Source organism: Candidatus Blastococcus massiliensis AP3, from assembly GCF_000582785.1.
In the GTDB taxonomy this organism is placed as follows: Bacteria; Actinomycetota; Actinomycetes; order Mycobacteriales; family Geodermatophilaceae; genus Blastococcus; species Blastococcus massiliensis.
Window position 1 is genome coordinate 269,150 of record NZ_HG931173.1, and the last position, 56,816, is coordinate 325,965.

General features: G+C 73.3%; 55 protein-coding genes, 2 pseudogenes and 2 riboswitches (1 of these 59 cut by a window edge). Of the genes and pseudogenes, 30 read left to right on the top strand and 27 right to left on the bottom strand.

Translation table 11 applies throughout. The features are described from left to right. A pseudogene (locus BN344_RS20475) lies at positions 1-210 on the top strand (glycosyl transferase); the annotation flags it as partial. Here the strand turns inward: BN344_RS20475 and BN344_RS01300 are convergent. Next, entirely contained in the window at positions 182-1,066 is an 885-nt protein-coding gene (locus BN344_RS01300; RefSeq protein ID WP_081788294.1) for an alpha/beta hydrolase fold domain-containing protein, read from the bottom strand. The pseudogene BN344_RS20475 and the gene BN344_RS01300 overlap by 29 nt on opposite strands. Positions 1,067-1,172: 106 nt before the next feature. Here BN344_RS01300 and BN344_RS01305 point away from each other — a divergent pair, with 106 nt between their 5' ends. Further along, on the top strand, positions 1,173-1,835 hold the full coding sequence (locus BN344_RS01305; protein ID WP_231486409.1) for a flavin reductase family protein: 663 nt from the start codon (positions 1,173-1,175) through the stop codon (positions 1,833-1,835). Between the two features lie 20 nt (positions 1,836-1,855). Here BN344_RS01305 and BN344_RS01310 read toward each other — a convergent pair whose 3' ends face one another. Both BN344_RS01310 and BN344_RS01315 read right to left on the bottom strand, forming a co-directional pair. Next, on the bottom strand, positions 1,856-2,833 hold the full coding sequence (locus BN344_RS01310; protein ID WP_040336719.1) for a PfkB family carbohydrate kinase: 978 nt from the start codon (positions 2,831-2,833) through the stop codon (positions 1,856-1,858). A 156-nt stretch (positions 2,834-2,989) separates the two neighbouring features. Continuing rightward, on the bottom strand, positions 2,990-3,607 hold the full coding sequence (locus BN344_RS01315) for a CDP-alcohol phosphatidyltransferase family protein (protein WP_231486410.1): 618 nt from the start codon (positions 3,605-3,607) through the stop codon (positions 2,990-2,992). A gap of 281 nt (positions 3,608-3,888) precedes the next feature. Between BN344_RS01315 and BN344_RS01320 the strand changes: the two genes are divergently transcribed. From BN344_RS01320 to BN344_RS01345, 6 genes are all read left to right on the top strand, one after another. After that, positions 3,889-4,341, top strand: a complete 453-nt coding sequence (locus BN344_RS01320; protein ID WP_040336720.1) for a hypothetical protein — start codon at positions 3,889-3,891, stop codon at positions 4,339-4,341. 212 nt (positions 4,342-4,553) lie between these two features. Beyond that, positions 4,554-6,503, top strand: a complete 1,950-nt coding sequence (locus BN344_RS01325) for a type I restriction-modification system subunit M (RefSeq protein WP_231486411.1) — start codon at positions 4,554-4,556, stop codon at positions 6,501-6,503. Continuing rightward, positions 6,500-7,723, top strand: coding sequence for a restriction endonuclease subunit S domain-containing protein (locus BN344_RS18745; protein WP_155858701.1), 1,224 nt, complete (start codon positions 6,500-6,502; stop codon positions 7,721-7,723). Before BN344_RS01325 ends, BN344_RS18745 begins: the two co-directional genes overlap by 4 nt. Beyond that, positions 7,723-10,815 (top strand): type I restriction endonuclease subunit R, encoded by a 3,093-nt coding sequence (locus BN344_RS01335; RefSeq protein WP_040336722.1) that lies wholly within the window; start codon positions 7,723-7,725, stop codon positions 10,813-10,815. The genes BN344_RS18745 and BN344_RS01335 overlap by 1 nt, the downstream gene beginning before the upstream one ends. After that, entirely contained in the window at positions 10,812-11,708 is an 897-nt protein-coding gene (locus BN344_RS01340) for a hypothetical protein (protein WP_040336723.1), read from the top strand. Before BN344_RS01335 ends, BN344_RS01340 begins: the two co-directional genes overlap by 4 nt. A 29-nt stretch (positions 11,709-11,737) precedes the next feature. Continuing rightward, entirely contained in the window at positions 11,738-12,391 is a 654-nt protein-coding gene (locus tag BN344_RS01345) for a hypothetical protein (protein WP_231486412.1), read from the top strand. Here the strand turns inward: BN344_RS01345 and metF are convergent. After that, entirely contained in the window at positions 12,375-13,292 is a 918-nt protein-coding gene (metF, locus tag BN344_RS01350) for a methylenetetrahydrofolate reductase [NAD(P)H] (RefSeq protein WP_231486413.1), read from the bottom strand. The genes BN344_RS01345 and metF overlap by 17 nt on opposite strands. Before the next feature lie 179 nt (positions 13,293-13,471). On the opposite strand from metF, the gene BN344_RS01355 reads away from it, so the two are divergent. The 3 genes from BN344_RS01355 to BN344_RS01365 are packed head-to-tail and all read left to right on the top strand — an operon-like array spanning position 13,472 to position 17,056. Continuing rightward, complete coding sequence (locus tag BN344_RS01355; protein WP_231486414.1) at positions 13,472-14,599, top strand: polyprenyl synthetase family protein; 1,128 nt, start codon at positions 13,472-13,474, stop codon at positions 14,597-14,599. 1 nt (position 14,600) lies between these two features. After that, positions 14,601-16,106: a phytoene desaturase family protein gene (crtI, locus tag BN344_RS01360; protein ID WP_040336726.1), complete on the top strand. Its 1,506-nt coding sequence runs from the start codon at positions 14,601-14,603 to the stop codon at positions 16,104-16,106. Further along, positions 16,103-17,056 carry a phytoene/squalene synthase family protein gene (locus BN344_RS01365; RefSeq protein WP_040336727.1) on the top strand — a complete coding sequence of 318 codons (954 nt, stop codon included), beginning with the start codon at positions 16,103-16,105 and terminating at the stop codon, positions 17,054-17,056. The genes crtI and BN344_RS01365 overlap by 4 nt, the downstream gene beginning before the upstream one ends. Here BN344_RS01365 and BN344_RS21110 read toward each other — a convergent pair. The 3 genes and pseudogenes from BN344_RS21110 to BN344_RS01375 form a co-directional block, all read right to left on the bottom strand. After that, positions 17,053-17,355, bottom strand: a pseudogene (locus tag BN344_RS21110) (hypothetical protein); the annotation flags it as partial. The gene BN344_RS01365 and the pseudogene BN344_RS21110 sit on opposite strands and share 4 nt — an antisense overlap. Then, on the bottom strand, positions 17,259-17,618 hold the full coding sequence (locus BN344_RS01370; RefSeq protein ID WP_040336728.1) for a lycopene cyclase domain-containing protein: 360 nt from the start codon (positions 17,616-17,618) through the stop codon (positions 17,259-17,261). The pseudogene BN344_RS21110 and the gene BN344_RS01370, both read right to left, overlap by 97 nt. A 43-nt stretch (positions 17,619-17,661) precedes the next feature. Then, on the bottom strand, positions 17,662-17,985 hold the full coding sequence (locus tag BN344_RS01375; RefSeq protein ID WP_040336729.1) for an Rv2175c family DNA-binding protein: 324 nt from the start codon (positions 17,983-17,985) through the stop codon (positions 17,662-17,664). 13 nt (positions 17,986-17,998) lie between these two features. Here BN344_RS01375 and BN344_RS01380 point away from each other — a divergent pair, with 13 nt between their 5' ends. The 5 genes from BN344_RS01380 to BN344_RS01400 all read left to right on the top strand — a co-directional run bounded on the left by BN344_RS01380 (position 17,999) and on the right by BN344_RS01400 (position 24,649). Continuing rightward, the gene (locus BN344_RS01380) at positions 17,999-19,135 is read left to right on the top strand and encodes an alpha-hydroxy acid oxidase (RefSeq protein ID WP_081788296.1); all 1,137 of its coding nucleotides are present in this window, start codon (positions 17,999-18,001) and stop codon (positions 19,133-19,135) included. A gap of 4 nt (positions 19,136-19,139) precedes the next feature. Then, positions 19,140-19,224: riboswitch (ZMP/ZTP riboswitch) on the top strand. Positions 19,225-19,251: 27 nt separating this feature from the next. After that, positions 19,252-20,700: a glycine hydroxymethyltransferase gene (locus BN344_RS01385; RefSeq protein WP_040336730.1), complete on the top strand. Its 1,449-nt coding sequence runs from the start codon at positions 19,252-19,254 to the stop codon at positions 20,698-20,700. Between the two features lie 92 nt (positions 20,701-20,792). Then, a complete protein-coding gene (gene pknB, locus BN344_RS01390; RefSeq protein ID WP_040337754.1) occupies positions 20,793-22,760 on the top strand; it encodes a Stk1 family PASTA domain-containing Ser/Thr kinase in 1,968 nt (655 codons plus the stop codon). A 10-nt stretch (positions 22,761-22,770) separates the two neighbouring features. Then, positions 22,771-23,661, top strand: a complete 891-nt coding sequence (locus BN344_RS01395) for a deoxyribonuclease IV (protein WP_231486416.1) — start codon at positions 22,771-22,773, stop codon at positions 23,659-23,661. 121 nt (positions 23,662-23,782) lie between these two features. Beyond that, a complete protein-coding gene (locus BN344_RS01400) occupies positions 23,783-24,649 on the top strand; it encodes an endonuclease domain-containing protein (RefSeq protein ID WP_040336732.1) in 867 nt (288 codons plus the stop codon). Positions 24,650-24,714: 65 nt separating this feature from the next. Here the strand turns inward: BN344_RS01400 and BN344_RS01405 are convergent, their stop codons facing one another. The 6 genes from BN344_RS01405 to BN344_RS01430 all read right to left on the bottom strand — a co-directional run bounded on the left by BN344_RS01405 (position 24,715) and on the right by BN344_RS01430 (position 29,874). Next, positions 24,715-25,725 (bottom strand): threonine aldolase family protein, encoded by a 1,011-nt coding sequence (locus tag BN344_RS01405; protein WP_040336733.1) that lies wholly within the window; start codon positions 25,723-25,725, stop codon positions 24,715-24,717. Next, on the bottom strand, positions 25,718-27,055 hold the full coding sequence (locus tag BN344_RS01410) for a class II 3-deoxy-7-phosphoheptulonate synthase (RefSeq protein ID WP_040336734.1): 1,338 nt from the start codon (positions 27,053-27,055) through the stop codon (positions 25,718-25,720). The genes BN344_RS01405 and BN344_RS01410 overlap by 8 nt, the downstream gene beginning before the upstream one ends. A 75-nt stretch (positions 27,056-27,130) precedes the next feature. Continuing rightward, complete coding sequence (locus BN344_RS01415; protein ID WP_040336735.1) at positions 27,131-28,156, bottom strand: 6-phosphofructokinase; 1,026 nt, start codon at positions 28,154-28,156, stop codon at positions 27,131-27,133. Positions 28,157-28,307: 151 nt separating this feature from the next. Beyond that, positions 28,308-28,892 (bottom strand): GNAT family N-acetyltransferase, encoded by a 585-nt coding sequence (locus tag BN344_RS01420; protein ID WP_155858702.1) that lies wholly within the window; start codon positions 28,890-28,892, stop codon positions 28,308-28,310. 44 nt (positions 28,893-28,936) lie between these two features. Continuing rightward, positions 28,937-29,428, bottom strand: coding sequence for a polyadenylate-specific 3'-exoribonuclease AS (locus BN344_RS01425; RefSeq protein ID WP_040336736.1), 492 nt, complete (start codon positions 29,426-29,428; stop codon positions 28,937-28,939). After that, a complete protein-coding gene (locus tag BN344_RS01430; RefSeq protein ID WP_051515402.1) occupies positions 29,425-29,874 on the bottom strand; it encodes a RidA family protein in 450 nt (149 codons plus the stop codon). The genes BN344_RS01425 and BN344_RS01430 overlap by 4 nt, the downstream gene beginning before the upstream one ends. Before the next feature lie 50 nt (positions 29,875-29,924). On the opposite strand from BN344_RS01430, the gene glpK reads away from it, so the two are divergent. Continuing rightward, complete coding sequence (glpK, locus tag BN344_RS01435; protein WP_040336737.1) at positions 29,925-31,394, top strand: glycerol kinase GlpK; 1,470 nt, start codon at positions 29,925-29,927, stop codon at positions 31,392-31,394. Positions 31,395-31,398: 4 nt separating this feature from the next. Here glpK and BN344_RS01440 read toward each other — a convergent pair whose 3' ends face one another. Continuing rightward, positions 31,399-31,842 carry a hypothetical protein gene (locus BN344_RS01440; RefSeq protein WP_040336738.1) on the bottom strand — a complete coding sequence of 148 codons (444 nt, stop codon included), beginning with the start codon at positions 31,840-31,842 and terminating at the stop codon, positions 31,399-31,401. Positions 31,843-32,000: 158 nt separating this feature from the next. On the opposite strand from BN344_RS01440, the gene BN344_RS01445 reads away from it, so the two are divergent. After that, positions 32,001-33,134, top strand: coding sequence for a sensor histidine kinase (locus tag BN344_RS01445; RefSeq protein ID WP_051515403.1), 1,134 nt, complete (start codon positions 32,001-32,003; stop codon positions 33,132-33,134). Then, positions 33,131-33,784 (top strand): response regulator, encoded by a 654-nt coding sequence (locus tag BN344_RS01450; RefSeq protein ID WP_040336739.1) that lies wholly within the window; start codon positions 33,131-33,133, stop codon positions 33,782-33,784. The genes BN344_RS01445 and BN344_RS01450 overlap by 4 nt, the downstream gene beginning before the upstream one ends. Before the next feature lie 15 nt (positions 33,785-33,799). Here the strand turns inward: BN344_RS01450 and BN344_RS01455 are convergent, their stop codons facing one another. After that, on the bottom strand, positions 33,800-34,702 hold the full coding sequence (locus BN344_RS01455; RefSeq protein ID WP_040336740.1) for an SDR family oxidoreductase: 903 nt from the start codon (positions 34,700-34,702) through the stop codon (positions 33,800-33,802). Positions 34,703-34,810: 108 nt separating this feature from the next. Between BN344_RS01455 and BN344_RS01460 the strand changes: the two genes are divergently transcribed. From BN344_RS01460 to BN344_RS01475, 4 genes are read left to right on the top strand one after another with little or no spacing between them, the layout of a single operon-like run. After that, positions 34,811-36,355 carry a flavin-containing monooxygenase gene (locus BN344_RS01460; RefSeq protein WP_040336741.1) on the top strand — a complete coding sequence of 515 codons (1,545 nt, stop codon included), beginning with the start codon at positions 34,811-34,813 and terminating at the stop codon, positions 36,353-36,355. Beyond that, entirely contained in the window at positions 36,352-37,296 is a 945-nt protein-coding gene (locus tag BN344_RS01465) for an alpha/beta fold hydrolase (RefSeq protein ID WP_051515404.1), read from the top strand. The genes BN344_RS01460 and BN344_RS01465 overlap by 4 nt, the downstream gene beginning before the upstream one ends. A 10-nt stretch (positions 37,297-37,306) precedes the next feature. Further along, complete coding sequence (locus tag BN344_RS01470; protein WP_051515405.1) at positions 37,307-37,894, top strand: TetR/AcrR family transcriptional regulator; 588 nt, start codon at positions 37,307-37,309, stop codon at positions 37,892-37,894. 29 nt (positions 37,895-37,923) lie between these two features. Then, positions 37,924-38,544, top strand: a complete 621-nt coding sequence (locus BN344_RS01475; RefSeq protein WP_040336742.1) for a maleylpyruvate isomerase family mycothiol-dependent enzyme — start codon at positions 37,924-37,926, stop codon at positions 38,542-38,544. Positions 38,545-38,602: 58 nt separating this feature from the next. On the opposite strand, the gene BN344_RS01480 is transcribed toward BN344_RS01475, so the two are convergent. After that, positions 38,603-39,358 (bottom strand): lysophospholipid acyltransferase family protein, encoded by a 756-nt coding sequence (locus BN344_RS01480; protein WP_040336743.1) that lies wholly within the window; start codon positions 39,356-39,358, stop codon positions 38,603-38,605. Positions 39,359-39,479: 121 nt separating this feature from the next. Here BN344_RS01480 and BN344_RS01485 point away from each other — a divergent pair, with 121 nt between their 5' ends. Both BN344_RS01485 and BN344_RS01490 read left to right on the top strand, forming a co-directional pair. Then, positions 39,480-40,289, top strand: coding sequence for an alpha/beta hydrolase (locus BN344_RS01485; RefSeq protein WP_155858703.1), 810 nt, complete (start codon positions 39,480-39,482; stop codon positions 40,287-40,289). Further along, positions 40,286-40,984, top strand: coding sequence for a hypothetical protein (locus BN344_RS01490; protein ID WP_040337761.1), 699 nt, complete (start codon positions 40,286-40,288; stop codon positions 40,982-40,984). The genes BN344_RS01485 and BN344_RS01490 overlap by 4 nt, the downstream gene beginning before the upstream one ends. Before the next feature lie 55 nt (positions 40,985-41,039). Here BN344_RS01490 and BN344_RS01495 read toward each other — a convergent pair whose 3' ends face one another. The 4 genes from BN344_RS01495 to BN344_RS01510 are packed head-to-tail and all read right to left on the bottom strand — an operon-like array spanning position 41,040 to position 44,022. After that, positions 41,040-42,062 carry an ROK family protein gene (locus BN344_RS01495; RefSeq protein ID WP_051515406.1) on the bottom strand — a complete coding sequence of 341 codons (1,023 nt, stop codon included), beginning with the start codon at positions 42,060-42,062 and terminating at the stop codon, positions 41,040-41,042. Next, positions 42,059-42,439 carry a hypothetical protein gene (locus BN344_RS18750; protein WP_051515407.1) on the bottom strand — a complete coding sequence of 127 codons (381 nt, stop codon included), beginning with the start codon at positions 42,437-42,439 and terminating at the stop codon, positions 42,059-42,061. Before BN344_RS18750 ends, BN344_RS01495 begins: the two co-directional genes overlap by 4 nt. Next, on the bottom strand, positions 42,436-43,584 hold the full coding sequence (locus BN344_RS01505; protein WP_040336744.1) for an ArsA family ATPase: 1,149 nt from the start codon (positions 43,582-43,584) through the stop codon (positions 42,436-42,438). The genes BN344_RS18750 and BN344_RS01505 overlap by 4 nt, the downstream gene beginning before the upstream one ends. Before the next feature lie 6 nt (positions 43,585-43,590). Then, on the bottom strand, positions 43,591-44,022 hold the full coding sequence (locus tag BN344_RS01510) for an SRPBCC family protein (RefSeq protein WP_040336745.1): 432 nt from the start codon (positions 44,020-44,022) through the stop codon (positions 43,591-43,593). A gap of 158 nt (positions 44,023-44,180) precedes the next feature. Between BN344_RS01510 and BN344_RS01515 the strand changes: the two genes are divergently transcribed. Then, complete coding sequence (locus BN344_RS01515) at positions 44,181-45,974, top strand: AMP-dependent synthetase/ligase (RefSeq protein WP_040336746.1); 1,794 nt, start codon at positions 44,181-44,183, stop codon at positions 45,972-45,974. A 52-nt stretch (positions 45,975-46,026) separates the two neighbouring features. Here BN344_RS01515 and BN344_RS01520 read toward each other — a convergent pair whose 3' ends face one another. The 5 genes from BN344_RS01520 to BN344_RS18755 form a co-directional block, all read right to left on the bottom strand. Then, entirely contained in the window at positions 46,027-47,148 is a 1,122-nt protein-coding gene (locus tag BN344_RS01520) for a glycosyltransferase family 4 protein (protein ID WP_040336747.1), read from the bottom strand. Beyond that, positions 47,145-48,407 (bottom strand): M48 family metalloprotease, encoded by a 1,263-nt coding sequence (locus BN344_RS01525; protein WP_040336748.1) that lies wholly within the window; start codon positions 48,405-48,407, stop codon positions 47,145-47,147. The genes BN344_RS01520 and BN344_RS01525 overlap by 4 nt, the downstream gene beginning before the upstream one ends. A gap of 187 nt (positions 48,408-48,594) precedes the next feature. Beyond that, the gene (locus BN344_RS01530) at positions 48,595-49,590 is read right to left on the bottom strand and encodes a C40 family peptidase (protein WP_081788457.1); all 996 of its coding nucleotides are present in this window, start codon (positions 49,588-49,590) and stop codon (positions 48,595-48,597) included. A 134-nt stretch (positions 49,591-49,724) separates the two neighbouring features. Next, a riboswitch (cyclic di-AMP (ydaO/yuaA leader) is annotated at positions 49,725-49,903 on the bottom strand. 190 nt (positions 49,904-50,093) lie between these two features. Further along, the gene (locus BN344_RS01535; protein WP_040336750.1) at positions 50,094-50,423 is read right to left on the bottom strand and encodes a hypothetical protein; all 330 of its coding nucleotides are present in this window, start codon (positions 50,421-50,423) and stop codon (positions 50,094-50,096) included. Between the two features lie 62 nt (positions 50,424-50,485). Continuing rightward, positions 50,486-51,316, bottom strand: coding sequence for a D-alanyl-D-alanine carboxypeptidase family protein (locus BN344_RS18755; protein WP_331279634.1), 831 nt, complete (start codon positions 51,314-51,316; stop codon positions 50,486-50,488). 1,123 nt (positions 51,317-52,439) lie between these two features. On the opposite strand from BN344_RS18755, the gene BN344_RS01545 reads away from it, so the two are divergent. Continuing rightward, positions 52,440-54,260 carry a DEDD exonuclease domain-containing protein gene (locus BN344_RS01545; protein ID WP_231486417.1) on the top strand — a complete coding sequence of 607 codons (1,821 nt, stop codon included), beginning with the start codon at positions 52,440-52,442 and terminating at the stop codon, positions 54,258-54,260. Further along, entirely contained in the window at positions 54,257-54,544 is a 288-nt protein-coding gene (locus BN344_RS01550) for an Lrp/AsnC family transcriptional regulator (protein WP_040336751.1), read from the top strand. Before BN344_RS01545 ends, BN344_RS01550 begins: the two co-directional genes overlap by 4 nt. Here the strand turns inward: BN344_RS01550 and trpD are convergent. Next, complete coding sequence (gene trpD, locus BN344_RS01555; RefSeq protein ID WP_040337765.1) at positions 54,541-55,611, bottom strand: anthranilate phosphoribosyltransferase; 1,071 nt, start codon at positions 55,609-55,611, stop codon at positions 54,541-54,543. The two genes, BN344_RS01550 and trpD, sit on opposite strands and share 4 nt — an antisense overlap. Before the next feature lie 7 nt (positions 55,612-55,618). After that, positions 55,619-56,044: a response regulator gene (locus BN344_RS01560; protein WP_081788301.1), complete on the bottom strand. Its 426-nt coding sequence runs from the start codon at positions 56,042-56,044 to the stop codon at positions 55,619-55,621. 134 nt (positions 56,045-56,178) lie between these two features. Between BN344_RS01560 and ctaE the strand changes: the two genes are divergently transcribed. Beyond that, positions 56,179-56,790, top strand: a complete 612-nt coding sequence (ctaE, locus tag BN344_RS01565) for an aa3-type cytochrome oxidase subunit III (RefSeq protein WP_231486418.1) — start codon at positions 56,179-56,181, stop codon at positions 56,788-56,790. Between the two features lie 7 nt (positions 56,791-56,797). Beyond that, on the top strand, positions 56,798-56,816 hold the beginning of the coding sequence (gene qcrC, locus BN344_RS20945) for a cytochrome bc1 complex diheme cytochrome c subunit (RefSeq protein ID WP_040336754.1). It continues 833 nt past the right edge of the window; the window shows 19 of its 852 coding nt (coding positions 1-19); it begins with the start codon at positions 56,798-56,800; its stop codon lies beyond the right edge, outside the window.

Genomic DNA, 56,816 nt, shown 5'->3' on the forward strand with positions numbered 1-56,816 from the left:
CTCGCCGGCGCGGCGGGCCGGGCGGCGGTCGCGTCGGCGACCGGGAGCCGCACGTGGCCGGACGCGCTGGCGCACCCGCTGTCGATCGTGGTCTTCGACCTGCTGATGGTCCGGTCCGTCCGGGGGCACCGCCGCGGCACGCTCCGCTGGCGGGACCGGCCCCTGCCGTCCGCCGTCCCCGCTACGAGCCCGTCGCCACGTCCTCGATGATCCGGCGCGCGGCCGACCGGCCCTCGGGGGTGGGCACCAGCGGGTACACGTGGACGGCGCCCTCGCAGACCTCGAGCCGCACCTGCGCGCCCTGCGCGGCGCCGCGGTCCCGGAGCAGGAGCGAGTCGGGCAGGCAGATGTCGCGGGTCCCGACGTAGACGTCGATCGGGGCCAGCCCGGCGAGCGGTCCGTTCAGCGGGCTGAGCCGGGGACCGGTCGGATCGTCCCCGCCCGCCCACGCCGCCGCGGCGACGTGCAGGCCGGTGCTGCTGAGCCACGGATCGCGGGCCTCGACGGCAGGGAGGTCCGGGTTGCTCAGGGTCAGGTCCAGCCACGGCGCGACGAGCACCAGCCGGCGCGGCTGCGAGAGGTCCGCCGCGGACAGCTCCTGCGCCAGCCCGAGCGCGAGACCGCCCCCGGCGGAGTCGCCGAGCAGGGTGACCGCCGCGGCGCCCGTGCTGCTCAGCAGGTCGCGGTAGACGGCGGTCACGAACGGATAGGCGTCCCGGTAGGTGTGCTGCGGGGCCAGACCGTAGGACGGCACCTCGACGCGCACGCCGGCGTCGGCCAGCCGGGAGATCAGCGCCCAGTGCTGCGGGGCGATCTCGCTGATGTACGCCCCGCCGTGGAGGTAGATCGCGGCCCGCTCGGCCGGGCGGCCCGTGGGCGCGACCGTGTGGCAGTCGAAGCCGCCGACCTGCCGGGTGGTGACCTCGTGCCGGGTCCGCAGCTTCGCCGGCGGACCGGACGGACCCTTGGGCTCGGCCAGCCGGGCACGCCCGCGCTCCGCCGTGGCCATCCGGGGCTTGTAGGCCAGGCGCAGGAACGCCGCGACGACCGTCATCTGCAGGCTCATGCTCGCGTCCGCGCTCCCTCGTCCGGCGTCCCTCGTGCGGGGCCACCCTAGGCGTCGCGCCCGCCCCGCCCGCGCGGGTGCCGGGCCGTCCGGCCACGATGGGCCGGTGACCGACCCCGCCGAGCGCGTGCTGTTCGACCCCGACGAGATGGACGCCGGTGCCTTCTACCGGGTGCTGAACTCCGTCGTCGTCCCCCGTCCGATCGCGTGGGTGTGCAGCCGCTCGGCCGACGGCGTGCTCAACCTCGCGCCGCACTCCTTCTACACGGTGGCCTGCGTGTCCCCGCCGGTCGTCCAGTTCACCTCGGTGGGCCGCAAGGACTCCCTCCGCAACGTGGAGGCCACCGGCGAATTCACCGTGAGCCTCGCCCCCGAGGCGCTGTTCGAGCAGATCAACGCCACCGCGACCGACTTCCCCGCCGGCATGAGCGAGGCCGAGGAGTGTGGCGTCCCGCTGACGGCCGGCGAGCGGGTCGGGGTGCCGCGGGTGGCCGGCTCGCCGGTCGCGGTGGAGTGCACGCTGCACTCGACGGTGCGGCTGGGCGACAGCACGGTGGTCTTCGGACGCGTGCAGCTGATCACCGTGGCGGCGTCGGCGGTGCGCGAGGGCCGGCCGCGGATCGAGCACCTGCAGCCGTTGGCCCGGCTGGGCGGGAACGAGTGGTCGACGATCGGCGAGGTCCGCGAGATCTCCCGGATCTCCTACCGCCGCTGGTCCGAGGACCCCTCCATCGGCGAACGGCTCAGGAGGGACAGCGACGGAGCATGACCATCAGCGACCTCGACGCCCTACCGCGGTAGGTGCGCGGCGACCTCGTCGGCGGCCTCGGCGCCGAACGCCTCGGCGAACCGGCGCAGGAAGCTCTCGCGGGGCAGGTCGTACTCCTGGGTGCCGACGACCTCGACGGCGGCCGTGGCCACGGCCGAACCGAGCTGGGTGGCACGCTCCAGGCCGAGCCCCCACGTGCGGCCGGCGATGAACCCGGCGCGGAGAGCGTCACCGCCGCCGGTCGGCTCGATCGGCTTGGTCTCCGGCACGGCGATCACCGAGATGGGCTCGGCGTCGGCCTGCCGCACCAGGATCCCCTGGGCGGAACGGGTGGTGACCCAGGTGCCGACGCGGGACAGCACGTCGCCCTCGGTCCAGCCGGTCTTCTGCTGCAGCAGGTGCGATTCGTACTCGTTGGTGAACAGCAGGTCCGCGCCCTCGACGAGGTTCCTGATCAGCTCGCCGTCCGCCCACGCCAGCTGCTGGCTGGGGTCGGCGGCGAACCGGAAGCCGCGCTGCCGGCACTCCTCGGTGTGCCGCTCCATCGCCTTCGGGTCGTTGGGGCCGATGACGACGAGGTCGGGGGCACCCACCCGCTCGGCCACGGGGCCCAGTTCGATCTCGCCGGCCTCGGACATGGCGCCCGAGTAGAAGGACGCGATCTGGTTGTTGGCCGCGTCGGTGGTGCAGACGAACCGCGCCGTGTGCTTGAACTCCGACCGGTGCACGCTGCCGGTGTCCACCCCGTGCCGGGTCAGCCAGGCCTCGTACTCGGCGAAGTCGCTCCCGACCGCACCGACGAGCACCGGCCCCAGGCCGAGCAGGCCGAGCCCGTACGCCATGTTCGCCCCGGCTCCTCCGCGGTGCTGCACGAGGTCGTCGACGAGGAAGGAGAGCGAGACGTTCTCCATCTGACCCTCGACGAACTGCTCGGCGAACTTGCCGGGGAAGGTCATGAGGTGGTCGGTGGCGATCGAGCCGGTGACGACGACGGGCACGTGCTGCTCCTGGGGGATGTGGCTCCGGAGGGGCGCGGGCGCCGGCTCGCGAGCGGGCCTGCATGACGGGACGAACGGGGGTCGAGCACCGCACACCCTAGGCGGCGCACCCGGTGTCCGCGGTCCCGAGGTCCCTGCCGGCCCGCGGAACCGCGCTCAGCCCGGGTCGGCCCGGCCGGGCCCGGTGAGCTCCGACCGCAGCCAGAGCCACAGCTGCGCCGTCCCCACCGCACCGAGCAGCGCGCCCACCGCGGCTCCGCACGTCACGGTCAGCACGGCGCCGTCCACCCCCGCGACCTCGAGCCCCGAGACGACGCCCGCCCCGCCCAGGGTGAAGCCCGCCATGAGCACCCGGGTGGGTCGCTCCCACAGCGAGATCGGCCCGGTCCGGTCCACGCCCGCCTGACCGGCGCGGGCGCGCAGGTAGTCGGGCAGCCAGCACAGCGCCCCGAAGAGGACGACCAGCCACCCGGGCGCCCCGGCGACCCACAACGCCGCGGCGTAGGCGGCCTCGGTGAGCCGGTCCACGACCGAGTCGAGCACGTATCCGCGCTGCGACGCGCGGCCGGTGCCGATCGCCAGCGCCCCGTCCAGGCTGTCCAGCAGCCCGGACAGCCCCACCAGCAGCCCCGCCGCCACCAGCCAGGCGCCACCGGCCGCGGCCGGGCCGACGGCGGCCGCGGCGACGGCAAGCCCCGCCGCCGTCGCGACGACCGGCGGCAGCCCCGCCAGAGGTCGGGCCAGCGTGTGGGCCAGGGTCAGCCAGCCGCGCACGAGCGGGGGACGACGTGTCGCTGCCGCCGTGCCACCGCGACCAGGCGGCCAGGTACTCCTCCCGACTCAGCACCTCGCCTCCTGCACGACACGCTCTCCCAGACCTTCTCGCATGGGCAGCGACACTAGGCATTCCTGAACGGTCAAGAGACTCTCAGTCACGCCTGCCCCATGGCTCACGGGGCCGGCGCCGACATACCGGCGACGCTGCCGACCCTCAGGTAGACCGACGAGCGTGCCGGCGAAGGACGGCGCAGGGACCGAGGGAGGGCGGACACGGGATGCCGGCATCGAAGATTCAAGACGAGCGCGAGGTCATCCGCTGGTTCGAGGAGGGGCGAACCTACGGCTGGATGGTGGCCGAGTACCGGCGCAAGTACGGCATCGAGACGGTCCCGTCCATGTTCGGCAACTTCCGCGGCAGACGCGGGCTCCAGCGTCGCATCGCCAGGGACGCCGAACTCATCCCGTGGTCGGTTGAGAATCGACACCGCAACGCCTACCCCTTGCAGATGCTGCGAGTGGAAGCACGAGTGCGCGAGGGCTTCCCCATCTCGGCGAGCGATCGAGAGCGTCTGGACAGCTGGCGTGCCACTCTGCGGAGGGAGGACGTTGTAGTCGCCTACGACCCCACCGCAGTGGATGGCTTCCAATACGTGTCCCGACTCCCGGAGGACAGCGATCTCATCCGGCGGCCGCCTCGCACCACGCGTCAGCGTCCGACCGTGGAGTAGCCCGTCGCACTCTCTTCGCCAACCCTGTCCAGGCGGTCCCCCACCAATCACCCCACCAGCCGCGGCCGTCGCGCCCGAGCGGGCGCCTCGCCGCCCGGGGCGACGACATCGGGTAGACCCTTTCCCGTCGCCCTGCGAGCAGGCAGAGTCGGCAAGCGAGCAATCGGAACGGGGCAGTACGCGTGAATGGGTTCGAGGGCAAGGTTCAGTTCGTGTGGCAGGTCGCCGACCTGCTGCGTGGTGACTACAAGCCGGCGGAATACCGCGGGGTGATCCTTCCGCTGCTGGTGTTGCGCCGGCTGGACGCCGTGCTGGAGGAGACCAAGCCGAAGGTGCTCGCCCGAGCCGAGCAGCTCAAGGGTGTGACCGACAATCCCGATGTTCTGCTCCGCGACGCCGCCGGGGTGCCGTTCTACAACGTCAGCCCGCTGACCTTCACCAAGCTGCTCGACTCCCCCAACAACCTGGCACAGCAGCTGCGCGCCTACATCGGGGCCTTCTCCCCTGGCGCGGCGCAGGTGCTGGAGAAGTACCGGTTCGACGAGCAGATCACCCGGCTCGACGACGCCGGGCTGCTGTATCTGGTGCTGGGCAAGTTCGCCGACCTGGAGCTGCGGCCGGAGGTCGTGCCCAACCACGCGATGGGCTACATCTTCGAGGAGCTGCTGCGCAGGTTCTCCGAGCTCTCCAACGAGACCGCGGGTGAGCACTTCACCCCGCGTGAGGTCATCCGGCTGTTCGTCAACCTCTTGTTCGGTGAGGACTCCGACGTGCTCACCGGCACCGCGCCGGTGCGCTCGATCTACGACCCTGCGTGCGGCACCGGCGGCATGCTGAACATCGCCGACCAGTACCTGACCCGGCTCAACCCGAAGGCCCGGCTGGAGATGTTTGGCCAGGAACTCAATCCCGAGACGTGGGCGATCGCGCGGTCGGACCTGCTGATCCAGGGCCAGGACCCCGAGCGCATCGTGCTGGGTAACACGCTGACCGCTGACGGGCACGCGGACAAGCGGTTCGACTACCTGCTGGCGAACCCGCCGTTCGGCGTGGACTGGAACAAGTCGAAGGACGCGATCGTCGCCGAGTCCAAGCAGCCGGGCGGCCGGTTCAGCGCCGGACTCCCCCGCGTCTCCGACGGCTCCCTGCTGTTCCTGCAGCAGATGATCGCCCGGATGAAGCCGGCCGAGGAGGGCGGCAGCCGGGTGGCGATCGTCTTCTCCGGCAGCCCGCTGTTCGCCGGGGCGGCCGAGTCGGGCGAGAGCAACATCCGCCGCTGGATCATCGAGAACGACTGGCTCGAGGGCATCGTCGCGCTGCCCGACCAGCTCTTCTACAACACCGGGATCAGCACCTACGTCTGGATCGTCACCAATCGCAAGCGCTCCGAGCGGGAAGGCAAGGTCGCGCTTGTCGACGCCCGCGGCGAGTGGTCGAAGATGCGCAAGTCCCTCGGTGACAAGCGCAAGTACCTGGACGACGCCCACATCGAGGAGATCACCCGGCTATACCACGATGCCCCGGAGTTGGCGGAGGCCGACGAGCGCGTCAAGGTCTTCGACGACGACGTGTTCGGCTTCCGCCGGATCACCGTCGAGCGCCCGCTCCGCCGCCGCTGGACGGTGACCGAGGAGACGATCGAGGCAGTCCGTTCCTCCAAACCGGTGGTCGCCTTGACGGTTGCGGACGACGACGCGCGGCGCACCCACGACGCACTGCTCGGCGCCCTCACCGATCTGCTGGGGACGTCGGAGCAGACCGAGGCGGCGTTCAACAAGCGTCTGCTCAACGCGTGCACAGCTCGCAAGCAGATCGGCCTGCCGCCGACCATCAAGAAGGCTGTGCTGTCGGCCGCCGCGGTCGCCGACCCGGACGCGCCGATCGTCACGGACAAGAAGGGGGACCCACTCCCCGACCCGGACCTGCGCGACAACGTGAACGTCTCACTCACCGAGGACGTCGACGAGTACGTCGAGCGCGAGGTGCTGCCGCACGTTCCCGATGCGTGGATCGATCACACCAAGACCAAGATCGGCTACGAGATCCCGTTCACCCGCTTCTTCTACAAGTACGTCCCTCCGAGACCGTTGGCGGAGATCGACGCTGAGCTCGAGAGGGTCGAGGCGGAGATCCAGCAGGTACTCGCGGGGCTTAAGCGATGACCGGCTTTCCGTTGCGACCACTCTGGACGGTCGCTGATGAGGTCCGCCTCGTCGTAGAACCTGCGACTATTGATGGCGACGTCGTTCACTACAACATTCCCGCTTTGGAGGCGACAGGCGAGCCCACGGTCGAGCCCGCCGCCAACATCAAGTCTGGGAAGCTGCTTCTATCAGGCGATGAGGTTCTGATCAGTCGCCTGAATCCCCGCAAGAGTCGCGTTGCGCGCGCAAGACCAGCCGCGCTTCCCCTTCTTGCCTCCACGGAATTCGTACCGCTTCGTCCAGTGGACTGCGACCCGCGCTTTCTAACATATTGCCTACTATCCGAGTCGACCCGCCAGCACCTGGACTCGCAGGTCCGCTCCGTCACGCGAAGCCACCAACGAGTCGAGCCGCTGCACATCACACACCTCCAGATTCCTACCCCCAATCGGGATCAGCAGGAGCGGATCGCGAACTTTCTCGACGATCAGTTAAGCCGCCTCGATCGCCTGACCTCCGCCCGCGTGAGGCAACTCTCGCTGCTTGACGAACGCCTGATCGCCAGACTCGAGCAGCGAGTGCTCGACTTGGCTGCGGAGTTCGACGTAGCGCCGCTTGGTAGATACTTCCGGCGGATCGAACAAGGCTGGAGCCCCCAATGTGAGGATCGCGTTCCCTCCGAACAGGAGTGGGGCGTCCTGAAAGTCAGCGCCGTCAAGGCAGGCACCTTCCGAGCAGACGAGTCGAAGGCTTTACCTACGGATCTGTCTGCTCAGGCGGCCTACGAGGTGCGCCCAGGCGACCTACTTATCTCGCGAGCGAATAGTCCTAGGCTTGTCGGCGAGATGGCAGTTGTGCCCAACGGCTCCCGCCAGCGACTCCTTCTCTGCGACAAGTTGTTTCGACTTCGCCTGAAGGACGACCTGGACGCGAGTTATGTAGCGCTGATCGGGCGCACGCGACAGGTTCGGGACCACTTTGCCTTGTCAGCGACCGGGACCTCGCAGAGCATGGTGAACATTCGCACCGACGATTTACGCGCGCTCGCGCTACCCGTCCCGCCGCTCGCTCTCCAAGAGACCTTCGTCGAGGACGCAGAAGCAGATGCGATGCAGAATGACTTGCTCCGCAGCCTTCTCTCGAGACAGATGGCGCTAACCGAGGAGCGACGGCAGTCCTTGATTACCGCTGCCGTGTCTGGCCAGTTCGACGTCACCACAGCTCGAGCGGTGGCGTGATGGCAGGGCACACCGAATCGGACTTCGAAGCCGCGATCGAGGCTCACCTCCTCACCAACGGCTGGCGGCACGGCTCCCCCACCGACTACGACGTCGCGCTCGGCCTCGACCCGGTCCAGTTGGTCGAGTTCGTCCAGGAGACCCAGCCGAAGGTTTGGGCGAAGCTGACCGAGCGGCACGGGAACGCCGTCGTCCCCAAGATCGTGAAGAGGATCGCCGAGGAGATCGACGCGCACGGCGTCGTCCAGGTGCTGCGCCGCGGCGTCAAAGACTCCGGCCAGCGCATCCAGCTCGCCTTCTTCCGTCCGACCCACGGGCTCGCCCCCGAACTGGTGGAGAACTACGCGAAGAACCGCCTGCTGGTGTATCGGCAGCTGCACCATAGCGAGAGCTCGCCGCACCAGTCGCTCGACCTGATGCTGGCTGCCAACGGCATCCCGGTCGCCACGGCCGAGCTGAAAAATCACTTCACCGGCCAGACCGTCGAGCACGCCAAGGCGCAGTACCGCGACCCGAAACAGCGCAACCCGACCGACCGGATTTTCGCCCGCCGGGCCCTGGCACACTTCGCTGTCGACCCCGATGTCGTCTTCATGACCACGAAGCTCGACGGCCCGAGGACCGTATTCCTGCCGTTCAACCAGGGCTCGGACGGTCCTGGACGCAAGGGTGGCAAGGGCAACCCTGTCAACCCGCACGGGCACCGCACCGCCTACCTGTGGGAGCAGGTATGGGCCCCCGACACATGGCTGGACCTGCTGCACCGCTACGTGCAGGAGGAGGTTCCCAAGCCCGGCGGGCGCAAGGTCCTCTTCCCCCGGTACCACCAGTGGGACGTCGTCGAGCGGCTCACCGCCCACGCCGCCGTCCACGGCGCCGGGCAGAACTACCTGCTGCAGCACTCCGCCGGCTCGGGCAAATCCAACTCGATCGCCTGGCTCGCCCACCGGCTGGCCGACCTCCACTCCCCTAGCGACCCGGCCACGCTGGCCGCAGGCGCAGGCGCAGGCATAGGCACCGACGAGCTGGTTTTCGACAAGGTCGTCGTCATTACCGACCGGCGGGTGCTCGACGCCCAGCTGCAAGCCACCATCTCCGGCTTCGAGCACGTCCAGGGGCTGCTGCAGCGGATCGACCAGGACGCCCAGCAGCTCAAGGCCGCGCTGGCCGACGCCAAGACGAAGATCATCATCACGACGCTGCAGAAGTTCCCGGTGATCGCTCAGGACGCCACCGTCATCGGCAAGAGGGTCGCCGTCATCGTCGACGAGGCGCACTCCTCCCAGTCCGGCGACGCGGCGCAGGGCCTGAAGAAGGTGCTGGGCGGCGCCGATCCACTCACTGCAGCGGAAGCGGATGCGGCCGGCGCGGAGGCAGCGCAGGCCGACGACCAGGATCTACTCGTCTCGACTATCACCAGCGCCGTGCAGTCGACGAACCCGGTTGCAGAGTCCGCCGAGTCCCGCGGACGCAGCCCGAATCTGTCGTTCTTCGCGTTCACGGCCACACCGAAGGGCAAGACGCTCCAGCTGTTCGGCACGCCGCGCGACGAGGCGGGCACGACGGTCTACGAGCCGTTCCACCTGTACTCGATGCGGCAGGCGATCGAGGAGGGCTTCATCCTCGACGTGCTAGCCAACTACGTGACCTACAAGCGCTACTACCGCCTCGCCAACGGGCTGACCAGCGACGACCCCGAGGTGGAGAAAGGCAAGGCGGCCGTCGCGCTCGCGCGCTTCGTCGACCTGCACCCGTCGAACCTCGACCAGCGCGCCGAGATCATCATCGAGCACTTCCGCACCGTCACCGCAAAGAAGATCGGCGGCCAGGGCAAGGCCATGGTGGTGACCGGGAGCCGCCTGCACGCCGTCCGCTACCGCGCCGCCGTCCAGCGGTACCTGGAGAAGAAGCAGCTCACCGGCATCCGAGCGATGGTCGCCTTTTCCGGCAGTGTCATCGACCCCGACGTTCCCGGCGACGCCGTCACCGAGAGCGGGCTCAACGGTTTCCCCGAGACGCAGACCAAGCAGCGCTTCCACGACGAAGGCCAGTTGCTCATCGTCGCGGAGAAGTACCAGACCGGCTTCGACGAGCCGCTGCTGCACACGATGTACGTGGACAAGAAGCTCGAGGGCGTCAAGGCGGTCCAGACCCTTTCCCGGCTCAATCGCATCCACCCCGGTAAGGAGGACACGTTCGTCCTCGACTTCCGCAACACCGCGGACGAGATGCGCGAGCAGTTCGCGCCGTTCTACGAGACGAGCTGGACCGAAGAAACCGACCCGAACCTGCTCTACAACCTCCAGACCCGGATCGAGAACCACCACGTCATCGACCCGGAGGAGCAGCCGAGGGCCGTCACCGCTTTCTTGCTCGGCAACTCCGCGACCCACGCCACTGTGTCGGCCAACGTCGACCCTGCCGTGCTTCGTGCGGGGAACCTGCCCGAGCACGAGCTCGACGACCTGCGCGACGCACTCAAGGCATTCGTGCGGGCCTACGCCTTCCTCGGCCAGGTCATGAAGTTCACCGACGAGGAGCTGGAGAGCCTCTACCTCTACGGCAAGCTATTGCTCGCCAAGCTCAAGGACGCGCCAACCGAATCGGGGGCAATCGACCTCGGCGACACCGCCCTGGAGTTCATCGGCCACCAGGCGGGCGTGCAGACCAGCGGCAGCAACGCTCCGGGCGAGAGCAGCGGCGAGATCGAAAGTTTCACCGGCGAGGGCCGCGGAAGCACCGTCGAGGAGGCGCTGATGATCAAGCTCTCCGAACTGATCCAGACCTTCAACGCCGCGCACGGCATCGACCTCAGCCAGGCCGAGATGCTGCAGATCTACGTCGGGCTGCCCAGCATCCTGTCCGACGACGAGGACGTCCAGCAGCGGGCCGCCGACAACACCGAGGAGCAGTTCGGCCTCACGATGGGTCTGGACAAGATCGTTGGTGCGCTGTTCCAGAGTCAGGAGGACGCTCACCGGCTGATCAAGGCCGTCACCGAGAACGAGACCTTCGCCGCTGCCGTCCAGGAGGTCATCAGCACCGAGACGTGGAAGGCCGCTCGCCGGAAGCACGACGAGCGTGCCGCATGACACCGGAGCTCGACGGATCCGCCCTGTGGCCCGACCGCTACCTGATGGACGGGCGTTTGGTCGTCGTCAGCGGCCCTCCGCGCTCGGAGCGTCCGCCTGCAACGGGGCTGCTCGGACGCCTCGCCCGGCGCTGGAGAGGGTGGGAGCTCTGGCAGCAGGTCCTCCTCGTGTTCTTCGGAGCACCATTCCTGGCCGCTCCGTTCAGCTCGATCTCCGAGGACCTGCAGGGCGGCATCGGAGTCGCGGGATGGGCACTCGGCGGCCTTGCCATCTGGTGGTCCCGGCGGTCCACTCCCGCGGAACCTGACCAGCAGAAGGGGCGGACGCCAGAACAGCTGCTCGCCTCGTGGGACACGACCGAGGCGCGCGTCGCCGGCGCTGCGAGTCGAGCCTGGCTGGAGACCGTGCGTGAGCCGGCCTGGTCGTCACCCTTCCTCGCGTCCAGCCGGGCCGCCTTCGACGGATGGGCCGAGGTCCACCAGATCACCGACCTGGCGCTGCGAATCCGCAACGCTCGCGTTGCCCTCGGCGCCAGGCCCAGCGGGCCCGCCGCCGACTACTGGGAACGTCAGTACCAAGCACTCGAGAACACCGCTCGACAACTGGGCCGCCGCGCCGACGCACTCATCCGCTATCGCGACCAGACGGCGCAATTGTCCGCCGAACTGCAGCACCTCACCGAACTCGAGCGACTCGAGCGCAGCGCGACCGAGATCGAGGGGCTCGCGATCGAGACGGCGTACGCCTCCGGGCGAGGGGACGGTGGACTGAGCGGCGTCGCCGACGAGATCGCCGGTGTGCGGGCGGCGATGACGGAGCTGCTGGATCTCATGACCCGGACACGAGCTCCTTTGGCCGAGCCGCCCGACCAGCCCGGCGGCCTTCCCCGTTAGTCCCGGCGTGAAATACGCACGCCCCGGGCATGTCCCCTCGCATGGCTGCCCAGATCAGTGACGCCGTGGTCGTCGACGTCCTCCGCCGGGTCGACCGGCTGGCCACTCCACTCGCCGCCCGGCTGGGCCGGCCGCCGGAGCTGCCGCAGACCGAGCGGGACGCGTGGTGGGCCCACCGCGTCTCGCGGGTCGCGGCCGGCGTCTCCGCCGTTCCCCGCTTCGCCGGCAAGCTCGCCGACCTGCTCCCGCTGCAGAACACGGTGGGGACGGCGGTGCAGTCGGTCGTCGTCCTCGGTGTCGCCGGTGAGCACGGCGTCACGGGGTCCGCGGAGCGGGTGTCCCTGCTCGCCCGAGTGCTCCTCGACCGGAACCTGCCGCCGTCCGAGGTCGCGCCGTTGCTCGTGAAGAGCCGGGGCACCTACCGCGGGGAGGCGTTCGGCGCCGCCGAGGAGCGCAAGGGCGCCCGCGGCGCCGTCCGCACGATCTGGCGGGTGGCCCGCCTGCTGAGCCGCATCGACGAGGCGCTCGACGCCCGCCCGAAGGGCAAGCTCCGGCACCGGCTGCTCTCCAACATCCCGGTCGTCGGCGTGGCCGGTGGCTACGCCGCCGAGCGCGAGGGGCTGCGCCGCGCCGCCGCCCGGACCGCGGCCGTGCTGGCCGAGGGGCTCAGCGCGCCGGCGTGACCGTTCCGGCGGGCTGCCCGACCAGGTTGCCGTAGACCTCCGCCGTCGCCGTCGAGCGGTTCATGGTGATGAAGTGGATGCCTGGCACGCCCTCGTCCAGCAGCGTGCGGCACAGCTCGGTGGCGATCTCGACGCCGTACGCGCGCACCGCCGCCTTGTCCTCCGGGCGCTCGCCGTCCAGCGCCTCGAACCGCTCGGCGAGCTCGGCCGGGAAGGCCTGGCCGGAGAGCTGCACGATCCGCTTGATCTGCTTGGCGTTCGTCACCGGCATGATCCCGGCGATGATCGGCACGTCGCAGCTCCGGGCCACGACCCGGTCGCGCATGCGCAGGTAGTCCTCGGCGCGGAAGAACATCTGCGTGACGGCGAAGTCGGCGCCGGCCCGGCACTTGGCCACGAACATGTCGACGTCGGTGTCGAAGTCCGGCGACCGCGGGTGCCGCTCCGGGAACGCGGCGACGCCGACGGAGAAATCGCCCATCGACTTGATCAGCTCGACGAGCTCCGAGGCGTACTGCAGGCCCTCGGGGTGAGCGATCCAGTCCGCCTGCGGATCCGCGCCCGGCGGGTCGCCGCGCAGCGCCATGATGGTGCGGACCCCGGCAGCGGCCAGTCGACTGATCACGTGCCGGAGCTCGCCGATGCTGTGGTCGACGGCGGTCAGGTGCGCCATCGGCGTCATCGTCGTCTCGGTGGCGATCCGCTCGGTGACCGACACGGTGCCCTCACGGGTGGAGCCCCCGGCGCCGTAGGTCACCGAGACGAACGACGGCCGCAGCGCCTCCAGCCGGCGCAGCGCCGTCCACAGCTGCGTCTCGCCGTCGGGCGTCTTCGGCGGGAAGAACTCGAAGGACCAGGTCGGCCGCTCCGAGGCCAGCAGCTCACGCACGGTCTGGGTCACGGGCAACGAGGGTACGGACCCGTGCGGGGAAAGCCGGGCACGACCGCATCCGAACTCCCCCCGTGGAGCGAAGAGCCCCCGAACGGACGACGTGGAAGGCGGACCCACCCATGCACGGCAGCGCGCTCCCCACCCTGGCTGAACCATCGCGCCCGACCCGTTGGGGCGATACTGGCCAGGTGACCACCGGGACCTCGCAGGGGACGGCCGCCCACCCGGTGCCGTCGCTCGCCGCCGCCGACCTCGACCGGCTGCGCTCCGCGGTCTCCGGGGCGCTGACCGAGTTCCTCGAGCGCCAGCGCACGACGCTGGCCGGGATGGACGCCAGCCTGACGCCCGTCGTCGACGAGGTCGCGGCGCTCGCCGCCGGTGGCAAGCGCCTGCGCCCGTCCTTCGCGTACTGGGGCTGGCGCGGGGCGCGCGACACCGGCCCGGGCGCGGCCGAGGACGACGACGCGGTGCTCCGGGCGGTCTCCGCCCTGGAGTTCGTGCACGCCAGCGCCCTGGTCCACGACGACGTGATGGACGGCGCGGTCACCCGCCGCGGCCGCCCGGCCACCCACGTCGGCTTCGCCGCCCGGCACGCCGCCTACTCCCTCTCCGGTGACGGCGACCTGTTCGGCACCGGCGCGGCGATCCTCGTCGGCGACCTGGCGCTGGTCTGGTCCGACGAGCTGCTGCGCTGCTCGGGCATCTCCGAGGCCGCCCTCAGCCGGGCCCGCGCGGTCTGGGACACGATGCGCACCGAGGTCACCGCCGGCCAGTACCTCGACCTGCTGCGTGCCGCGGGCGGTCTGCCCGGCCCCGACGGCGCCCTGCGCGTCGCCCGCTACAAGAGCGCCGGCTACACCGTCCAGCGCCCGCTGCAGCTCGGCGTCGCCATCGCCGGTGCCGGGCCGCGGGTGGTGGAGGCGACCACCGCCATCGGCCTGCCGCTGGGCGAGGCGTTCCAGCTGCGCGACGACGTCCTCGGGGTCTTCGGCGACCCGGCCGTCACCGGCAAGTCCGCCGACGACGACCTGCGCGAGGGCAAGCAGACCCTGCTCATCGCGCTGGCCGAGGAGGCCGCCGACGCCGGGGGCCGCCGTCTGCTCGCCGATCTGCTGGGCAACGCCGCCGCCCGCGAGGAGGACTTCGACGCGCTCCGCGGCCTCATCGTGGACACCGGTGCCCGCGACCGCGTGGAGCAGCGCATCGCCGAGAGCACGGCCCGGGCACGCACCGCGATCGCCGGCGCCCCGCTCGCCGACGACGCGAAGGCCGCCCTGGACGCACTCGCCGTCGCGGCGACGACGCGCACCGCCTGACGTGCGGACCGTCCCTGGCCCCACCGACCGGGTCGTCGTCGTCGGCGCGGGGCTGGCCGGCCTGGCCACGGCGCTGCGACTGCGCGGCGCCGGGCGCGAGGTCACCGTGGTCGAGCGGGGGCCCGGTCCCGGTGGGCGGGCGGGCCGGATCGAGTCGGGCGGTTACGTGCTGGACACCGGGCCCTCGGTGTTCACCGCTCCCGAGGTGCTGGCCGACACGCTCGCCGCCGTCGGCGAGAAGCCCGGCGACCGGCTGACGCTCACCCGGCTGGACACCAGCTACCGCGCCCAGTTCTCCGACGGGTCCTCCCTCGACGTGCACGCCGCCCCCGACGCGTTCGCCGCCGAGGTCGCCCGTGTCTGCGGACCGGCGGAGGCCGACGCGCTGCGCCGCTACCTGGCCGACCTGGCCGAGCTCTACCGGCTGCAGCTGACCACCTTCATCGACCGCAACCTGGACTCCCCGCTCGACCTGGTCGGTCCCGAGCTGTGGCAGCTGGCCCGCCGGGGCGGGTTCGGGCGGCTGTCCTCGCACGTCGGGAAGTACTTCACCGACGACCGCCTGCGCCGGCTGTTCAGCTTCCAGGCGCTCTACGCGGGCGTCTCGCCGTTCCGCGCCATCGCCGCCTACGCCGTCATCGCCCAGCTCGACATCGGCGCCGGCGTCTGGCACCCCGAGGGCGGCATCGGCGCGGTCCCCCGGGCGCTGGCCGCCGCCGCCGACGACGCCGGCGTGACCTTCCGGTACGACGCGAGCGTCACCGAGCTGACCACGTCCGGACGGCGGGTGACCGGCCTGCGCCTGGCCGACGGCGAGACCGTGCCCGCGGACGCCGTCGTCGTCACGGCCGACGCCCCGTGGCGGCTGGTGCCGGGGCTGCGGGCACCCCGCCGGCCGGTGTGGTCGCCCTCCTGCGTGACCCTGCACCTCGGCGTGCGTGCGGAGCTGCCCGGCCAGGCGCACCACACGATCAGCTTCGGCGCCGCCTGGGAGCAGGTGTTCGACGAGCTGACCCGCGACGGCAGGCCGATGAGCGACCCGAGCCTGCTGATCAGCATGCCGTCGGTGACCGACAGGACGCTGGCGCCCGACTCCGCGGACGGGAAGCACTGCCAGGTGCTCAGCGTGGTGGCCCCGACGCCCAACCTGGACCCGCGCAGCGGCGGCAACCCGCACCTCGACTGGACGGCGCTGGCGCCCCGCTACCGCGAGGAGCTGCTGGCCACCCTGGAGGCCCGGGGCTACCGCGGCATCACCGAGGCGATCGAGGTCGAGCACATGGACACCCCGCACACCTGGGCGGCGCAGGGCATGGCGGCCGGCACCCCCTTCGCGCTGGCACACACCTTCGGGCAGACCGGCCCCTTCCGGCCGTCCACCCTGCCGCGCAGCGGCCCGGAGAACGTGGTCCTCGCCGGCTCGTCGGTGCAGCCCGGAGTGGGCGTGCCGATGGTGCTGATGAGCGGGCGGCTGGCCGCCGAACGGATCACCGGGCGGACGTCGTGACCCTGGTCCACCCGCCGGGCACCCAGGCCTCCCGGCAGCAGCAGCTCGAGGCCGCCTACGCACACTGCGCGGCGATCGCCGCGCAGCACGGCAAGAGCTACCACCTGGCCACCCGGCTGCTGACCGCCGACCGGCGGCCCGCCGTCCACGCGCTCTACGCCGCCGCCCGCACCGCCGACGACCTCGTCGACCTGCCCGGGGCCGACCCGCAGGGCGACCTCGCGGAGTGGTCGCGGGCGCTGCTCGCCGAGCTCGAGGCCGGCTGGTCGGAGGACCCCGTCCGCCTGGCCATGGTGCACACCTACCGCCGCTACGACATCCCCGTCGAGCACCTCGTCGACTTCCTCGCGGCGATGACCAGTGACCTCGACGTCGACTCCTATCCCGACCTCGCCGCCCTCGACCGGTACATGTGGGGCTCGGCGTCGGTCATCGGCCTGCAGGTGCTGCCCGTCCTGGGCACCGCGCCGGGGGTGGCCCGCGAGGAGGCCGCCCCGCACGCGATCGCGCTCGGCGAGGCCTTCCAGCTGACCAACTTCCTCCGGGACGTCGCCGAGGACGTCGACCGCGGGCGGGTCTACCTGCCCGCGGACCTCATGGCCGCCCACGGGGTCACCCGCGAGCAGCTCGCCGCCAAGCGGCACTCCCCCGGGTTCGCCGCGCTGATGCGCGAGATGGTCGCGATCACCCGCCGCCGCTACGACGACGCCGCACTGGGCACGCCGATGCTCGCCCCCGAGTCGCGGGACTGCGTGCGCGCGGCGACCGACCTCTACGGCGGCATCCTCCGCGAGATCGAGCGCGCCGACTACCGGGTGCTCGACGGGCGCGTGTCGGTGTCCAAGCCGCGGCGCCTGGCGGTGTTCGCCCGCCGGTTGACCGCCGCCCAGCTGGCCAGGGTGAGCGTCACCATGGCGAAGCCGAAGAGCAGGTCCTCCACCGGCGCGTAGGCGATCCGCGGTCCCCAGATCGTCCGCTCGTCGTAGACCACGACGTCCAGACCGGTGAGCACGCCGTTCATGAGCAGCTGGAAGAACACGATGATCGCGTAGGCGGTCCAGAAGACCTTCCGGGTCACCATCCGGGTCCGGTAGACCGCCAGGTCCACGACCAGGACGGCGACGACCGCGAGCACCGCCAGCGCGCTGTAGCTCACGCGCACTCCCCCGCCGGCAGGGCCTCCTCGCGCGGGTAGCCGGCGTCCCAGCCCGTCACCTTGCGCACCGCCTCCAGCGCCAGCACCGAGCACAGCGGGACGACGAGGAAGAACAACGCCTCCTCCAGCGGGATCCCGCCGGGCAGCCGGATGTCGAGGGTGCGCACCGAGGAGTAGTCCCAGTGCCCCTGGTCGATGGCGTACAGCACCCAGGCGATGAAGACCGTGAGCTCCGGGACGATCGCGATCAGGAACCGCCGCCAGCGGGCGTAGACCCGGACCCGGAGCACCAGCTCCAGCGGCGCCGTCACCACCAGGCAGCCCACCAGCAGACCGAGGTAGGTCAGCGGCTCCACGGCACCACCTTCCGCGCCGGGACCGGCCGCGGATGCACCGGGCTCAGAACGCCGAGGCCTGGGCCCGGCGGGTGACCTCGGTGTGCCGGTCGTCGCGCAGCGCCTGCACGGGCGTGCCGGGCAGTGTGTCGTCCTCCCGGAACAGCCAGTCGAAGGCCTCCTCGTCGGTGAACCCGCCGTCCTTGAGCACGGTGAGCAGCCCGGGCAGGTGCTTGAGGATCACGCCGTCCTGGACGAAGGCGGCCGGGATCTTGCCGTTCCCGCTGCCGGGGACGGCCATGAGCTTGCGGTCGCGGAGAAGCTGGCGCACCCGGTTCGGCGAGGTGCCCAGGAGCTGCGCGACCTCCGTGGGGGTGAGCGTGTCCATAGGGTGCGAGCCTATGGCTCCTCCACGACCAGCCGACAGCCCGGTGCCCGGCCAGCGACGGCGCGCCGTCGGCGAGCCGACGCCGGAGGACGTGCCCGCCGAGCCGCCCTTCCTGGACCTGGGTCAGCTCGAGGACGACGCCCGCGCGCACCTGCCGGCCGACGTCTTCGACTACTACGCCGGCGGGGCGGAGTCCGAGACGACGCTGGCGGAGGCGCCGGAGGCCTGGCGGTCGTGGCGGCTGCGCCCGCGGGTCCTGCGCGGGATCACCTCGGTGCCGCTGTCCACCGACCTGCTCGGCACCGCGGTCGGCAGCCCGATCGGGGTCGCGCCGTGGGCGTACCAGGGCATGGCCCATCCGGACGGCGAGCTCGCCACCGCTCGCGGCGCCGCGGCCGCGGGGGCGCTCATGACCGTGTCCACCAGTGCGACGCACACCCTCGAGGAGGTGGCCGCGGCGAGCGCCGGCTCGTCTGCCTGGTTCCAGCTCTACCGGCTGCACTCCACCGCGCACACCGAGGACCTCGCCCGCCGCGCGGGGAACGCCGGCTACCGGGCGCTGGTGCTGACCGTGGACCTCCCCCTGCTGGGGCGCCGGCGCCGCGACCTGCGCTCGGACTTCGCGCTGCCGGCCGGGCTGCGGATGGCCAACCACCCGGCTGACGGCGCCCGGCCCTCTCTGCAGGACCTGGCGACGGCGACCTGGACCTTCGACGACATCGCCCGCTTCGGCCGGCTCTCCGGGCTGCCGGTGGTGGTCAAGGGCGTGCTGCGCGGCGACGACGCCGTCCGCTGCGTGCGGGCCGGCGCGGCCGCGGTCTGGGTGTCCACGCACGGCGGGCGCCAGGTCGACCCCGCCGTCGCCAGCGCGCACGCCCTGCCCGAGGTGGTCGACGCGGTCGGCGGCGACGTGGAGGTCTACGCCGACGGCGGCATCCGTTCGGGGTCCGACGTGCTCACGGCCCTGGCCCTCGGCGCCCGCGCGGTGTTCGTCGGTCGCCCCACGATCTGGGGGCTGACCGCCGGGGGTGCCGACGGCGTCGCCCGCGTGCTGGACGGGTTCGGGGAGGAGCTCGCGCACACCATGGCGCTGTGTGGCGTGGACGACGTCCGGTCGGTGCCTCGCGACACCGTCGTCCCGGCGAGATAGCCTCATGGCGGGCCGTGACTGGCGCGAAGAGGTGGGCACCCACCGGGGAGCGGCCCTGCACCTCCCTGCCGCGCGCCTGGGCGCCCCCTGTTGACGACGCCGGCCAGGAGACCCCCATGACCAGCACCCCCTTCGACGCGTCCGCCGCCTCCGACGCGTACCGCAGCGCCCTGTCGGTGATCGGCGCGGTCGAGCCGCGGGTCGCCGCGGCCATCGGCCAGGAGCTCACCGACCAGCGCGAGTCGCTCAAGCTGATCGCCAGCGAGAACTACGCCAGCCCCGCCGTCCTGCTGACCATGGGCAACTGGTTCAGCGACAAGTACGCCGAGGGCACCGTCGGGCACCGCTTCTACGCCGGCTGCCAGAACGTCGACACCGTCGAGGCGCTCGCCGCCGAGCACGCCCGCGAGCTGTTCGGCGCCCCGTACGCCTACGTCCAGCCGCACTCGGGCATCGACGCCAACCTGGTCGCCTTCTGGGCCGTGCTCGCGCAGCGCGTCGAGCTGCCCGCGCTGCAGCAGGCCGGCGCCAAGCACGTCAACGACCTCACCGACTCCGACTGGGCCACGCTGCGCCGGGCGCTCGGCGACCAGCGGATGCTCGGCATGTCGCTGGACGCCGGCGGCCACCTCACGCACGGCTTCCGGCCGAACATCAGCGGCAAGATGTTCGAGCAGTCCTCCTACGGCACCGACCCGGCCACCGAGTTGCTGGACTACGACGCCGTCCGGGCGCGGGCCCGCGAGTTCAAGCCGCTGATCCTCATCGCCGGCTACTCCGCCTACCCGCGCCGGGTCAACTTCGCCACGATGCGCGAGATCGCCGACGAGGTGGGTGCCACCCTCGTCGTCGACATGGCGCACTTCGCCGGCCTGGTGGCCGGCAAGGTGCTCACCGGCGACTTCGACCCCGTGCCGCACGCGCACGTCGTCACCAGCACCAGCCACAAGTCGCTGCGCGGCCCGCGCGGTGGGTTCGTGCTGGCCCAGCCCGAGTTCGCCGACGCCGTCGACCGCGGCTGCCCGATGGTGCTCGGGGGCCCGCTCCCCCACGTGATGGCCGCCAAGGCCGTCGCCTTCGCCGAGGCACGTCAGCCCGCGTTCGCCGAGTACGCGCAGGCGGTCGCGGACAACGCGCAGAGCCTGGCCGACGGCCTCAAGCGCCGCGGCGCGCGGCTGGTCACCGACGGCACCGACAACCACCTGGTGCTGCTCGACGTCACCGCCTTCGGCCTCACCGGCCGCCAGGCCGAGTCGGCGCTCCTGGACGCCGGCATCGTCACCAACCGCAACGCCATCCCGGCCGACCCCAACGGCGCCTGGTACACCTCCGGCGTCCGGCTGGGCACCCCGGCGCTCACCACGCGCGGGTTCGGGGCGGCCGAGTTCGACCGTACGGCCGAGCTGATCGTCGACGTCCTCTCCGGCGCCACCCCGACCGCCACCCGGGACGGCGGCGTCTCCAAGGCCAAGTACGTGCTCACCGACGGCCTGGCCGACCGGACCCGCGCGGCGACCGCCGAGCTGCTCGCGGCCCACCCGCTCTACCCGGGCCTCGAGCTGTAGGCGGGCGGGCCCGTGCGCACCAGGCGCCACGGGCGTCCCCCGCACCGCGTCGTGGGACACCACGGCCCCTCGGCACTCCTACACTCGTGCGGGTGGACACCGCCGTGACCGACCCCGTGGTCGGCCTCGTTCTCGAGGGGCGCTACCGCCTCGAGGAGCGGGTGGCGCGCGGCGGCATGTCCACGGTCTACTCGGCCACCGACCTGCGGCTGCACAAGACCGTGGCGGTCAAGGTCATGGCCGAGCACCTGGCCCACGACCCCACCTTCGTCGACCGGTTCACCCGTGAGGCGCGGGCCGCAGCGATGCTCAGCCACCCGAACGTCGTCGGCGTCAGCGACCAGGGCAGCGACCAGGGCCTGGTGTTCCTCGTCATGGAACTGGTGCGGGGCCGTACGCTGCGCGACCTGCTGACCGCCCGCGGCCGGCTGACGGTCGGCGAGGCGTTCGCCGTCCTGGAGCCGGTGCTGTCCGGGCTGACCGCCGCGCACCGCGCCGGCATCGTGCACCGCGACATCAAGCCCGAGAACGTGCTCATCGGCATCGACGGCGTGGTGAAGGTCGCCGACTTCGGGCTGGCGCGGGCCGTCGTCGGCACCGGGCAGACCAGCCAGACCGGCGTGCTCATCGGCACCGTCGCCTATCTCTCCCCCGAGCAGCTCGAGCGGGGCCGGGCCGACGCCCGCAGCGACATCTACGCGGCCGGCGTCGTCCTCTACGAGATGCTGACCGGGCACCCGCCGTACGGCGGCGACACCCCGCTGGCGATCGCCTACCAGCACGTCCACAACGACGTCCCCGCCCCGTCGGCGGAGGTGCCCGGCCTGCCCTGGCAGGTCGACGAGCTGGTCGCCCGGGGTACCCGCCGCGACCCGGCGGGCCGGCCGATCGACGCGGGCGCGTTCCTCGCCGAGCTGGCCACCGTGCGCAAGGACATCGGCATCGAGCCGGTGCCCGTGCCCACCGGGCGCAGCACCGCTGGCCCCGGCACCCTGCGGCCGACCAGCCGGCCCACCCGGCCGCGGCACCCCAGCGACCCGGGCACCGCCGTGCTCGCACCCCACCGCAACGCGCGCACCAGCACCATGCCCGGCATGGGCTCGGGCCCGACGACCGACGTCAACGGCCGCCGGCCCGGGGTGGACCGCCTCCGCCCCGGCGTCCCGCAGCACATCCGCCGACGCCGGGCCCGCCTCGCCGTCGCCGTCATCCTGCTGCTGGCCGTCACCATCGGCGCCGTCGGCTGGTGGCTGGGCAGCGGCCGGTGGACCGACGTCCCGTCGCTGGCCGGCAAGTCCCGCGAGGCCGCCGTCGACATGCTGCAGGACGCCGGCCTGGACCCCAAGCCGATCGTGGAGGAGTTCAGCGAGACCGTGCCCGCCGGCACCGTCATCGCGACCGATCCGGCCCGCGGCGAGGCGATCCGCGGCACCGATGTGCGGGTCGTCGTCTCGAAGGGCCCCGAGCGGTTCGTCGTGGGCACGGAGTACCTGGGGCGTCCCGCCGACGAGGTCGAGGCGGAGCTGCAGGAGACCGTGCCGGTGCAGATCACCCGCTCCGAGGTGTTCGACGACGAGATCGCCGTCGGCAACGTCGTCGGCTTCGACCCCGCCCCGGGAACCCAGCTCACGCGCGACCAGGTGGTCACCATGCGGGTCAGCAAGGGGCACGCGCCGGTCGCCGTCCCCGACGTGACCGGCCAGACGCCGGAGCAGGCCGTGGCCAACCTCGAGGCGCTGGGCTTCAGCGTGACCCGCGGCGAGGACGGCCGCAGCGCCGCCGTCGACAAGGGTGAGGTCATGGCGGTCTCCCCCGCCCCCGGCACCCAGGCCGCCTACCGCAGCGCGGTCACCATCACGGTCTCCGTCGGCGTCCCGCTGGTCCAGGTGCCCGACGTCGTCGGCATGAACGAGGCGGAGGCGACCGCTGCCCTGCAGGCGGCAGGGCTGCAGGTCGACGCGACGAAGTTCTTCGGCGACCGCGTGTTCCGGCAGAGCGTCAAGGCGGGCGAGACCGTCGAGCAGGGCACCAAGGTCACCATCCTCCTGACGTTCGGATAGGCCCGTTCCGTTGAGCACACCCGAGCGGGTGCCGCCCATCGGCGCGCACATCCAGATCAAGGGCGGCCTGGCCAAGGGCGGTCTGGCCTACACCGACGCCGTCGGCGCCGCGGCCGTCCAGGTCTTCGTCGGCAACCCGCGGGGCTGGAAGCTCACCCCGGGCGACCCCGCACAGGACGCGCTGTTCACCGCCGGATGCGCCGAGCGCGGCGTGCCGTCGTTCATCCACACGCCGTTCCTGGTCAACGTGGGCTCCCCCACCGAGGCGACGGTCGAGCAGTCGGTCGCCTCCATCGCACACAACCTGGCGCGCGGCGCGCGGCTCGGCTGCCAGGGCGTCGTGGTGCACGCCGGCTCCGCCGTGGGCGAGGACCGCTACGAGGCGGCGCTGCGCCAGCTGCACGAGCGGCTGCTGCCGGTGCTGGAGGCGGCCGACCCGTCCGGACCGCGGCTGCTGATCGAGCCGACCGCCGGTGGCGGCAAGGCGCTCGCGGCGACCGTCGAGGAGCTCGGGCCCTACTTCGCCGCGCTCGAGGACCACCCGCTGCTCGGCGTCTGCTTCGACACCTGCCACATCTGGGCGGCCGGGCACGACCTCGTCACGCCGGGCGGGATGTCCGCCACGCTCGACCTGCTCTCGTCGACGGTCGGGCCGGGGCGGCTCGGGCTGGTGCACGCCAACGACTCGCTGGACGGCTGCGGGTCCAAGCGCGACCGGCACACGACGATCGGCGAGGGCTCGATCGGGGTCGCGCCCTTCGCGGAGCTGCTCGCCCACCCGTCGATGGACGGCGTCCCCGTGGTCGTCGAGACGCCCAGCGAGAAGGACGGCGACCCGTGCGGGGGCCACGCCGCCGACATCAAGCTGCTCAACTCGCTGATCCCCGACGCCCCCGTGTGACCGCATGATCACCACGCGCTGATGGCGGTCACATCGCCCGTGAGAGCCACCCCCGGCGGGTGATGATCATGGCTGTGGACGACGACGGCGCCCCTGGGCGTCGCTCGGCGAAGCTGCCCCCGTGCACTCGCCGCCGCCCGTCGTCCGCCGCGGCGCCTTCCGGGGCAGCGGCGTCGTCCGGCGCGGTGTCCTGACGCGGGGGCAGCTGCGCACCAGCACGTACCGCCGTCTACGGCCGGACGTCTACGTCCTCGCCTCGGTTCCGGTCACCCACCGGCTGCACGCGGAGGCGGTAGCACTCGTCGCTCCGCGCGGCAGCGCCTTCGGTGGGCTCACGGCGGTGGCTCTCTGGGGCGCCGACGGGTTCGCGGGACCCGGCGACCCGGTCGAGGTGCTGCTGCCCCCGGGCATCCGCTGGCATGGCGCCGGGGTGCAGGTCCGCACCGCGGACACCACCGGGTCCCTGGTCAGCGACGGGACGATCTTCTGGACAGGTCGCACGCGCACCGCCCTCGATCTGATCCGCCGCGGAACCCTGGACGACGCGGTGGTGCTGCTCGATCGACTGGTCGGGACCGGGATGTGCGAACTGAGCGCCGTCCGCTCGGCGGCCGCGGCACTCCCCCGCTGCCGGGGCAGTCGGCAGGCCCGTGAGGCTTCGGCGCTCGCCGACGGCGTGGCCGAGTCGCCGCAGGAGACGCGGCTCCGGCTGCTCATCGGCCGCGGCGCGCTCCCGGCTCCCGTCGCCCAGTACGAGGTGCGCGTCGACGGCGTCCTCCTGGCCCGTGTGGACTTCGCCTATCCCGAGCGCCGCCTGGCGATCGAGTACGACGGCCTGTGGCACGCGGAGCCGGGGCAGTTCGCGAAGGACCGCCGCCGCCTCAACCGGTTGTCCGCGGCCGGCTGGCGGGTGGTGTTCGTGACCGCGGGCGACCTGCACCGACCGGACGACGTCGTCCACCGGATCGCGAGCGCCCTGCGCCGTTGATCACCTCCCGCGCATGGCGGTCACCTGCCCGGGATGGACCGCCCTCAGCGGGAGGTGATCATGTATCAGCGGGCGAGCAGCCCGTTCAGCACGTCGGCGGCGCGGTCGATGCCGGCGCGATCGACGTCGAGGTGCGTCACGAGCCGGATCTTCCGGGCGCTGACCTGCGAGACCAGCACGCCCTGCGCCTTGGCCGCCTCGGCCACCACCGGCGCGTTGACGTCGTCGAGCACCACCATGTTGGTCTCCACCGACGCCGGGTCGACGCCGAGACGCGTCGCCAGCAGCTGCGCGTGCTCGTGGTCCTCGCCCAGTCGCGGCAGGTGGTGGTCCAGCGCGTACAGGCACGCGGCAGCCAGGACGCCGACCTGGCGCATGCCGCCGCCGAGCCGCTTGCGCCACAGCCGCGCGGTGGCGATCCGCTCGGCCGAGGCCAGGAGCACCGAGCCGACCGGCGTCCCGAGGCCCTTGGAGAAGCAGACCGACGCGGTGTCGGCCAGCCGGCCGTAGGTGGCCAGCGGGACCCCCGACGCGGCGTGCGCGTTCCAGATGCGCGCCCCGTCGAGGTGGACGGCGACACCGGCCGAGCGCGACCAGTCCCACAGCTTCTGCAGCTCGCCGAGCGGCTGGACCAGCCCGCCGCCGCGGTTGTGCGTGTTCTCCACCGCGATCGCGGCTGTCGCCGTGAGGTGCCAGTTGTCCCCGGGACGCACCTGCTCGATCAGCCGGCCGGCGTCGAGCAGCCCGCCCGACGACACCACCGTGCGCGTCGAGATCCCGAAGATCGCGGCCGCGGCACCCATCTCGTAGGTGACCACGTGCGCGTCGGCGTCGCAGAGCACCTCCTGGCCCGGCTCGCAGACCAGCCGCATCCCGATCTGGTTGCCCATCGTCCCGCTCGGCACGAACAGCGCCGCCTCGGCGCCGAAGAGCTCCGCCGTCCGTTCCTCGAGTTCGGTGACCGTCGGGTCCTCGGCGTAGACGTCGTCGCCGACCTCGGCGTCGGCCATGGCCTTCCGCATGCCGTCGGTCGGTCGGGTGACCGTGTCCGACCGCAGGTCGACGACCTCAGCCACGCAGCATCTCGGCCACGAGGAACGCCAGTTCCAGCGACTGCCCGGTGTTCAGCCGCGGGTCGCAGGCGGTCTCGTACCGGCTGTTGAGGTCCTCGTCGCCGATCTCCATGGCCCCGCCGAGGCACTCGGTGACGTCCTCGCCGGTGAGCTCGACGTGGATGCCACCGGGCCAGGTGCCCAGCCCGCGGTGCACGTCGAAGAAGCCCAGCACCTCGTCGACGACGCGGTCGAAGTGCCGGGTCTTGTAGCCGCTGGGCGACTCGTGCGTGTTGCCGTGCATGGGGTCGCACTGCCAGACGACCTGGTGCCCGCTCGCGGTGACCTTCTCCACGATCGGAGGCAGGACGTCGCGGATCTTCCCGTTGCCCATCCGGCTGATCAGCGTCAGCTTGCCGGGGATGCCGTCGGGGTCGAGCCGCTCGACGAGCTCGGTCGCCTGCTCCGGCGTCGTCGTCGGGCCGATCTTGACGCCGATCGGGTTGGCGAGCTTCGAGACGAACTCGATGTGCGCGCCGTCCATCTGGCGGGTGCGCTCGCCGACCCACACGAAGTGGGCGGAGAGCGCGTAGGGGCGGCCCTCGTGCATGCGCAGCAGCGCCCGCTCGTAGTCGAGGATCAGCGCCTCGTGCGAGTTGTAGAGCTCGACGGCGCGCAGCGCCTCGGAGTCGACGCCGCAGGCCTTCATGAACGCCAGCGCCCGGTCGATCTCGCGGGCGATGACCTCGTACCGCACACCGGCCGGCGAATTGGCGACGAAGTCCTGGTTCCAGTTGTGCACCGCGTGCAGGTCGGCCAGCCCGCCCTTGGCGTAGGCCCGGATCATGTTCATCGCCGCGGCGGAGTTCGCGTAGGCGCGCACCAGCCGGTACGGGTCGGGGATCCGCTTCTCCAGCACCGGCTCCAGGTCGTTGACCATGTCGCCGCGGTAGGAGGGCAGGCCGAGGGCGTCGGTGTCCGACGAGCGCGGCTTGGCGTACTGCCCCGCGACCCGGCCCACCTTGACCACCGGGACGCTGGCGCCGTAGGTGAGGACGACGGCCATCTGCAGCAGCGTCCGCGTGGTGGCCTGCAGGTGCGGCTCGGTGTTGAGGTCGAACGTCTCCGCGCAGTCCCCACCCTGGAGCAGGAACGCCTTGCCGCGGGCCACGTCGGCGAGCTGGACGCGCAGCGCGTCCACCTCGGACGGCGCCACGATGGGCGGCACGGTGGACAGCGTGCCGAGGACTGCGTCCAGCGCGGCGCGGTCGGGCCAGGCCGGCTGCTGGGCGGCGGGCAGCTCCCGCCACCGGTCCAGGCCCGGAACCAGCTCGGCAGGATCGGTGAGACTCACTCCCCGAGAGTACGGGAAGGACCCCGTCGCTCCCCGGCACTCGCAAGCTCGCACCGGGACCCTGCGACGGGGCCGTCAGCCGAAGAAGACCTCGGCCTCGGCGTAGCGCTCCGGCGGCACCAGCTTGAGCTTCTCCGTCGCCGCGCTCAGCGGCACCCGCACGATGTCGGTCCCGCGCAGCGCGACCATGACCCCGGACTCCCCGTCGTGGACGGCGTCGATCGCGGCCAGGCCGAACCGGGTGGCCAGCACCCGGTCGAACGGCGAGGGCGTGCCACCCCGCTGCACGTGCCCGAGGACGACGGCACGCGACTCCCGCCCGGTCCGCTCCTCGAGCACGGCGGCGAGCGCGGCGCCGATGCCGCCGAGGCGGACGTGGCCGAAGGCGTCCTTCTCCCCGGCCGCGAGCTGGAGGTCGCCGTCCTTGGGGGCCGCCCCCTCCGAGACGACGACGATCGGCGAGTAGCCCGACTCGAACCGGTGCCGGCAGTGTGCGACGACGCCGTCGATGTCGAAGGGGACCTCGGGGATGAGGATGACGTTGGCCCCGCCGGCCATGCCCGCGTGCAGGGCGATCCAGCCCGCGTGGCGGCCCATGACCTCGACGACCAGCGTCCGGTGGTGGCTGTCGCCGGTGGTGTGCAGCCGGTCGATGGCCTCCATGGCCACGCCGACGGCGGTGTCGAAGCCGAACGTGTAGTCGGTGGCGTCGAGGTCGTTGTCGATCGTCTTGGGCACGCCCACGACGGCGACCCCGGCCTGGGCCAGTCGGGTGGCGACGCCGAGGGTGTCCTCGCCGCCGATCGGGATCAGCGCGTCGATGCCCAGCCGGTCGAGGGTGGCGAGCACGCGGTCGGCGCCGCCCTCCACCGCGTAGGGGTTGGTGCGCGACGTGCCCAGAACCGTGCCGCCGCGGGGCAGGATCCCGCGCACGGCGGAGAGGTCGAGGGGCACCGTGTCCCCCTCCAGCACCCCCCGCCAGCCGTCCCGGAAGCCGACGACCTCGTCGCCGTGCTCGCCGATGCCCTTGCGCACCACCGCCCGGATCACCGCGTTGAGGCCGGGGCAGTCGCCGCCGCCGGTCAGGATGCCGATGCGCATGCGTACCTCCGGGAGGGAGCGGGCCGGCCGAGGGGTTGTCCCGGGTCATGATGCCGCAGGTCGAGCCCTCCCCGGACCCGGCGCGCAGCATCGGGATCACCGGCGTGACCGGGGCCTCGTGCCGTGGCCGCACACACCTCCGCGGCTGAGATCAGCCGGTCGCCATCCACCAGGTCGTGGGACCGTCCGGGGCCAGCCGCTCCTCGTGCCGCACCGACATCCCGTGCGCCTCGTAGAACGGCACGTTCGCCGGGTTCATCGTCTCCAGGCAGGCTTCCAGCCCCTCCGCGCGGGCCGCGGCGAGCCCGCGCTCGAGCAGCTCACCCCCGCCGCCGCGGCGCCAGGCGGACGGGTCCACCGCGAGCAGGTGCAGGTAGGCGTGCGGCCCGGGTGTCCGCCGCTGCTCGAGCACCTGCATCGCCCCGCCGATCTCCATCGCGCGCTCCACCCCCATGAGAGCGGTCATCAGCCCGCCGACCGACGGCAGTTCCTCCGGTGCGGACTCGGCGGGCGCGTCCGGCGTCGGCCACCGCCACATCGCGACGCCCACGGGGTCGGGCTGCGCCAGGACGTCGACGCGGCCGTCGGCGAGGTAGTGCTCGGCGAGCAGCCCGAACAGCGCGGCGACGGCGTGCGGGCGCGAGTCGTCGTCCGGGAAGAACCAGACCATGAGCGGGTCGTCGGTGAAGGAGCGGGCCAGGATGGTGCGCGCCCTCACGACGCTGATGTCTGCCACGCCGTGCAGCGTGGCAGACCGCGGGACGCCGGCACCCACCGCGCTCAGCGGCCCGCGGCCTCCATGGCGTGCCAGCGGGCGAGGTTGTAGCGGGCGTCGACCAGCGCGTCGTGCGTGCCGTCCGGCTTGGGCGGCAGCGGCGGCTGCCCGACGTCGTCCCACCGCTGGCGCAGCTCCCGGGTGAACCGCGGGATCGGCCGCGGCAGGGCGGGCATCGCGCCCCAGAGCTGGGCCAGCGCGACGTGGTCGTAGGCGGCGAACCATGCCCAGAGCTCGATCTCCTCTCCCGGTCCCGTGAGGAAGGCCAGCAGGTCCTCGCGGATCCGCTCGCGGTTGCGCCACGCCTTGTCGGCCGGAGGTGGCAGCTGGTCGAGCACGTTCCGGCGCACCCACGGGATGGCCCTGCGCTCGTCGAACTCCGTGCTGACGGCGTAGAACTCGCGCCCCGTCTCGTCGACGACGCCGATGGAGACGAGGTCGATGGTGGTGCCGTCCTCGATGAACTCGGTGTCGTAGAAGAACCGCCGCACGCTCACGCGGTCACTGTCTCACCGTCGTGCGGGGGCGCCGGCTCGTTCCAGCTGTCGCGCACCGCCACCGCCTCGACCTCGACGAGCTGGTCGGGGTAGCCGAGGACGGTCACGCCGACCAGGGTGCTCGGCGCGTCGTGGTCGCCGAAGGCCGCCCGCACGACCTCCCAGGCCGCGTGGAGGTCGGCGCGGTCCGTCGTCGCCACGTACACGGTGGTCTTCAGGACGTCGCCCAGCCCCGCACCGGAGGCCTCCAGCGCCGCAACCAGGTTGTCCACGACCTGCCGTGTCTGGCCGGCCACGTCACCGACGGCGACGACGGCGCCGTCGGCGTCCAGCGGGCAGGCGCCGGCCGTGAAGACCATGCGCCCCGGGTCGGTGACGGCCGCGTAGGCGTACGGGACGGCGGCGGCCAGCGTCGGCGGGCGGACGAGCTCGATGCCTGTGGTCACCGGCCGATTCTGGAGCACGCCGTCGGACGTCGCCCGCTAGGTTCGCTGTCATGCCGGTCCTCGCCATCGACGCAGGTACGACCGGGGTGACCGCGCTGGTCGTGGGCGAGGACGGGAACGTCCTGTCCCGCGGCTACCGCGAGTTCGCCCAGCTGTTCCCCCGACCGGGCTGGGTGGAGCACGAGCCCGACGACATCTGGACGGCCACGGTCGCCGCCTGCCGCGAGGCGCTGGCGGGCACCGAGCAGCAGCCGACCTGCATCGGCATCACCGACCAGCGCGAGACCGCCGTCGTCTGGGACCGGCGCACGCTGCGCTCCCCCCGTCCCGCCATCGTCTGGCAGGACCGCCGCACCACGGAGATCTGCGACCGGCTGCGGGGCGACGAGGAGCGGGTCTCCCGGCTGACCGGGCTGCGGATGGACCCCTACTTCACCGGCACCAAGTTCGCCTGGCTCGCCGAGCACGAGCCGGGGCTCTGGTCGGACGTGCGGGACGGCGTCCTCGCCCTGGGCACGGTCGACTCCTACCTGATCGCCCGGCTCACCGGTGGCGCCGCGCACGTCACCGACCCGAGCAACGCCAGCCGCACGCTGCTCTACGACCTGGAGAAGGGCGACTGGTCCGACGAGCTGTGCGACCTGTTCGACGTCCCCCGGTCGGCGCTGCCGGAGCTCGTGCCGAACTCCGGCGTCGTCGGCACCACCGACCCCGACTCCTTCCTCGGCCGGTCGCTGCCCATCGCGGGCATCGCAGGCGACCAGCAGGCGGCGCTGTTCGGGCAGGCCTGCTTCACCCCCGGGATGAGCAAGTGCACCTACGGCACCGGCTCGTTCGTGCTGACGAACACCGGGTCGACGCCGGTCCGCTCCGAGGCCGGGCTGCTCACCACCGTCGCCTGGGACCTGGGCGAGGGCCTGGTCTACGCCCTCGAAGGCGCGATCTTCGTGACCGGTGCCGCCGTGCAGTGGCTGCGGGACGGCCTCGGGCTCATCGACTCCGCCGCGGAGATCGAGGGGCTGGCCCGCACCGTGCCCGATTCGGGTGACGTGGTCTTCGTGCCCGCCCTGACCGGCATGGGCGCCCCGCACTGGGACCCGCACGCCCGCGGCGCGATCCTCGGCATCACCCGCGGCACCACCCGGGCGCACATCGCGCGGGCCACGCTGGAGGCGATCTCGTTCGAGGTGCGCGACGTCGTCGACATCATGGTCGACGAGGCCGGCCTCGAGGTGCCCGAGCTCTCGGCCGACGGCGGGGCCAGCGCGAACGACCTGCTGCTCCAGCTGCAGGCCGACCAGCTCGGGGTGCCCGTGCGCCGCCCGCAGGTGACCGAGACGACGGCGCTGGGGGCGGCGTTCCTCGCCGGTCTCGGCACCGGGGTGTGGGGCTCGACCGACGAGCTGGCGCAGACCTGGGCACTGGACCGGCGCTTCGAGCCGACCGCGGGCGCCCGCGAGGACGGCCGGCACGAGCGCTGGCGTGGGGCCCTCCCCCGCGCCGGCCGCTGGACGAACTGACGCCTCAGGCGCAGTTCTCCTCCTCCCACGCGAGGACGCGCTCCTCGGCCGCGGAGGCGGCGTCCTGGTTCGGGTCCTCCCCCGTCGCGGCCCGGGCGCGGATGCCGTCGAGCATCACGGGGACGTCGTCGGCGATCTCCTCGGGCGCCACCCGCTCGAGCTCCTCGAACTGGGCCGAGCCCTGCTCGAGGAGCTGCTGCTCCCGGCGCATGTACTCCTCCTCACCGGCGTCCTCCGGGACGTCGGCGAAGATCCCCTCGCCGATCGCCTCCAGCTCGGCGGTCAGCTCGCAGTAGCGGTCGGCGTCCCCGCCCGCGGCGGAGGTCGCGGCGGAGGTCGCGGCCGGCCCGGGCGCGGACTGCGTGTCCGGCTCGTCGTCGCCGCAGGCGGCGAGCGCCAGCGCGAGCCCGCCGGCGAGGACGAGCGGGGCGAGACGGGTGCGGTTCATGTCGGTTCCTCCTGGTGTGGGTCGGTGCACCGAGAGTGGGGCGCCGCCGCGCTGCCGTCGTCGGCCCCGGGAACCCTTCCGGCGTCGTTCCCGGGGACGACGGACGCCGTCCCGCAGGAGGATGTGCGGGAGGCCCGCCGCTCGGTACGTTCCGCGCCATGAGCGGCGCCGAGGAACGCTGGCCCCGGTGGGCCGACCCGGCGATCGCCACGGCGCTCACCGCGCTGGCGGTGGTGGAACTGGCGCTCGCCGACCCGCGATCGCCGGCCTGGCAGTACCCGGTCGTCGTCGTCATGACCGCTGCGTTGGCCTGGCGCCGACGGACGCCGGTCACGGTGCTCGCCGTCGTGCTCGGGGCGATCCTGGTGCAGCAGGCGAACGGGCTGCCCCTCGACGGCCTGCACGTGCCGCTGGCCCTCTACCCGGCGTTCTACTCCGTCGGTGCGCACCGGCCACTGCGCCCCGCGATCAGCGGGCTCGCCGTCGGACTCGTCCTGCTCGGGCTCGGCAGTCTCCTCGAGGACGTGCCCACGGGCGACTACGTCTTCATCGGCGTCATCGGTCTGGCCCTCTGGGGTGCGGGGGCGGCCATCCGTGCCCGGATCGCCGCCGCCGTCGAGGCGCAGACACGTGCGCGGCTGGCCGAGGAGCGGCAGGATCGGGCCGCCGCCGCCGCGGTCGCCGACGAACGGGGCCGGATCGCCCGGGAGCTGCACGACGTCGTCGCGCACTCGGTCAGCGTCATGGTCATGCAGGCCGGTGCGCTGCGGCGCATGCTGCCGGCCGACCAGGAGAAGGCGCTCGGCGTGGCCGGGACCGTCGAGCGCACGGGCCGCGAGGCGCTGGTCGAACTGCGCCGCATGCTGGGCCTGCTGCGTGCCGACACCGAGGGCGTCCCCCTGGCGCCCCAACCCGGCCTGGCGCGGATGCCCGAGCTCGTGGAGAGCACCGAGGCCGCGGGTGTTCCCGTGGCTCTGGTGATGGACGAACCGCCCACGGCCCTGAGTCCCGGCGTCGACCTGTGCGCCTTCCGGATCGTCCAGGAATCGCTGACCAACGTGATCAAGCACGCCGGCCCGGCCTCCGCCCGGGTCGCGGTGCGCTTCCCACCCCGCTCGGTGACCGTGGAGGTCGTGGACGACGGCCGCGGCGGGGTGCCGGCGACCGGCGGCGGCCACGGGCTGCTCGGCATGCAGGAGCGCGTGGCCGTGTTCGGGGGCTCGCTGTCGGTGGGGCCGGAGCCGGGCGGCGGGTTCGCCGTCCGGGCGACGCTGCCCCTGGAGCCCCGGTGAGCACCCGGGTCCTGCTGGCCGACGACCAGGCGGTCATGCGCTACGGACTGCGGCTCATCCTCGAGGGCGAGCCGGACCTCGACGTGGTCGGGGAAGCCGGCGACGGCGAGGCGGCCGTGGCGGCGGTCGAGCGACTGCGACCCGACATCGTGCTCATGGACATCCGCATGCCGCGGCTGGACGGCATCGAGGCCGTGCGCCGCATCGTCGCCTCGGGCGCGCCGACCCGCGCGCTCATGCTGACCACGTTCGACCTGGACGACTACGTCTTCGGTGCGCTGCGGGCCGGGGCCAGTGGCTTCCTGCTCAAGGACGCGCCGCCGGAGGACCTCGTCGCCGCCGTCCGGCTCGTCGCCGAGGGCGAGGCCCTGCTCGCGCCGTCGGTCACCCGCCGGGTGATCGAGGAGTTCGTGCGGCGCCCGGCGCCGGCCCGGAACGGCGGGACGCACGAGGCCCTCACCGCCCGGGAGCTGGAAGTGCTGCGGCGGGTGGCCCGTGGGCTCACCAACGCCGAGATCGCCGCGGAGCTGTTCGTCAGCCGGACGACGGTGAAGACGCACGTCGCCCGCCTCCTCGCCAAGCTCGGCCTGCGCGACCGGGTGCAGGCGGTCGTGCACGCCTACGAGCACGGCCTCGTCGACGGCCGCTGACGCCCCCGGACGTCGTCAGGCGGCGCCCTGGGAGCGGTCGCCCACCGAGTTCGCGCCGAACTCGCGGCCCTGGAGGGCGGCGATGTCCCGCTCCAGCTCCGGCACCCGCTGGGCAGCCGCCCGCATCATCACCTTCTCCGACAGCGCCCCGGTGACCAGCTGGCGCAGCGCGGCCACGGTGCCGACCGAGCGCGGGACGAAGACCCGCCGGCCGCGGGTCTCCAGGTTCTCCACCAGGGCCTCGGCGCAGGCCTCGACCGAGGTGAAGGCGCCCAGCGGGCCGGGCAGCGTGGAGCGGACCTGCTTGAAGGTGGGCAGCGCGGCCTCGGTGTCGCGGACCATGTCGGTGTCGATCCAGGTGGGGTGCGCGCTGGCGACCGTGACGCCGCGGTGCGCCACCTCCAGGCGCAGCACGTCGCCGAACCGCTCGACGCCGGCCTTGGACGCGCAGTACGCGCTCATCCCGGGCAGCACGGTGAACGCCCCGGCCGAGCTGATCAGCAGCACGTGGCCCCGCCGCTTGGCGATCTCCGGCAGGGCGGCGTGGGCGGTGAGCATGGTGCCGGTCAGGTTGACCTCGATGGTGCGCGCCAGGGCGTGCGCGGACGACGTCATCACGGTGGTCAGCGGCGCGATGCCCGCGTTGGCGACGACGATGTCCAGCCCGCCGAACGTGTCGACGCTCCGCTGGACGGCGGCCTTCAACGCCTCGGGGTCGGTGACGTCCGCCTCGACCCACAGGTGCTCGGGGCCCAGCTCGTCGGCGACCCGGGCCAGCACGTCGGGCTCCAGCCCGACCAGAGCCACCCGGGCCCCGCGGGCCGCCGCCTTGCGGGCCAGCGCCGCGCCGATGCCGCGCGCCGCGCCGGTGATCAGGACCGACCGGCCGGCCAGGGAAGTACGGGGACGACGCGCCATGGGGCACTCCTCGGGTTCTCGAATTGAGCATTGCTCAACGGCCGTTGTAGCTTGTTGAGCGTTGCTCAGCAAGCCGGAGGGACCCCGGCGAGGAGAAGGAGCCGATCGGTGACCAGCACGCTCGAGACAGAACCCGCCCCCGCGCGGGCCGCAGCCGGAGGCGTCCGCGAGGTGCGCGTCGCCGTGATCGGCTCCGGGTTCGCCGGCCTGTGCATGGGCATCGCGCTCAAGCGGCGCGGCGAGAACGACTTCGTCCTCCTGGAGCGGGCACAGGACGTCGGCGGCACCTGGCGGGACAACACCTATCCCGGTGCCGCGTGCGACGTGCAGTCCAACCTCTACTCGTTCTCCTTCGCGCTGAACCCCGGCTGGGGCCGCTCCTACTCGGAGCAGCCGGAGATCCAGGCCTACCTGCAGCGGGTCGCGGACCGGTTCGACGTCCGCCGGCACTGCGTCTTCGGCGCCGAGGTCACCGCCGCGCGGTGGGATGACGACGCCCGGCGCTGGCTGGTCTCCACCGCGGCCGGCGAGTTCCGGGCCCAGGTCCTGGTGTCGGCCGCGGGCGCGCTCGCCGATCCGACGTATCCGGCCATCCCGGGTCTGGACACCTTCGCCGGCACGGTCATGCACTCGGCCCGGTGGGACTCCTCGCACGACCTCGCCGGCGAGAAGGTCGCGGTCATCGGCACCGGCGCCTCCGCCATCCAGGTCGTGCCGGCCATCCAGCCGATCGTGGAGAGCATCGCCGTCTACCAGCGCACGCCGGCGTGGGTCGTGCCGCGCACCGACCATCCGGTGAAGCCGTTGATGCAGCGGCTCTACCGGTCGATCCCCGGCCTCCAGAAGGCCATCCGCGGCCTGCTCTACCTCTTCCGCGAGTTCCTGGTCATCGGCATGGCGAAGAACCGGCGCTTCCTCAAGCCGGTCGGGAAGCTGGCCAAGGCCCACCTGGAGCGCCAGGTCCGGGACCCGAAGCTCCGCAAGGCCCTGACGCCGGACTACACCATCGGCTGCAAGCGCATCCTGATCAGCAACGACTACTTCCCGGCCGTGGCGGCACCCAACGCCGAGCTGGTCACCGCCGGCATAGCCGAGGTGCGGCCGCACTCGATCGTCAGCAGGGACGGCGTCGAGCGGCCCACCGACACCATCGTGCTGGCCACCGGCTTCCACGTGACCGACCTGCCGATCGCCGAGAAGATCCGCGGCCGCGACGGCCGCAGCCTCGCCGAGGTGTGGGAGGACGGCATGGTCAGCAACCGCAGCGCCACCGTCGCCGGCTTCCCCAACCTGTTCCTGCTGGTCGGGCCGAACGTCGGCGTCGGCCACACGTCGATGGTCTACATGATCGAGTCGCAGGTGAACTACGTCGACGACGCCCTGCAGACGATGGACGCCGAGGCCCTGGAGGTCCTGGAGACCACCCGCGAGGCGCAGGAGGCCTACCGCGCGCTGATCGCGGAGAAGTCCCAGGGCACCGTCTGGCTGGGCGGTGGCTGCGCCAGCTGGTACCTGGACAAGCACGGCCACAACACCACGCTGTGGCCGGACTTCACCTTCCGGTTCCGCAAGCTGACCAGGAAGCTCGACCGGGAGAACTACGTGGGCATCCCGGCCGGCGCGCCGGCGAGCACCCCGGAGGTGGCGGCATGAGCACCGTCCTCAGGCGGGTCGCGGCGGTCCGGACGCCGGACGACGCGTTGATCCACGCCGTCGTCGACGGGTCCGACGACGCGCCCGTGACCCTCGTCCTCGCCCACGGCTGGACGCTGGCCCAGGCCTCCTGGGACGACGTCGCCGAGCTGCTCACCCCGCGCGTGGAGGCCGGCGAGCTCCGGCTCATCCGCTACGACCAGCGCGGGCACGGCCGCTCGACGTGGGGGCGGTACGCCGACGACGTCGCGGACCTCTCCATCGACCAGCTCGGCGCCGACCTCGGCACCCTGCTGGACCAGCTCGCCCCGAGCGGTCCCGTCGTCCTCGGCGGGCACTCGATGGGCGGCATGACGATCATGTGCCTGGCCGCGGCCCGGCCGGAGCTGTTCGGCGATCGCGTGCGCGGGGTTGCCCTGGTGGCGACGTCGGCCGGCGACCTCGCCCCCGCCGGCGAGAAGCTGGTCGAGCGGCTGCAGCTGAAGCTCGCCCCCGGCATGATCACCGCGGCGATCGGCGGCGCCCGTGCCATCGAGCGGCTCCGCCAGCTGCTCCCGCCGTCGCACCCCCGGCACCGCAAGCTGGTCCGCGAGCTGCTCTACGGCGCCGACGCGACCGACGAGATGGTCGTCGCGGGAGCGGAGATCATGCACGCCTCCACGGTGCGGGCCTTCGCGGCGTTCTACCCGGCCCTCGGCGAGCACGACAAGCGCGAGGAGCTCAAGGCGCTCGCCGACGTGCCGGTCGAGATCCTGGTCGGTGACAGCGACAAGCTGACCCCGCTGCGGCACAGCCGGTCGATGGCCGAGGCCCTGCCCCACGCCGAGCTGCACGTGGCCGAGCGGACCGGGCACATGCTGATGCAGGAGCGCCCACAGCTGGCGGCCGACGCGATCGGACGCCTCCTGGCCGCCGCGACCGCCGAGCGGGCGGCCGCGTGACCGCACGTCCATGACGGCGTCCTCGCGGCCCGAGCACCCCCGGCTGCGCCGCACGGCCGGCGACCGGCGGGCCCAGCTGGTGCAGATCGGCCTGGAGCTCCTGCCCACCACGCCGGTGCAGGAGCTGACCATCGACGAGGTGGCCCGGCAGGCCGGGATCAGCCGGAGCCTGCTGTTCCACTACTTCGCGAACAAGCGCGAGTACTACACCGCCGTCACCCGCGCCGCCGCGGACCTGATGTGGGAGCACCTCATGCCCTCCCCCGGCACCCCGCCGGAGGAGCAGGTCGAGGGGATGCTCGACCGCTACGTGGGCTGGGTGGAGACCTTCCGGGAGACGCACCTCGCCTTCGTCCGCGGCGCAGCCGGCGGCGACCCGTGGGTGGCCGAGGTCTACCAGGAGACGCGCGACCGGCTGGTCGAGGTCGCGCTGACCACCCTGGGTCTGCCCGACGACGCCCTGCGCCGCCAGCTGGTGCTCGCCTGGCTCGCCTTCGCCGAGGAGCTGGTGGGTCAGTGGGCGGCCGAGCCCACGATGACCCGGCCGGAGCTGCTGGCCCTGCTGCGCGACGTGCTGGCCCGCCTCACGACCCGATGAGTTCCGGCGCCGGCGCCGGTCCACCTGCTGTGACCGGGACCAGGGACGACGGAGACACGAGCGACCTCCAGGCGTGGGTGGCGCGGACCTACGAGGGCCTCGCCGATCTGCTGGGGTCCGCGCCCGCAGGCACCTGGGACGCCGCCTCGCTGTGCGCGGGGTGGCAGGTACGCCATGTGGTGGCGCACGTGACGATGCCGGTGCGGATGACGCCCGCGACGTTCGGGGCGGAGATGGCCGCTGCGGGAGGCGACTTCGACCGGCTCTCCGACACGGTGGCCGCCCGCGACGCGTCGTTGCCGACCGACGAGCTCGTGGCCCAGCTGCGCTCGCCGCAGCTGCACGCGTGGCAGCCGCCCGGCGGTGGCGCGGCCGGCGCCCTGAGCCACGCCGTCATCCACTCGCTGGACGTGACCGTGCCGCTCGGCGCACCGGCCGTCGCACCCGCCGAGGCCCTGACCGCCGTCCTCGACCAGCTCGCCGCCGCGGAGGGCGGGTTCTTCGGGATCGACCTGACCGACGTCCGCCTCGAGGCCGACGACACCGGCTGGAGCCGAGGGAACGGCACGACCGTGCGCGCGGACAGCGGGGCGCTGGTCGCTCTCCTGAGCGGCCGCACGCTCCCCGACGGCCGCGCCTTGCCCCGTTGAGGCCCCCTCCAGGGCACCGCCCCGAGCCTGCGAGGGGTGGGGAGGAGGGGGTCCTTCTTCAGCCGGCGAGCGAGGTGGGCGCGCGGTCGGCGGCCTCGTGCGCCGGTGGCTGGAGGGTGGCGACGGCGTCGACGGCGCTGGAGCCCGCCGTCATCGACTTCTTCACCGTCGCGCCGTAGACGTCGACGTACTCCTGCCCCGACAGGGTCATGATCTCGTACATGATCTCGTCGGTGATCGACCGCTCCACGAACCGGTCACCTGCCAGGCCCTCGTAGCGGGTGAAGTCCAGCGGCTCGCCGAAGCGCACCTTGACGCGCATCAGCTTCTTGCCGAAGGGCAGCTTCACGGTCGAGTAGCACATCGCCACCGGGACGACCGGCACCCCGGTCTCCAGCGCCATGCGGGCGACCCCGATCTTCCCGCGGAAGAGCCGGCCGTCAGGGGAGCGCGTGCCCTCCGGGTAGATGCCCAGGAGCTTGCCCGAGCGCAGGATGCGCAGCCCGGTCTGGATCGCGTCCTCGGCCGCCGAGGCGCTGGTGCGGTCGATGGGCACCTGGCCGGCGCCGGAGAAGAACCCCCGCTGCAGGAACCCCTTGACGCCCGTGCCGGTGAAGTACTCGGACTTCGCGAGGAAGGTGACGCGGCGCCGGATCACCAGCGGCATGAAGATCCAGTCCGCCGCGGACAGGTGGTTGCTCGCCAGGATGGCGGCACCGGTGGCCGGCACGTTCTCGGTGCCCTCGGCGCGCGGGCGGTTGACGAGCCGCACCACGGGACCGATGGCGACGAACTTGAGGAACCAGTAGAACAACTCGCCTCCTTCGCGGACTGCCAGACTAGGGAGCAGGGGGCCTGTAGGACAATCGGCCGTCCACGTGCGGGGGATCACTCGCACGTCCGAGGCCCCGCCGCCGCACCGCCAGGAGACGCCCGTGCCCGGATCGACCGCGCCCACACCCGAGGTGATGCCCGGCGCCGAGCCCTTCGCCTTCGACGGACGGGGCGAGACCGGGCGCACCGGCGTGCTGCTCGTCCACGGCTTCACCGGCACCCCGATGAGCATGCGGCCGTGGGGCGAGCACCTGGCCGCCGAGGGATTCACCGTCCGCTGCCCGCTCCTGCCCGGCCACGGCACCCGCTGGGAGGACTGCAACACCAGCACCCACGGGCAGTGGACGGCGGCGGTCGAGGCGGCGTTCGACGAGCTGTCGGCCACCTGCGACCGCGTGTTCGTCGCCGGGCTGTCGATGGGCGGCACGCTGGCCACCCGGCTGGCCGAGGTCCGGCCGGGTGACGTCGCGGGCCTGCTGCTGGTCAACCCGGCCCTGTTCACCCGGCGGCTGGACGCCAAGCTGCTGCCGCTGATCGCGCGGCTCACCCCGAGCTGGGCGCCGATCGCCAGCGACATCAAGAAGCCCGGCGTCACCGAGCTGGCCTATCCCAAGCTGCCGACCCGGGCGATGATGCAGCTGCGCCGGTTGTGGGCCCTCACCCGCGCGGACCTGCAGCGGGTGACCGCCCCGGTCATCGTGTTCCACAGCATCGAGGACCACGTGGTGGAGCCCGTCAACAGCGAGGTGCTCCTCGCGTCGGTCGCCAGCGCCGACACCACCGAGATCGTCCTGGGCGACAGCTACCACGTCGCCACGCTGGACAACGACGCCCCGCTAATCCACGAGCGTTCCGTGGCGTGGATCCGGGAGCGCACGCCCGCGGCGGCATCGGGGACGACGGCGCCGTGACGGGCAGCCGGGGACGGCGGGACAACGGCCTGGACGCCACGTCCTGGAGCCCGTTGCGCGACGTCGACCCGCGCGTGGGCGAGCACCTGCTCGACGTCCTGGAGGCCGCCGGGATCGCCGCCTACCTGACGCCATCGGCCGACATCGGGCCCTACACGCGCGAGCTGTCCCTCCCCAGCCCGCCGTCGGACCGGCTCTTCGTCGACCGCAGCCGGCAGTCCGAGGCGCGGGCGCTCGTGGAGCGCCACGGCGACGACCACCCGGCCGACGAGCACCCGGCCGACGAGCACCCGGCCGACGAGCCGGCCCCGGTGCGCTCGGACCTCGACGAGGACGCCGAGTGGTCGCGGATCGTCGCCGCCTACCAGGCCGAGCACGGCTCCGCTCCCGTGGACGAGCAGCCGTCCGACGCCCCTCCGCCGGCGCCCCACGAGGTGTCGGTGCTCGACCTGCCCGACGAGCACTACGAGCCGCCCGCCCCTCCCCCGGTCCCTCTCCCGTCGCCCGCCTCGCTCTACGCGGTGCTGCTGATCGTGGCCGGGCTGGTGCTGGTGGGTGCACCCGGGGTCCTGGGGCTCTCCGCGGACCTGGGGTTGATGCTCGGGGTGGCGGCGATCGCGGGTGGGGCGGCGATGCTGGTCTCCCGGATGCGGGACGCCTCGGACCACGACGGGGACGACGGCGCGGTGGTGTGAGGGGTGTCGTCGCGAGTGGGGCCCGGAGGGCTCCGCGCAGCGGCGACGAAGGGGCTCAACGCAACGGGGGGACGGCTCCTGGCCGCGGTGTCGCCCGGAGGGCGACGATGTCATGACGGACGAGATCGGCCGCGCCGACCATGCCCGCCTGAGCACCCAGTTCGGCGGCGACGATCCGCGGGCCGGGACGGAAACCGCGCCCGGGCAGCGCGCGCTCGAGCCGGTCGCGCGCCGGGCCGAGGACCATCTCGCCGAGCACGCTGACGCCTCCCCCGATGACGACGACCTCGGGGTCGAGCACGGCGGCGAGGTCGGCGATCCCCTGCCCCAGCCACACCCCGACGTCGGTGACCAGCTCCAGGGCCAGCGGGTCGCCGTCGTACGCGGCACGCGCGACGTCCTCACCGGTGAGCCGCGACGCATCGCCGTCCACCCGCTCCAGCAGCAGCCCTGCGGCAGCCGGCGACGTGGCGGCGACCTCGCGGGCGGTCTGCCCCAGGGCCGTCCCGCTGGCGTACTGCTCCCAGCAGCCGCGGTTCCCGCAGGCGCACAGGCGGCCGTCGGGGACCACGCGCATGTGGCCCCACTCCCCCGCCACCCCGTGCGCCCCGCGCCGGAGCCGGCCGTCCATGACGATGCCACCCCCGATGCCGGTGCCCAGGGTGATCATCAGGGCCAGGTCCGCGCCCCGGGCGGCGCCGTAGCGGTACTCGGCCCACGCGGCGGCGTCGGCGTCGTTGCCGACCCAGAGCGGCCGCTGCATGCGGGCGGAGAGGTCCTTGCGCAGCGACGAGTGCCGCCAGGCCAGGTGCGGGCTGAACAGCACCGTGTCACCTGTGCGGTCGAACCAGCCGGCCGCGCCGATCCCGGCGCCCACCAGCTCGCCGGGGTGACCGGCGGCCAGCTCCTCGGCGACGGCGACGATCGCGTCCTCGGTGTCGGCGACCGACGCCCCGGGTGTCGCCCGCCGCGCGGTGGCCAGCACCGTGCCGTCGGGCGCCACCACTCCCCCGGCGACCTTGGTGCCACCGATGTCGATGCCCAGGGCCGCGAGGGCACCGGGCTCCGGAGCGCTCACGCGATGTCGATCCGCTGCACCGGCCCCGGCTCGGGGCCGCCGTCCGGGGTCTCGGCGTCCTCGGGCGCGGCGTCCGCCGGCGGAGGGCCCGCCGGGTCCGGTTCGCCGGCGAGGTCGCGCAGCACGGTGGCCGTCGTGGCGAGCACATCGGCCAGCGCGGCGGTCACCTCCGGCCGCTCCCCGCGCAGCACCGCCGCGGCCTGGCAGACGGGGCACCAGCGACAGTCGGCCTCGTGGGTGTCCTGTCCCGGCGCCCCCGCGGGCCCGGCCGGAGGAGCGCCGGCCGAGCGGGTGTCGGTGGGAGCGGCCTCCACGGGCGGGCGCAGCGCGTCGAGCAGCTTGCGAGCGGAGTCCATCCAGTCGGCACCGGCGGTCATGGGCTTCTCCTCACCGCGGCCAGCAGATCGGCCGGCCAGTGCTGTGGATCGGGTCGGAAGGTGACCTCGAGGCGGGCGTCCGGACCACCGGAGTCGACCATGCGGCCTCCGGTCACCTCGCAGCGGCGCAGCAGGGGGTCCAGTCGCAGCGAGCGGCGGGCACCGGCGGCGGTGACCACCAGGTCGTCCTCCCAGCGGGTCAGGTCGACCGCGCCGCGCTCGGCGAAGGGCAGCGGCACGGTCAGCAGCCACGCGTCCTCCGCTCGCGCCGTCGTGGGCGCGGCGAGCCCACCGGCGACGGGCAGGTCGACGCCGTCCAGCAGCGCGGCGAGCGCAGCGACGTCCTCGGGCGCGGTGGCCGACTCCGGGATCCGGTGCACCGGCGCGAGCTCCGCGAGCCCGGCCAGCTCCGCTGTCTGCTCCTCGAGCCGCCGGCGCCACCACTCCCCCGGCCCTTCGTCCGGCAGCACGCGGGCCAGGACCGCCCCGACGCTCCGGCCGTGCACGCCCAGCTCCGTGGCCAGACCCCGCAGCACCGCCGACGTCCCCGCCCGGGGGACGGCGGCCAGGCACACCACGGTGCCGGCGCCGTCGGTCAGGCGGTCGGCGGCCAGCAGGTCCTCGATCCCGGGGAGGGCGGCCAGGGCGACGTCGACCGGACCGCGCCGGGCGGCTCCCGAGCCCACCGCCGCCGCCCGGATCGCGCCCAGGGCCCGCACACCGGGTGGCAGCAGCCGGTCCAGCCACCAGCGGAGCGTGTCGGGGAGGGCGACGAGGGCAGCGGCCGCGGAGGGAGGACCCGCGTCCACGACGACGAGGTCGGCCCGGGCACCGGCGAGCTCGGCGAGCAGCGCCAGCTCGCTCGCGCCCGGGACCGGGGCGACCGAGGAGGACGGAGGCAGGGTGACCTGGGGCAGGGACGCGGCGGCCGGTGCGACGGCGGCGCTCCAGAACCGCTCGACCTCCGGGCGCGCCTCCACGGTGCGCACCTCGAGACCGGCCACCCCGTCGAGACCCGGCACGGGCAGGGCCTGGCGGGTCAGCAGGAGGACCGACCGCCCGGTGCCGGCCGCGCGGACCGCTGCGGCGGCGGCCAGCGTCGAGGAACCGGCCCCGCCGGGACCGGCCAGGACGAGGGTGTGCACGCCCCGTCAGCCCTCGACGCGCTTCTTGAGCTCCTTGAGAGCCGTGTCGAGGATGACCTTCTCGGCCTTGCGCTTGATCATCCCGAGCATCGGGATCGAGAGGTCGATGGTGATCGAGTAGGTGACCTCGGTCCGGCCACCGTTCTCGACGAGCGTGTAGGACCCGTCGTTGCGCTTCTGCATCTGGCCCTTGACGAGCCGCCACTGCACCTTGCGGTCGCCGTCCCAGGTGTAGTCGAGGACGTAGTCGTCCTTGACCGCGCCGGCGTCCAGCACGAAGTGCACCCGGCGGGCCCGCCCGTCCGGCCCCTCCTCCAGCACCTCGACCGTCTTGGCGGCGGCCACCCACTGGGGGTAGGCGGGGAAATCGGCGATGACCGCCATGACGTCGGCCGCGGGGGCCTCGACGACGATCGACTGCGTGGACTGGTCGGCCATGGGCAGCAGGCTAACGGTTCCCGACCGCCGCCGACCCCGGTCATCACCCGTTCCGTTACTCACCGGTACGTGTGGACCGGTAGGTTGACCAGGACGTCCCCGACCGGGAGCGGCAGGCGACGGAGCCGGCCGGCGGTACGAGGAGGAGAGGACCAGGCGTGCGCGAGTTCAGCGTTCCTGTGACCACCGAGGTGCGGCCCGATGCGGCTCTCACCGACATGCTCGCCCTGAACGTCGCCGAACACGGCGACGAGACGGGCCTGCGGCGGCGGGTGAACGGCCAGTGGCGTGACGTCACCTGGAAGCAGTTCGGCGAGGAGGTCCGCGGGGTCGCCAAGGGGCTCATCGCCTCCGGTGTCGCCGCCGGTGACCGCGTCGCCCTCCAGGCGAAGACCCGTTACGAGTGGACGGTCTTCGACTTCGCGATCTGGACCGCCGGCGCCGTCGTCGTCCCGATCTACGAGACCTCCAGCGCCGACCAGGTCGCGTGGATCCTGTCGGACTCCGGGGCCACCGCGATCGTCGTCGAGAGCCCGGAGCACGCGACGGCCGTCGAGTCCGTCCGCGGCCAGGCGCCCGACCTGACGTCCGTCCACGTCATCGACGACGACGCCGTCGGCACGCTGACGCAGGCCGGCAAGGACGTCCCGGACTCCGAGTTGGAGGCGCGCCGGGCCACGCTCGACGCCGACAGCCTGGCCACGCTGATCTACACCAGCGGCACCACGGGCCGGCCGAAGGGCTGCGAGCTCACCCACGGCAACTTCCTGTTCGAGATCGAGAACGGCATCACGCTGCTCGACCGCTTCATGAGCGTGCAGGGTTCGCTGCTGCTGTTCATCCCGCTGGCGCACGTCCTGGCGCGCGTCCTGCAGGTCGGCGCGGTCTACAACCGCACGGTCATCGGCCACACCCCCGACGTCTCGAACCTGCTCGACGACCTCGGCGAGTTCAAGCCGACGTTCGTGCTCGCCGTACCCCGCGTGTTCGAGAAGGTCTACAACTCCGCCCGGGGCAAGGCGGAGGCCGACGGCAAGGCCAAGATCTTCGACAAGGCCGCCCAGGTGGCCATCGACTGGTCGCGCGCCCAGGACACCGGCGGCCCCGGTATGGGACTGCGCGCCCAGCGGGCCCTGTTCGACAAGCTGGTCTACGGCAAGCTCCGCGCCGCCCTCGGTGGTCGCTGCCTCGGTGCGATCTCCGGTGGCGCCCCGCTGGGCGAGCGGCTCGGACACTTCTTCCGCGGCATCGGCGTCACCGTCTTCGAGGGCTACGGCCTGACCGAGACCACCGCCGCCGCGTCGGTCAACCACGACGAGGCGCTCCGCATCGGCACTGTCGGTCAGCCGCTGCCCGGCGTGACGTTCCGGATCGCCGACGACGGCGAGGTGCTCATCAAGGGCGGCATCGTCATGCGCGGCTACTGGAACAACGAGGACGCGACGAAGGAGGCCATCGACTCCGAGGGCTTCTTCCACACCGGCGACCTCGGCGAGCTCGACAGCGACGGCTTCCTCAAGATCACCGGCCGCAAGAAGGAGATCCTGGTGACGGCGGGCGGCAAGAACGTCGCTCCCGCCGTCCTCGAGGACCGGCTCCGCGCGCACCGGCTGGTCAGCCAGTGCATCGTCGTCGGCGACCAGCGCCCCTTCATCGCCGCGTTGATCACCCTCGACGAGGAGGCGCTGCCGCAGTGGCTGGAGTCCAAGGGCAAGCCCGCCGATCAGACGATCGAGCAGGTGCGCGAGGACGCCGACCTGAAGGCCGAGATCGACGCCGCGGTGAAGGACGCCAACAAGGCCGTGTCGCAGGCCGAGGCGATCAAGAAGTTCCAGATCCTCGGCACCGACTTCACCGAGGACAACGGGATGCTGACGCCGAGCCTCAAGCTCAAGCGCAACGTGGTCATGAAGGAGTTCGGCGACGAGGTCGAGGCGCTCTACGCGCGCTGACCCCCGCTGTCCCGAGGCCCGTCCCGCACCCGCGGGGCGGGCCTCGGTCCGTCTACGGCTCGAGCAGCTGCGCGAACGTTCCGGCGATCGTGTCCCACGACCAGCGCTGCTCGACCCAGCGCCGTCCGGCCGCGCCCATCGCCCGTGCCCGCGCCGGGTCGTCCAGCAGGCCCGCGAGCGTCGTCGCCACGGCGGCCGGCGACCGCGGGTCGACGACGTGTCCGGTGACGCCCTCCTGCACCGCCTCGGGCGCCCCGCCCGACGTGCCGGCCACGACCGGCCGTCCGGAGGCGGCGGCCTCGAGGAAGACCATGCCGAGGCCTTCGACGTCCAGGCCGGCGCGCCGGGTGCGGCACGGCATCGCGAAGACGTCACCCGCCGCGTAGTGCGCCGGGAGCTCGGCGGCGTCCACGGCGCCGGTGAGCACGACCGAACGCTCCAGACCCCGGCGGGCGACCGCCCGCCGCAGCGCCGCCTCGTCGGGACCGCCGCCCACCAGCAGCAGCCGGGCCGAGGGATGCCGGGCCAGCACCTGCGGCCACGCCGCGACGAGCACGTCCTGACCCTTCCGGGCCACCAGCCGCGAGACGCAGACGACCAGCGGCGCCTCCCCCAGGCCGTGTCGCCGGCGGATCGCGGCGCCGTCGGCGTCCGGCGTGAACCGGTCGACGTCGACCCCCGGCGAGAGCTGGGCGAGCCGGGTGCGTCCGGCCAGCGCCGGCGCGAGCCGGTTCCGGGTGTACTCGGTGATGTAGGTGAGCACGTCCAGGCCGCTCGCGATGCGCTGCATCACCTGCCGGCTGCCCGGCAGCGCCACCCAACCGGTCTCGTGGCCGTGGGTGATCCCGATCTGGTGTCCCACGCCCGCCTCTCTCAGAGCCGGGGCGAGCAGTCCCAACGGCGCCGCGGCGCCGAAGACCGCGGTGTCACAGCCGTACCGGCGTGCGAGCTCCACCGCCGCGCGCGCGGTGGCCCGGGTGGGGAGCAGCATCCCCGTGGGCCGGCGGACCACCGGATAGGGCAGAGCGGCGTCGTGCTCGGCGGAGCCGGGGTGGTCGGAGGCGAGCACCACCAGCGAGCCGGGTGGACGTCGGTCGAGGAGGGCGGCGACGAAGGTCTGGATGCCGCCCTGGCGTGGCGGGAAGTCGTTGGTGACGACGAGGGTGCGGCTCACGGCTGACGCTCCCCCCGTGACCAGCTCTGCGCCAGCGCGACCCGCTCGGCCGTGGTCGGGTGCGAGCCGAAGAGCCAGTGCCAGGCCGCCGGCGGATCGGGGTCGGACAGGTTGCTGCCCGCCAGGCTCCGCTGCATGGCGATGAACGCGTCCGGGTCGCCGGTCAGGTCGAGCGCGTGGACGTCGGCCCGCGTCTCGACCTGGCGCGACACCAGGTTCTGGACGGGAGTGGCCACCAGCGTGCCGACCGCGACGAGGAACAGCACCAGGGGCACCACGCGGGCGTCGGCCGGCCCGTCGGCCCCGGCGCGGCGCAGCAGCCGCGGCGAGCCGAGCACCCAGCCGAGCAGGGCGACTCCCCCCGCTCCGCCCAGGGCCCCGAGGAGCGTGCCGGTGAGGACGTCGTCGGTGGCGACGTGGCCGAGCTCGTGCGCGACGATCGACGCGATCTGGTCGTCGGGCAGCCGCTCCAGCACGGTGTCGTAGACGACGATCCGACGGGTGGAGCCGAAGCCCGACACGTACGCGTTGAGCGCGGTGGTCCGGCGGGAGGCGTCGGAGACCAGCACGTCCTGGACCGGGGTGCCGTTCTCCTCGGCCAGCGCCAGCAGGTCGCTGCGCAGCGAGCTCGCGGGCATCGACTCGAAGCGGTTGAACGCCGGCTCCATCAGGACCGGCCACAGGAACGAGCCCACGACGACGAGGACCGCGGCGCCCGCCGCCGCGAGGGCCCACCAGACGCGCGAGGCGCGGCGGGCCAGCCAGACCAGCAGCAGCAGGGTGAGCGCGGTGAGGGCGGCGTCGATCGCCGTCGACACCACCACGTCGCGCAGCCACAGGCCCCAGCCGCGGGTGGACAGGCCGTAGCGGTGCCGCACGACCTCGCCGTAGGCCGACAGGGGCAGGGTCACCAGTCGCCCGACGACCGCGAGAGCGAAGACACCGAGCAGCACCTGCCAGGCCCAGCGCCCCGTCCCCGGCGTGGGGAGGGCCTGCACGAGACGGGCGCCGAGACGGGTCAGGCCGAGCAGCGCCGAGACGGCCAGACCCAGCAGCAGGGAGGCCAGGGACGCGGGCCGGATCGCGGCGGCGAACGCCTCCGCGCGGTCGACCTGCCGCGCGGTGAGCCCGGCCGTCGGATCCACCGCGGCCCCACCCGGGTCGGGCAGCACCTGCCACGGAGTGCCGACGGCGACGACCACGGCGAAGCCGGCGAGGAGGACGACCGCGCTCACCAGCGCCGCGCGACGGCCGGTCATCCGACCTCCTCGGTAACGGCGGACGGCCGGATCGTGCCGCGCTGGCCGTGGGCCGCGAGCACGACCCACTCCGGCGATCCTAGGCCGAGGGCGGGCGCCCGCTCCGCGGGAACGACGCGGGCCGGCGCCTCCCGGAGGAGGTCACCGGCCCGCGACGTGCTCTGCGGAGTCCTGCGAGGGACCCGTGTCAGCCGACGATGCGGCGGGCGCTGTTGTAGCTGCCCATCGAGTCGACGCTGGCCACCTTGACCGGCTGGCTGGAGGTCGAGGCGTGCACCATCTGGCCGTTGCCGATGTACATGCCGACGTGGCTGACCGGGCTGTAGAAGAACACCAGGTCCCCGGGCTGGAGCTCGCCGCGGGAGACCGGGCGGCCCATCTGCGACTGGCTGCGGCTGGAGTGCGGCAGCGAGACGCCGGCGGCGCGGTAGGCGAACGAGGTCAGCCCCGAGCAGTCGAAGGCGTCCGGCCCGCTGGCGCCCCAGACGTAGCGGTCGCCCACCTGGGCCAGCGCGGTGTCGACCGCGACCTGGGCGGCACCGCTGGTCGCGGCCACACCGCTGGGCGCCGGCGCGGTCCGCTCGGCGCTGCGCGAGGCGCGGACCGGCTGGGAGTCGCCGTGCGCCCGCTCGACGACGGCCCGCTGTGCGGCGTCCAGGGCCTCGAACTGCCGCTGGTAGTCGGCGATCCGGGCTTCGAGGTTCTTCTGCTGGTCCTCGATGTCGCGGACGCTGCGCTCGGCCTGCTCGCGGGCCTCCCGCGCCTCGGTGCGGGTCTCCTCCGCCCGCTCGGTCGCGTCGGCGACCTCGCTGACGGCGGCGTTGGTCCGCCCCGCGATCGCGTCGAGCGTCCCCAGCTGGGAGACGAGCTGGTCGGCGGAGTCGCTGGTGAGCAGCACGTCGAGCTGGGTCAGCTGGTTGCCACCGCTGGTGTAGGCGGTACGGGCCAGCTGGCGGATGCGGCCGTCGAGAGCGGCGCGCTGCTGCTGTGCGTCGAGGGCGGCCAGCTCGGCCAGGTCGACCGCGGCGCGCTGGCGCTCGAGCTCGACCTTCGCCTCGTTGAGCTGCTCGCTGACGACCTCGAGCTCGTGACTGGCCCGGGCGACCTGCTGGGCCGCCTCGGCGGCGGTGGTCGCGTTGCCGGGCTCGGCGGTCGCGGTGCCCGGCAGGACCGTGAAGGTCATCGCGGTCGCGGCTCCGATGAGGAGACCGGAGCGCAGTCGGCCCACCCGGCGCACAGGGCCGGGAGCGGGGCGGAACGGATCGAGGGCAGGCGTGGGTAGGGCGTGAGGGGTCGCCACGTGGGCGGCTCTCCGTTTCTTCCTCTGTCACCGCCTACCGAGTTAGCTGACGGGTTCGGGCTGGGAAGACTTGGCCCTATCCCCTGCACACCGGCGAGCCGGCCCTGCAGGGGAACTCACCCCAGAACTGCGGTGGGTCCCCGGTTCACCTCGGACGCCCGGTGGACGTCGTACGGCGATTCGGCGGTGCCCGGCCGAGGCCACCCCTCTGCGGATGACGACCACCCGGTCGGACGGCGACGACCCTACGTTCGTGATGTTGGCGTGACAAACGCAAACAGATGGTCACACTGTGACGAGGATCGCTATCCGACCCGCGCGCCTGCCGAACATCGGCGCTGTGTAGGGATATAAGCACCCTCCGCAGCCGGAACGTCAGATACGTCTCACCCGGTCCGACGGCCCGACGAGCTCCCCGCATCGTCGTCCGGGGCTGGAGCGCCGCGGTGCCGCAGGGGTGGGACGAGGCCACCCTCGGCCAGGGCGCGCACCGCGCGGCGCTCGACGTCGTCGAACTCGACGACCACGCCGGGCGGTGGCACGACGACGTCCTCGGCCGTCACCGGCTGCGGTGCGGGCGTGCGCGGACGACCGGGCAGCTGGACGACCACCGGGTCGACGGACTGCCATCCGGGCGGGGCGCCCAGCAGCACGGTGACGACGCAGTCGGTGCAGCCGGTTCCCCGGACGGTGCAGGTGTCGCAGTCGATGAGCATGTCTCTCCTCCGTGAGTCATCCGCACGGTAGGAGCGGCCACCGACAATTCCGTCCGGGGAGATCAGCTCCCGGCGTACTCCCAGTGCCAGGGCTCCTCGCGCCCGTTGCCGGGGTCGGCCCACGTCGGGTGCAGGAAGCCGAAGCGGCCGGCGTTGGCGACCATCCAGGCGTACTGCGGCGTCCCGAAGTTCTGGATGCCGCCGCACAGGTCCACGGCCAGCCCCCAGCCGTGGTTGCTGGTCCCCGGGACTGCGGCCAGGGCCGGCTTCTCGCCGTACAGCTTCACCTGGGCGGCGTAGGTCCGGTAGGAGTCGGTGATGCAGATCGGGCCGCCGAACGCCGCGGCGTACGCCGCCGACATCGCCCGGTAGGCCGCGGCGGCGTCGCACCGCAGCGAGTGGCCGCCCACGCCGAGGGGGCACATGGCGCTGGGCGGGATGAGCCCGTTGGGGTAGCCGCCCCACTGCCGCGCCCCGTCGTAGCTGGGCGGGTAGACGGTGTTGCCGCACTCCATGCGGAGCACGCCCTCACCCGGGCCGGGCACGTCGACCGGCGCGCGCCCGTCCAGGCTCGGCCGGCCCACGCCGATCACCTGGTCGGAAGGCAGCGTGCGCACCACGACCGCGCCGGCCCGGGCGTCGGCCGCGAGCATGGTGCGCGGGTCGAGCGCGATGCCCACGTGTCCCAGGCCCGCCTCCGGCGTCCCCAGGAACACCAGGTCGCCGGGGAGCACGTCGGCGGGCGCGACAGGGGTGGTGACGGCGAACAGCCCCGCCTGGTCCCCCGGGAGCGCCACCCCCGCCCGCCCGTAGACCGACTGCACCAGCGAGCCGCAGTCCCACGACTCCGGACCGGCCGTGCCCGGCGCGTACGGCAGTCCGAGGGCCTCCATCGCCGCCGTGACCGCGCCCAGCGTCTCGGCGGGCAGCACCAGCAGCGAGGCGGGTTGCCCGGGCAGCTGCGCGGCGCCGCGCTGGGCGCCACCCCCGCCGCGCCCACGGGGACCAGACCCGGCGGCAGCCCGGCGGGCGGGTCCCGGAGCGCGGCGGCCGGGACGGCGGCGAGGCCGGCCGCGGTCAGCTGGTCGAGGTAGGAGCGCCAGCTCGCCGCGGTCCGGTCGTTGACCTCGACCTGCTCCTTCTGGAGCGCGGCCAGCTGGCGGTCGACGGCGCCGAGCGCCTTGTCGAGCTCGTCGGTCACGGCGGACGCCGCCGCCTCCAGCTCCGCCACCCGGGAGCCGACCTCGGCGGCGCGGGCCCTGGCCTGCTCCAGCGCTGCCCCGGCCTGCCGCTGCTGCTCCAGGGCGGCCTGCCGGTGCTTCTCGGCCGCACCGATCACCTCGGCCGCGTGGCGGTCGACGACCTCGAGGAACCCCAGAGCGGCGAGCACGTCACCGGGATCCCCTCCGGTGAGCAGCAGGGTCAGCGGGGTCAGCGCGCCGCCGTCCCGGTAGACGGCCGACGCGTACGCGGCGACCACCTTCTGGTGGCCGGCCAGCTCGCCCTCGGCGTCGCCGAGCACGGCCTCGGCGTCGGCCACGGCCTGCTCCGCCTCGGCGAGCGCCTCGCGCGCGGCGACCACCTCGCCCTGCTGCTCCTGCAGGCCGCGCTGCACCTCGGAGGCGCGTTGCTGGAGGTCGTCCAGGGCTCGGCTGTCCAGGACGCCGGAGGTACCACCGGGCTGGTCGCTCGGGGCGGCGGAGGCGGGCGTGGCCGTACCTGCCAGCGCGAGGACGGCGAGCGGCACGAGCAGCCGCGCGGCGCGGGACGGCCGGGCGTGCGTCGTGCGCGCCGCCCCCGTCCGGGGGGTGCGCCACGGGGAGCGCGGGAACATCGGACCACCTCTGCGGATCGGGGCTGCGTGGCCCACCGGGGGGAATGTTGTCCCGGTCACGCGAGAAGCGCCAGGTGAGCGGGCCGGTTCCCCCCGGGCGGGCGATCCGGCCGCCACCGCGGCCCCCCGTCCACCGGCGCGGCACCCCGGGACTGTCAGAACCCCGACCTACCGTCCGCCCCGTGACCTCCTCCCCCGCTGTTCCGCGCTACGTGCAGGGAACGATCGAGGAACTGGGCACCCCGCTCGCGGAGGTCACCTTCGTCGTGGTCGACCTCGAGACGACCGGCGGCTCGCCCAAGGACAGCGCGATCACCGAGATCGGCGCGGTGAAGGTCCGCGGCGGGGTGGTGCTCGGCGAGTTCCAGACGCTGGTCGACCCGGGCCAGGAGATCCCGCCCTACATCAGCGTGCTCACCGGCATCACCACCGCGATGGTCGCCGCCGCGCCGCGGATCGGGACGGTGCTGCCCGCGTTCCTGGAGTTCGCCCGCGGCGCGGTCCTCGTCGCGCACAACGCCCCCTTCGACCTCGGCTTCCTCAAGGCGGCGTGCGCGGAGAACGGCATCCTGTGGCCGGCGGCGGCCTCGGTCGACACCGCGGTGCTGGCCCGCCGGCTGCTCACCCGCGACGAGGTGCCCAACTGCAAGTTGGCCACGCTCGCGCCCTTCTTCTCCGCCACCACCTCGCCGACCCACCGGGCGCTGGACGACGCCCGCGCCACCGTCGACGTCCTGCACGGCCTCTTCGAGCGGCTGGGCCCGCTGGGCATCTCCTCGCTCGAGGAGCTCACCGGGCTCACCCGCCAGATCGACCCCGAGCGCCGGCGCAAGCGCCACCTCGCCGACGCCGTCCCGCACGGTCCCGGCGTCTACCTCTTCCGCGGTCCCCGCGACGAGCCGCTCTACGTCGGCACGTCCACCGATCTGCGCACGCGGGTGCGCAGCTACTTCACCTCGGGCGAGCAGCGCAGCCGGATCACCGAGATGGTCGCGCTGGCCCAGCGGATCGACGCGATCCCGTGCGCCCACGCGCTCGAGGCTGCGGTGCGCGAGCTGCGGCTGATCGCCGAGCACAAGCCGCGGTACAACCGGCGGTCCCGCTTCCCGGAGCGGGCGCTGTGGGTGCGGCTCACCGAGGAGCCGTTCCCCCGCCTCTCCGTCGTGCGCCGGGTGCGCCCCGGCGCCGGCGTCTTCCTCGGGCCCTTCCCCGACCGGCGGGCCGCCGACGCCGCCGTCGCGGCCGTGCACGAGTCGCTCCCGCTGCGCCAGTGCACGGCGCGGATCCCCGCCCGTAGCCCGGCCGGCTCGGCGTGCGCGCTGTTCGACATGGGCAGGTGCGGCGCTCCCTGCACGGGCGCGCAGTCCGTCGCCGACTACGACGACGTCGCGGCCGTCCTCCGCGCCGCGGTCGCCCGCGATCCGGCCGACCTGGTCGCCCCGCTCCTGCGTCGCGTCGAACGCCTGGCCGCCGAGGAGCGCTACGAGGACGCCGCGGTCCTCCGCGACCGCATCGCCGTGCTGCTGCGTGCGGTGCGGCGGCGGCAGCGGCTGGAGTCGCTCGCCGCCGTCCCCGAGCTGGTCCTGGCCCGCCCCGACGGAGAGGGAGGCTGGGAGCTCTCCGTGGTCCGGCGCGGCCGGCTCGTCGCCGCGGGGGTCGCGCCCCGGGGGACCTCGGTCCGCGGCACCCTGGCCGGGCTGCTGAGCACCGCCGAGACCCCGGTCGCACCCGACGGGGAGTCGGCCGCGTCGGTGGACGAGACCGAGCTCGTCCTGCGCTGGATGGAGAAGCCGGGCACCCGGCTCGTCGAGCTCGACGGCACCCTGGCCTGCCCCGCGCCGGGCACCGGCGCCTTCAGCGAGTTCCTGGCCAGGGCCGTCGACAGCGCGGCCGGCCGCGACCCCTTCGCCGACGGGCGCTCCCTGGGCACCCGCGCCCGCCCGGAGCGCCTCACGGCGGGCGTGCGCGCCGCGGCCCGCGCACCGATAGCATCGCCGGCGTGATCACCGCCATCGTGATGATCGATGCCGCGACGGACTCGATCCCCGAGGTGGCCGGCGCGATCGCCGACCTCGACGGGGTCAGCGAGGTCTACTCCACCGCCGGCGAGGTCGACCTGATCGCCGTCGTCCGGGTGCGGGAGTTCGAGCAGGTCGCCGAGGTGATCGCCGGCCGCATCAACAAGGTGCCGGGTGTGCTCGAGACCGAGACGCACATCGCGTTCCGCGCCTATTCCAAGCACGACCTCGAGGCCGCCTTCGCGATCGGCTTCGACTCCGCGGACTAGCGGCGCGCCGCCTCGTCCCCCACGGCGCGGCTCACCGTCACCCAGCGGTCGAGCTGGGCGGCCGCCTGCCCGTCGTCGATGGCGGCCGCGGCCCGCTCCAGGCCGACCGCGAGCGCGTCCTGCAGCCGGCCGGCGCCCTCGTCGAACGCCGCCAGCGCGGCGGCCGCGTTGAGCACCACCGCATCGCGGACCGGCCCGGGCTCGCCGTCCACCACCCGGCGGAAGACGTCGGCGTTGTAGGCCGGCGATCCGCCCCGGAGCGCGTCGACGCCGGAGGCCGGGATGCCCAGCGCCGCGGGGTCCACCCGGTCGGGGACCACCTCGCCGTCGCGGACCACCCACGCCGAGGACGTCGTCGCGGTGGTCAGCTCGTCGAGCCCGTCGTCCCCGCGGAACACGACCGCTCGACCGCCGCGGGAGGCCAGCACCTCGGCCAGCACCGGGGCCATGCCGGCGTCCGCGCAGCCGATGGCGGCGGCCACCGGCCGGGCCGGGTTGGTCAGCGGGCCCAGGAAGTTGAAGACGGTGGCGATGCCGAGCTCGCGGCGCGGCGTGGCGGCGTGCCGCATCCCCGGGTGGAACACCGGCGCGAAGAAGAAGCCGATGCCCGCCTCCTGGACGCAGCGGGCCACGCCGGCGGCCGGCAGGTCGATGACGACGCCGAGGGCCTCGAGCACGTCCGCGGCACCGGAGGACGACGACGCCGCGCGGCCGCCGTGCTTGGCGACCGGCACCCCGGCCGCGGCGGTGACGACCGAGGCCATGGACGAGATGTTGACGGTGTGCGCGCCGTCGCCACCCGTGCCCACGATGTCGACGCAGGCCAGCGGGAGCGTCACCGGCGTCGCCTGCGCCAGCATCTCGGCGGCCAGCCCGGCCACCTCCTGCGCAGAGGCGCCCTTCGCCCGCAGGGCGACGGCGAAGCCGGCCACCTGGGCCGGCGTGGCCTCCCCGGTCATCACCTCGCGCATCGCCCAGGCGGCGTCGGCGGCCGGGAGATCCTGACCGGACAGCAGGCGGTTGAGCAGCCCCGACCAGGTGGTCCGCGGCGGAGGAGCCGAACTCACCGCGCGGTCACCGGACGGCGGGCCGCCGCGCGGAGGCACGCAGCAGCTCCGCCACGACCGCCGGCGCCGTCAGCGGGTCGACCGGGAGGGGCAGCGTGCCCTCGGCCCGCGACCAGTGCGCCAGCCAGCGATCGGGCTGCCGGGCGATGAGGACGCAGACCGTCGGCCGGTCGGGCACCTCCTGGTCGAGCTGGCGGGCCAGCGCGAGCCCGCCGGTCGGCTGCGCCTCGCCGTCCAGGATGCAGAGGTCCACCCCGCCCGCGTCGACGGCCGCGACGACCTCGTCGCCGGTGGCGCACTCGATCCAGCTGAGCGGGCCGACGTCGGGCGCGGGACGCCGGCCGACCGCCGTACGCACGGCATCACGGGTCTCGGCGCGGGAGCTGTAGACCAGCACGGTGGCCGGGGCGTCGGGGGTTCCGGCAGGGCTCACGCTGGCGAGCCTAGTGGTAGGACGGCCGCCCGCCCGGGGAGGTCGCGGCCCCGGGTATCGGGATGATCACATCGCCCGCCACGCCAGGCGGCCCCGCGGTCGTCACTGGACGGAGCCGATGCCATGATGGCGGCGTGACAACGGCCCCCGTCGCGAGCAGCACCTTCGATCCGTCCCGGGTGCACTCCCTGACTCGACCGAACATGGTCAGCGTCGGCACGATCATCTGGCTCTCGAGCGAGCTGATGTTCTTCGCCGGCCTGTTCGCCATGTACTTCACCGCGCGAGCCCGGGCGGAGGGCGCCTGGCCGCCGGAGCCCACGGAGCTGAACCTCCCGTACGCCACTCTCTTCACGGTGATCCTGGTGGCGTCCTCGTTCACCGCCCAGTTCGGCGTGTTCGCGGCGGAAAGCGGCAACGTCTACGGCCTCCGGCGCTGGTTCGCCATCTCGTTCCTCCTGGGCGCGATCTTCGTCGCGGGTCAGAGCTACGAGTTCTACGAACTGGTGCACCACGGCACGACGATCTCCTCGTCGACCTACGGCTCGGTCTTCTACCTCACGACCGGGTTCCACGGCCTCCACGTCATCGGTGGCCTGGTCGCCTTCGTCTACATCCTCATCCGGTCCACCATGGGCCGCTTCACGCCGGCACAGGCGACCGCGGCGATCGTGGTCTCCTACTACTGGCACTTCGTCGACGTCGTGTGGATCGGGCTCTTCGCCACGATCTACCTGATCCGCTAGGGGAACGGTGTCCACCACGAACCCGC

Bases quoted from the DNA above. Each gene is read 5' to 3' on its own strand.
- BN344_RS01300 (WP_081788294.1), bottom strand. From the start codon at position 1,066: ATGAGCCTGCAGATGACGGTCGTCGCGGCGTTCCTGCGCCTGGCCTAC.
- BN344_RS01320 (WP_040336720.1), top strand. From the start codon at position 3,889: ATGCCGGCATCGAAGATTCAAGACGAGCGCGAGGTCATCCGCTGGTTC.
- BN344_RS18745 (WP_155858701.1), top strand. From the start codon at position 6,500: ATGACCGGCTTTCCGTTGCGACCACTCTGGACGGTCGCTGATGAGGTC.
- BN344_RS01335 (WP_040336722.1), top strand. From the start codon at position 7,723: ATGGCAGGGCACACCGAATCGGACTTCGAAGCCGCGATCGAGGCTCAC.
- BN344_RS01340 (WP_040336723.1), top strand. From the start codon at position 10,812: ATGACACCGGAGCTCGACGGATCCGCCCTGTGGCCCGACCGCTACCTG.
- BN344_RS01345 (WP_231486412.1), top strand. From the start codon at position 11,738: ATGTCCCCTCGCATGGCTGCCCAGATCAGTGACGCCGTGGTCGTCGAC.
- BN344_RS01375 (WP_040336729.1), bottom strand. From the start codon at position 17,985: ATGGACACGCTCACCCCCACGGAGGTCGCGCAGCTCCTGGGCACCTCG.
- BN344_RS01380 (WP_081788296.1), top strand. From the start codon at position 17,999: ATGGCTCCTCCACGACCAGCCGACAGCCCGGTGCCCGGCCAGCGACGG.
- BN344_RS01385 (WP_040336730.1), top strand. From the start codon at position 19,252: ATGACCAGCACCCCCTTCGACGCGTCCGCCGCCTCCGACGCGTACCGC.
- BN344_RS01415 (WP_040336735.1), bottom strand. From the start codon at position 28,156: ATGCGCATCGGCATCCTGACCGGCGGCGGCGACTGCCCCGGCCTCAAC.
- glpK (WP_040336737.1), top strand. From the start codon at position 29,925: ATGCCGGTCCTCGCCATCGACGCAGGTACGACCGGGGTGACCGCGCTG.
- BN344_RS01440 (WP_040336738.1), bottom strand. From the start codon at position 31,842: ATGAACCGCACCCGTCTCGCCCCGCTCGTCCTCGCCGGCGGGCTCGCG.
- BN344_RS01445 (WP_051515403.1), top strand. From the start codon at position 32,001: ATGAGCGGCGCCGAGGAACGCTGGCCCCGGTGGGCCGACCCGGCGATC.
- BN344_RS01455 (WP_040336740.1), bottom strand. From the start codon at position 34,702: ATGGCGCGTCGTCCCCGTACTTCCCTGGCCGGCCGGTCGGTCCTGATC.
- BN344_RS01465 (WP_051515404.1), top strand. From the start codon at position 36,352: ATGAGCACCGTCCTCAGGCGGGTCGCGGCGGTCCGGACGCCGGACGAC.
- BN344_RS01470 (WP_051515405.1), top strand. From the start codon at position 37,307: ATGACGGCGTCCTCGCGGCCCGAGCACCCCCGGCTGCGCCGCACGGCC.
- BN344_RS18750 (WP_051515407.1), bottom strand. From the start codon at position 42,439: ATGACCGCCGGTGCCGACTGGATGGACTCCGCTCGCAAGCTGCTCGAC.
- BN344_RS01510 (WP_040336745.1), bottom strand. From the start codon at position 44,022: ATGGCCGACCAGTCCACGCAGTCGATCGTCGTCGAGGCCCCCGCGGCC.
- BN344_RS01525 (WP_040336748.1), bottom strand. From the start codon at position 48,407: ATGACCGGCCGTCGCGCGGCGCTGGTGAGCGCGGTCGTCCTCCTCGCC.
- BN344_RS01530 (WP_081788457.1), bottom strand. From the start codon at position 49,590: ATGACCTTCACGGTCCTGCCGGGCACCGCGACCGCCGAGCCCGGCAAC.
- BN344_RS01535 (WP_040336750.1), bottom strand. From the start codon at position 50,423: ATGCTCATCGACTGCGACACCTGCACCGTCCGGGGAACCGGCTGCACC.
- BN344_RS18755 (WP_331279634.1), bottom strand. From the start codon at position 51,316: ATGGAGGCCCTCGGACTGCCGTACGCGCCGGGCACGGCCGGTCCGGAG.